The 56148-nt window shown below is 69.4% G+C and carries 52 protein-coding genes (1 of these 52 only partly in view); 22 read left to right on the forward strand and 30 right to left on the reverse strand.

Going from position 1 to position 56148, the window contains the following annotated elements:
• Both KF708C_RS17300 and KF708C_RS17305 read right to left on the reverse strand, forming a co-directional pair.
• A protein-coding gene (locus tag KF708C_RS17300; RefSeq protein ID WP_059412750.1) for a hypothetical protein crosses the window boundary here: on the reverse strand, positions 1-68 show its start. The gene continues 415 nt to the left of window position 1, outside the view; the window shows 68 of its 483 coding nt (coding positions 1-68); its start codon is at positions 66-68; the stop codon falls past the left edge of the window.
• Positions 69-286: 218 nt separating this feature from the next.
• Entirely contained in the window at positions 287-712 is a 426-nt protein-coding gene (locus KF708C_RS17305; protein WP_059412751.1) for a GNAT family N-acetyltransferase, read from the reverse strand.
• Between the two features lie 251 nt (positions 713-963).
• Between KF708C_RS17305 and KF708C_RS17310 the strand changes: the two genes are divergently transcribed.
• The 6 genes from KF708C_RS17310 (at position 964) to denD (ending at position 6539) form a co-directional block, all read left to right on the forward strand.
• Positions 964-1701, forward strand: coding sequence for a FadR/GntR family transcriptional regulator (locus KF708C_RS17310; protein WP_029043299.1), 738 nt, complete (start codon positions 964-966; stop codon positions 1699-1701).
• Between the two features lie 26 nt (positions 1702-1727).
• Positions 1728-2624 carry an L-threonate dehydrogenase gene (gene ltnD / locus KF708C_RS17315; protein WP_059412752.1) on the forward strand — a complete coding sequence of 299 codons (897 nt, stop codon included), beginning with the start codon at positions 1728-1730 and terminating at the stop codon, positions 2622-2624.
• Between the two features lie 10 nt (positions 2625-2634).
• Positions 2635-3954, forward strand: a complete 1320-nt coding sequence (gene otnK / locus KF708C_RS17320; RefSeq protein WP_059412753.1) for a 3-oxo-tetronate kinase — start codon at positions 2635-2637, stop codon at positions 3952-3954.
• Positions 3951-4589 carry a 3-oxo-tetronate 4-phosphate decarboxylase gene (gene otnC / locus KF708C_RS17325; protein ID WP_059412754.1) on the forward strand — a complete coding sequence of 213 codons (639 nt, stop codon included), beginning with the start codon at positions 3951-3953 and terminating at the stop codon, positions 4587-4589. The genes otnK and otnC overlap by 4 nt, the downstream gene beginning before the upstream one ends.
• 142 nt (positions 4590-4731) lie before the next feature.
• Complete coding sequence (otnI, locus tag KF708C_RS17330; protein WP_020201586.1) at positions 4732-5514, forward strand: 2-oxo-tetronate isomerase; 783 nt, start codon at positions 4732-4734, stop codon at positions 5512-5514.
• A gap of 50 nt (positions 5515-5564) precedes the next feature.
• Positions 5565-6539 (forward strand): D-erythronate dehydrogenase, encoded by a 975-nt coding sequence (gene denD, locus KF708C_RS17335; protein ID WP_059412755.1) that lies wholly within the window; start codon positions 5565-5567, stop codon positions 6537-6539.
• Positions 6540-6559: 20 nt separating this feature from the next.
• Here the strand turns inward: denD and KF708C_RS17340 are convergent, their stop codons facing one another.
• The 3 genes from KF708C_RS17340 to KF708C_RS17350 all read right to left on the reverse strand — a co-directional run bounded on the left by KF708C_RS17340 (position 6560) and on the right by KF708C_RS17350 (position 9292).
• Positions 6560-6997: a YbgC/FadM family acyl-CoA thioesterase gene (locus KF708C_RS17340; protein ID WP_059412756.1), complete on the reverse strand. Its 438-nt coding sequence runs from the start codon at positions 6995-6997 to the stop codon at positions 6560-6562.
• A gap of 114 nt (positions 6998-7111) precedes the next feature.
• Entirely contained in the window at positions 7112-8098 is a 987-nt protein-coding gene (locus KF708C_RS17345; RefSeq protein WP_020201589.1) for a tripartite tricarboxylate transporter substrate binding protein, read from the reverse strand.
• A 138-nt stretch (positions 8099-8236) separates the two neighbouring features.
• Positions 8237-9292: an alpha/beta hydrolase gene (locus KF708C_RS17350; RefSeq protein WP_231586523.1), complete on the reverse strand. Its 1056-nt coding sequence runs from the start codon at positions 9290-9292 to the stop codon at positions 8237-8239.
• A 262-nt stretch (positions 9293-9554) separates the two neighbouring features.
• Between KF708C_RS17350 and KF708C_RS17355 the strand changes: the two genes are divergently transcribed.
• A complete protein-coding gene (locus KF708C_RS17355) occupies positions 9555-10703 on the forward strand; it encodes an iron-containing alcohol dehydrogenase (RefSeq protein WP_020201591.1) in 1149 nt (382 codons plus the stop codon).
• 110 nt (positions 10704-10813) lie between these two features.
• Positions 10814-11335: an O-acetyl-ADP-ribose deacetylase gene (locus KF708C_RS17360; protein WP_059412757.1), complete on the forward strand. Its 522-nt coding sequence runs from the start codon at positions 10814-10816 to the stop codon at positions 11333-11335.
• A gap of 56 nt (positions 11336-11391) precedes the next feature.
• Here KF708C_RS17360 and KF708C_RS17365 read toward each other — a convergent pair whose 3' ends face one another.
• From KF708C_RS17365 to KF708C_RS17420, 12 genes are all read right to left on the reverse strand, one after another.
• Positions 11392-12375 (reverse strand): phytanoyl-CoA dioxygenase family protein, encoded by a 984-nt coding sequence (locus KF708C_RS17365; protein WP_059412758.1) that lies wholly within the window; start codon positions 12373-12375, stop codon positions 11392-11394.
• Positions 12376-12544: 169 nt separating this feature from the next.
• Entirely contained in the window at positions 12545-13273 is a 729-nt protein-coding gene (locus KF708C_RS17370; RefSeq protein ID WP_020201594.1) for an aspartate/glutamate racemase family protein, read from the reverse strand.
• 163 nt (positions 13274-13436) lie between these two features.
• A complete protein-coding gene (locus tag KF708C_RS17375) occupies positions 13437-14357 on the reverse strand; it encodes an alpha/beta fold hydrolase (protein WP_059412759.1) in 921 nt (306 codons plus the stop codon).
• Positions 14358-14443: 86 nt separating this feature from the next.
• Positions 14444-15346, reverse strand: a complete 903-nt coding sequence (locus KF708C_RS17380) for an SDR family oxidoreductase (RefSeq protein ID WP_059412760.1) — start codon at positions 15344-15346, stop codon at positions 14444-14446.
• Positions 15347-15456: 110 nt separating this feature from the next.
• Complete coding sequence (locus KF708C_RS17385) at positions 15457-16311, reverse strand: class II aldolase/adducin family protein (protein WP_020201598.1); 855 nt, start codon at positions 16309-16311, stop codon at positions 15457-15459.
• Positions 16312-16358: 47 nt separating this feature from the next.
• Positions 16359-17369, reverse strand: a complete 1011-nt coding sequence (locus KF708C_RS17390) for an NADP-dependent oxidoreductase (protein ID WP_059412761.1) — start codon at positions 17367-17369, stop codon at positions 16359-16361.
• 285 nt (positions 17370-17654) lie between these two features.
• Complete coding sequence (locus KF708C_RS17395; RefSeq protein WP_020201600.1) at positions 17655-18098, reverse strand: PaaI family thioesterase; 444 nt, start codon at positions 18096-18098, stop codon at positions 17655-17657.
• A 92-nt stretch (positions 18099-18190) separates the two neighbouring features.
• Positions 18191-18973: an SDR family oxidoreductase gene (locus KF708C_RS17400; RefSeq protein WP_059412762.1), complete on the reverse strand. Its 783-nt coding sequence runs from the start codon at positions 18971-18973 to the stop codon at positions 18191-18193.
• Between the two features lie 86 nt (positions 18974-19059).
• Positions 19060-20910 carry an acyl-CoA dehydrogenase gene (locus KF708C_RS17405; RefSeq protein WP_059412763.1) on the reverse strand — a complete coding sequence of 617 codons (1851 nt, stop codon included), beginning with the start codon at positions 20908-20910 and terminating at the stop codon, positions 19060-19062.
• Between the two features lie 243 nt (positions 20911-21153).
• The gene (locus KF708C_RS17410) at positions 21154-22332 is read right to left on the reverse strand and encodes an acetyl-CoA C-acyltransferase (RefSeq protein WP_059412764.1); all 1179 of its coding nucleotides are present in this window, start codon (positions 22330-22332) and stop codon (positions 21154-21156) included.
• Positions 22333-22405: 73 nt separating this feature from the next.
• The gene (gene pncA, locus KF708C_RS17415; protein ID WP_059412765.1) at positions 22406-23050 is read right to left on the reverse strand and encodes a bifunctional nicotinamidase/pyrazinamidase; all 645 of its coding nucleotides are present in this window, start codon (positions 23048-23050) and stop codon (positions 22406-22408) included.
• A 54-nt stretch (positions 23051-23104) separates the two neighbouring features.
• Positions 23105-25186 carry a 3-hydroxyacyl-CoA dehydrogenase NAD-binding domain-containing protein gene (locus KF708C_RS17420; RefSeq protein WP_020201606.1) on the reverse strand — a complete coding sequence of 694 codons (2082 nt, stop codon included), beginning with the start codon at positions 25184-25186 and terminating at the stop codon, positions 23105-23107.
• A 572-nt stretch (positions 25187-25758) separates the two neighbouring features.
• Here KF708C_RS17420 and KF708C_RS17425 point away from each other — a divergent pair.
• Entirely contained in the window at positions 25759-27132 is a 1374-nt protein-coding gene (locus tag KF708C_RS17425; RefSeq protein ID WP_020201607.1) for an esterase-like activity of phytase family protein, read from the forward strand.
• Between the two features lie 83 nt (positions 27133-27215).
• On the opposite strand, the gene KF708C_RS17430 is transcribed toward KF708C_RS17425, so the two are convergent.
• From KF708C_RS17430 to KF708C_RS17460, 7 genes are all read right to left on the reverse strand, one after another.
• A complete protein-coding gene (locus tag KF708C_RS17430) occupies positions 27216-27650 on the reverse strand; it encodes a type VI secretion system amidase immunity protein Tai4 (protein WP_156173865.1) in 435 nt (144 codons plus the stop codon).
• Positions 27651-28091: 441 nt separating this feature from the next.
• Entirely contained in the window at positions 28092-28805 is a 714-nt protein-coding gene (locus KF708C_RS17435; RefSeq protein WP_020201610.1) for an ABC transporter ATP-binding protein, read from the reverse strand.
• Complete coding sequence (locus tag KF708C_RS17440; protein WP_020201611.1) at positions 28805-29578, reverse strand: ABC transporter ATP-binding protein; 774 nt, start codon at positions 29576-29578, stop codon at positions 28805-28807. The genes KF708C_RS17435 and KF708C_RS17440 overlap by 1 nt, the downstream gene beginning before the upstream one ends.
• Positions 29575-30888: a branched-chain amino acid ABC transporter permease gene (locus tag KF708C_RS17445; protein WP_059412767.1), complete on the reverse strand. Its 1314-nt coding sequence runs from the start codon at positions 30886-30888 to the stop codon at positions 29575-29577. Before KF708C_RS17445 ends, KF708C_RS17440 begins: the two co-directional genes overlap by 4 nt.
• Positions 30889-30892: 4 nt before the next feature.
• Complete coding sequence (locus KF708C_RS17450; RefSeq protein WP_059412768.1) at positions 30893-31840, reverse strand: branched-chain amino acid ABC transporter permease; 948 nt, start codon at positions 31838-31840, stop codon at positions 30893-30895.
• 190 nt (positions 31841-32030) lie between these two features.
• On the reverse strand, positions 32031-33275 hold the full coding sequence (locus KF708C_RS17455) for a branched-chain amino acid ABC transporter substrate-binding protein (protein WP_020201614.1): 1245 nt from the start codon (positions 33273-33275) through the stop codon (positions 32031-32033).
• Positions 33276-33398: 123 nt separating this feature from the next.
• Entirely contained in the window at positions 33399-35027 is a 1629-nt protein-coding gene (locus KF708C_RS17460) for a 3-(methylthio)propionyl-CoA ligase (protein WP_029043304.1), read from the reverse strand.
• 399 nt (positions 35028-35426) lie between these two features.
• Here KF708C_RS17460 and KF708C_RS17465 point away from each other — a divergent pair, with 399 nt between their 5' ends.
• From KF708C_RS17465 to KF708C_RS17485, 5 genes are all read left to right on the forward strand, one after another.
• The gene (locus tag KF708C_RS17465; protein ID WP_020201616.1) at positions 35427-37007 is read left to right on the forward strand and encodes a protein adenylyltransferase SelO; all 1581 of its coding nucleotides are present in this window, start codon (positions 35427-35429) and stop codon (positions 37005-37007) included.
• A 169-nt stretch (positions 37008-37176) separates the two neighbouring features.
• On the forward strand, positions 37177-37629 hold the full coding sequence (gene msrB / locus KF708C_RS17470; protein ID WP_059412769.1) for a peptide-methionine (R)-S-oxide reductase MsrB: 453 nt from the start codon (positions 37177-37179) through the stop codon (positions 37627-37629).
• A gap of 70 nt (positions 37630-37699) precedes the next feature.
• On the forward strand, positions 37700-38239 hold the full coding sequence (locus KF708C_RS17475) for a septation protein A (RefSeq protein ID WP_020201618.1): 540 nt from the start codon (positions 37700-37702) through the stop codon (positions 38237-38239).
• Positions 38240-38318: 79 nt separating this feature from the next.
• On the forward strand, positions 38319-38633 hold the full coding sequence (locus tag KF708C_RS17480; RefSeq protein ID WP_020201619.1) for a BolA family protein: 315 nt from the start codon (positions 38319-38321) through the stop codon (positions 38631-38633).
• Positions 38634-38637: 4 nt separating this feature from the next.
• Positions 38638-39432: a peptidylprolyl isomerase gene (locus tag KF708C_RS17485; RefSeq protein WP_020201620.1), complete on the forward strand. Its 795-nt coding sequence runs from the start codon at positions 38638-38640 to the stop codon at positions 39430-39432.
• A 70-nt stretch (positions 39433-39502) separates the two neighbouring features.
• Here the strand turns inward: KF708C_RS17485 and KF708C_RS17490 are convergent, their stop codons facing one another.
• Positions 39503-40138 carry a TetR/AcrR family transcriptional regulator gene (locus KF708C_RS17490; RefSeq protein WP_231401569.1) on the reverse strand — a complete coding sequence of 212 codons (636 nt, stop codon included), beginning with the start codon at positions 40136-40138 and terminating at the stop codon, positions 39503-39505.
• 114 nt (positions 40139-40252) lie between these two features.
• Between KF708C_RS17490 and KF708C_RS17495 the strand changes: the two genes are divergently transcribed.
• Positions 40253-41896: an acyl-CoA dehydrogenase family protein gene (locus tag KF708C_RS17495; protein ID WP_059412770.1), complete on the forward strand. Its 1644-nt coding sequence runs from the start codon at positions 40253-40255 to the stop codon at positions 41894-41896.
• A 48-nt stretch (positions 41897-41944) separates the two neighbouring features.
• Here KF708C_RS17495 and KF708C_RS17500 read toward each other — a convergent pair whose 3' ends face one another.
• Positions 41945-43159 carry an HD-GYP domain-containing protein gene (locus tag KF708C_RS17500; protein WP_020201623.1) on the reverse strand — a complete coding sequence of 405 codons (1215 nt, stop codon included), beginning with the start codon at positions 43157-43159 and terminating at the stop codon, positions 41945-41947.
• Positions 43160-43357: 198 nt separating this feature from the next.
• On the opposite strand from KF708C_RS17500, the gene KF708C_RS17505 reads away from it, so the two are divergent.
• Positions 43358-43651 (forward strand): putative quinol monooxygenase, encoded by a 294-nt coding sequence (locus tag KF708C_RS17505; protein WP_020201624.1) that lies wholly within the window; start codon positions 43358-43360, stop codon positions 43649-43651.
• Positions 43652-43738: 87 nt separating this feature from the next.
• Here the strand turns inward: KF708C_RS17505 and prpR are convergent, their stop codons facing one another.
• A complete protein-coding gene (prpR, locus tag KF708C_RS17510) occupies positions 43739-45718 on the reverse strand; it encodes a propionate catabolism operon regulatory protein PrpR (RefSeq protein WP_197090380.1) in 1980 nt (659 codons plus the stop codon).
• 313 nt (positions 45719-46031) lie between these two features.
• Between prpR and prpB the strand changes: the two genes are divergently transcribed.
• The 5 genes from prpB (at position 46032) to KF708C_RS17535 (ending at position 53921) form a co-directional block, all read left to right on the forward strand.
• The gene (gene prpB / locus KF708C_RS17515) at positions 46032-46940 is read left to right on the forward strand and encodes a methylisocitrate lyase (RefSeq protein WP_020201626.1); all 909 of its coding nucleotides are present in this window, start codon (positions 46032-46034) and stop codon (positions 46938-46940) included.
• A 132-nt stretch (positions 46941-47072) separates the two neighbouring features.
• Entirely contained in the window at positions 47073-48230 is a 1158-nt protein-coding gene (prpC, locus tag KF708C_RS17520) for a bifunctional 2-methylcitrate synthase/citrate synthase (protein ID WP_020201627.1), read from the forward strand.
• Positions 48231-48348: 118 nt separating this feature from the next.
• Positions 48349-50946, forward strand: coding sequence for a Fe/S-dependent 2-methylisocitrate dehydratase AcnD (gene acnD, locus KF708C_RS17525; protein ID WP_059412771.1), 2598 nt, complete (start codon positions 48349-48351; stop codon positions 50944-50946).
• Positions 50947-51002: 56 nt separating this feature from the next.
• Positions 51003-52193 (forward strand): 2-methylaconitate cis-trans isomerase PrpF, encoded by a 1191-nt coding sequence (gene prpF / locus KF708C_RS17530; protein ID WP_059412772.1) that lies wholly within the window; start codon positions 51003-51005, stop codon positions 52191-52193.
• Positions 52194-52799: 606 nt separating this feature from the next.
• Positions 52800-53921: an asparaginase gene (locus KF708C_RS17535; RefSeq protein WP_020201630.1), complete on the forward strand. Its 1122-nt coding sequence runs from the start codon at positions 52800-52802 to the stop codon at positions 53919-53921.
• Between the two features lie 276 nt (positions 53922-54197).
• On the opposite strand, the gene KF708C_RS17540 is transcribed toward KF708C_RS17535, so the two are convergent.
• Complete coding sequence (locus KF708C_RS17540; RefSeq protein ID WP_020201631.1) at positions 54198-54689, reverse strand: PaaI family thioesterase; 492 nt, start codon at positions 54687-54689, stop codon at positions 54198-54200.
• A 202-nt stretch (positions 54690-54891) separates the two neighbouring features.
• Between KF708C_RS17540 and KF708C_RS17545 the strand changes: the two genes are divergently transcribed.
• Positions 54892-55176, forward strand: a complete 285-nt coding sequence (locus tag KF708C_RS17545; RefSeq protein WP_020201632.1) for a DUF1289 domain-containing protein — start codon at positions 54892-54894, stop codon at positions 55174-55176.
• A gap of 48 nt (positions 55177-55224) precedes the next feature.
• Here the strand turns inward: KF708C_RS17545 and KF708C_RS35750 are convergent, their stop codons facing one another.
• Together KF708C_RS35750 and KF708C_RS17550 are read right to left on the reverse strand one after the other, a co-directional pair.
• A complete protein-coding gene (locus KF708C_RS35750) occupies positions 55225-55371 on the reverse strand; it encodes a hypothetical protein (protein ID WP_020201633.1) in 147 nt (48 codons plus the stop codon).
• A complete protein-coding gene (locus tag KF708C_RS17550) occupies positions 55368-56081 on the reverse strand; it encodes a glutamine amidotransferase (RefSeq protein ID WP_020201634.1) in 714 nt (237 codons plus the stop codon). The genes KF708C_RS35750 and KF708C_RS17550 overlap by 4 nt, the downstream gene beginning before the upstream one ends.
• Between the last annotated feature and the right edge of the window lie 67 nt (positions 56082-56148).

The raw sequence follows: 56148 nt of genomic DNA on the forward strand, positions 1-56148 counted from the left end.
GCGGCGGGGTCGATGGCGGGGATGGCGTCGGCAAGCGCCCGGAGCAGGCGGGAACGGTTCTCTGGCATGGTGTGAAGCGCGGTCAGGGGCCGCCGCAAGGTCGGGAATGACGCGGCGGAAAAAAGAAGACGGCGATGATACCGCTTCCTCGGGCCGCTTCCGCCAACCGCGGCGGCAGCGCGCGCGAAGCTGCCCGGTTCCATGCCGACGACCGAGCGGCACGGCTGCTGGCCAGGCCGCTGTTCCCGCGCGCGCAGCGTCGCCGCGCAGGGTTGCTCAGTGCCGCTCAGCGCAGTGACTTGCGCATCTCCACGTGCGGAATGCCGACTTCCTCGAACGGCTCGCCGACCGGCGCGAAGCCCACGCGCGCATAGAACGGCGCCGCGTGGCTCTGCGCGCTCAGCACCAGCTCGGCATAACCAAGCTCGGCCGCCTTGTCCATCAGCGCCGCCAGCACCCTGGCGCCCACGCCGGTGCCGCGCGCCCGCTTGAGCACCGCCATGCGCCCGATATGGCCGTCGGGCAGCAGGCGGCCGGTGGCCAGCGCGGTGCCATCCTCGGCCACGGCCAGCGCGTGCCAGCTCGGCTCGTCCCATTCGTCCCACTCCATCTCCACCGGCACGCCCTGCTCCTCGACGAAGACGGCGTAACGGATGGCGCGCGCGGTTTCGCGCGCTTCGGACCAGGGGACGAGGCGGATGGAGATGGTCATGATGTGTCGTGAGCAGTGCAGGAAAAAGGCGCCCCGGCGGGGCGGTCGCCATGATACCGCCGGGAGGGGGCGGCGGCATGGCGGGCGGCCCTGACCGGGACGGAAGAGACGGCGGGTCGGTCGGTCGCGCCGGGAAATTTCCCCAGCCATCCGCTGACCGTCAATCTCTGGCGGCTCCGGGTAATCCCCGATCACCATCCTCGCCACAAAATTTGTATGATGACCATATCACCAAACCACTTGGCCCCTCCGTGTTCCAGAAAGTCCCCGCCCGCGCGCTGACCGATACCGTCGCAGAACAATTGCTGGAGAAGATCAACGACGGCGCCTTCGCCCGCGGCGACAAGCTGCCGACCGAGGCGGTGCTGTCGGAGGAATTCGGCGTGAGCCGCACCGTGATCCGCGAGGCCATCGCGCGGCTGCGGCATGAGGGGGTGGTGGAATCGCGCCAGGGCAGCGGCGTGTTCGTCACCGAGCAGGCCGGCATCCGGCCGCTGCGGATTGACTACACCGATACGGCCACGCTGGAATCGGTGCTGCAGATCGTCGAGCTGCGCCGCGCGATCGAGGCCGAGGTGGCGGCGCAGGCCGCGCGTTGCCGCACCGACGCGAGCATGGCGGCGATCGACGCGGCGCTGGCGCGCATCGACGCGGAGGAAGCCGCGGGCGGCGACGGCGTGGCGGCCGACGTGGCCTTTCACCGGGCCATTGCCGGGGCCACCGGCAACCCGTATTTCCTCAAGACGCTGGCGTTCCTGAGCCAGTACCTGGAAACCGCCACGCGCGTGACGCGGACCAACGAGGCGCGCCGCGCGGATTTCTCGCGGCAGGTGCGCGAGGAGCACCAGTCCATCGTCGCGGCGATCCGCGCCGGCGACGCGCTGGCCGCGCGCAACGCGGCGCAGACGCATATGTACAACGCGGCGCGGCGCCTGTCGCAGGGCAGCCAGCCCGGTCCCGACGAGACCGCGCGCGGGCCGTCCAACTGATCCCGCCTTTTTTCGCAGGAGTTTCAATGAGTCAATCGATCGGCGTCATCGGCCTTGGCGCGATGGGCAACGGCGTCGCGCGCAGCCTGCTGCGCGCCGGCTTCAAGGTGCATGCCTGCGACCTGCGGGCCGAGGTGCTGCAACGCTTTGCCGACGCGGGCGGCACGCCCTGCGCCAGCCCGGCCGAGCTGGGCCGGCTGTGCGACGTGGTGGTGACGCTGGTGGTCAACGCCGCGCAGACCGAGGCCGTGCTGTTCGGCGCGGATGGCGCGGCCGCCGCGATGCGGCCCGGCGCGCTGGTGATCGCCAGCGCCACGGTGCCGCCCAGCTTTGCCGAGGCGCTGGGCCAGCGCCTCGCCGGGCACGGCATCCTGCTGCTGGACGCGCCGGTATCCGGCGGCGCGGCGCGCGCGGCCAGCGGCGAGATGACCATGATGACTTCCGGCCCGGCCGAGGCCTACGCGCTGGCCGAGGACGTGCTCGCGGCGATGGCGGGCAAGGTCTACCGGCTGGGCGACGCGCATGGCGCGGGCTCCAAGGTCAAGATCATCAACCAGTTGCTGGCCGGCGTGCATATCGCCGCGGCGGCCGAGGCGATGGCGCTGGGCCTGCGCGAAGGCGTGGACGCCGCAGCGCTGTACGAGGTCATCACCCACAGCGCGGGCAACTCGTGGATGTTCGAGAACCGCGTGCCGCATATCCTGGCCGGCGACTACACGCCGCTGTCGGCGGTGGACATCTTCGTCAAGGATCTCGGGCTGGTGCTCGATACCGCGCGCGCCAGCAAGTTCCCGCTGCCGCTGTCGGCCGCGGCGCACCAGATGTTCATGATGGCGTCGAGCGCCGGGCATGGCGGGGAGGACGACTCCGCCGTGATCAAGATATTCCCCGGCATCGGCCTGCCGCAACGCAAGTCGGAGTAAAAACAGCAAGATGACCGTATCCGTCCAATCCCCGCGCGCCCTGCTCGGCTGCATCGCAGACGATTCCACCGGCGCCACCGATCTCGCCAACACGCTGGTGCGCAACGGCATGCGCACCGTGCAGACCATCGGCGTGCCCGCCGGCGCCGCGCTGCCCGGCGTGGAACAGGCCGACGCGCTGGTGGTGGCGCTGAAGTCGCGCACCATTCCCGCCGCCGACGCCATCGCGCAATCGCTCGACGCGCTGCGCTGGCTGCAGGCGCAGGGCTGCCGCCAGTTCTTCTTCAAGTACTGCTCCACCTTCGACTCCACCGACGCGGGCAATATCGGCCCGGTGGCGGAGGCGCTGCTGGCGGCGCTCGGCAGCGATTTCACCATCGCCTGCCCGGCCTTCCCCGAGAACGGCCGCACCATCTTCCGCGGCCACCTGTTCGTGGGCGACGCGCTGCTCAGCGAGTCGGGCATGGAGAACCACCCGCTCACGCCGATGCACGATGCCAACCTGGTGCGCGTATTGCAGCGCCAGAGCAAGGGCAAAGTGGGCCTGCTGCGCCACGACACGGTGGCGCGCGGCAGCGTCGCCGTGCAGCACGCCATCGGCGCCCTGCGCGGCGACGGCGCCCTGCGCGGCGACGGCGTGCGCATGGCCGTCGCCGATGCGGTCAGCGATGCCGACCTGCACACGCTGGGCGAGGCCTGCGCCGCGCTGCCGCTGCTGACCGGCGGCTCCGGCCTGGCGCTGGGCCTGCCGGCCAATTTCCGCCGCGCCGGCCTGCTGCCCGAGCGCGCCGACGCGGACAACGTGGCGCCCGTGACCGGCCCGGCGCTGGTGCTGGCCGGCAGCGCGTCGAAGGCGACCAACGCCCAGGTCGCGCAGTGGCTGGCGCACCGGCGCCCCGCCCTGCGCCTCGATCCGCTGGCGCTGGCCGAAGGCGCGCCGCTGGTCGAGCAGGCGCTGGCACTGATCGCCGCGCACGCCGAGCCGGTGCTGGTCTACGCCACCACCTCGCCCGAGCAGGTCAAGGCCGCGCAGGCGGCGCTGGGCGTGGAGCGCGCCGGCCATCTGGTCGAGCAGGCGCTGGCCGACATCGCCGCGGCGGCGAAGGCGCGCGGCACGCGCCGCTTCGTGGTGGCCGGCGGCGAGACCTCCGGCGCGGTGGTGCAGGCGCTCGGCGTGCAGGCGCTGCGCATCGGCGCGCAGATCGCGCCGGGCGTGCCGGCCACCGTCACGCTGGAGGCGCAGCCGCTGGCGCTGGCGCTCAAGTCCGGCAACTTCGGCGGCCCGGATTTCTTCGACGAGGCGCTGCGCCGCCTGGGAGGCGAGGCATGAGCCGCGAAGCGACCCTGCGCGAGGAGATCTGCCGCATCGGCGCCAGCCTCTACCAGCGCGGCTATACCGTGGGCAGCGCCGGCAACATCAGCGCGCGGCTCGACGACGGCTGGCTGATCACGCCGACCGACGCCTGCCTCGGCATGCTGGACCCGGCGGCCATCGCCAAGGTGGACGGCGCCGGCGCGTGGGTGGAGGGCGACAAGCCGTCCAAGACGCTGACCCTGCACCGCGCCATCTACGACAACAACCCGCAGGCGCACGGCGTGGTCCACACGCATTCCACCCACCTGGTGGCGCTGAGCCTGGCGGGCGCGTGGCGCCCCGACGACGTGCTGCCGCCGATCACGCCCTACTACGTGATGAAGGTCGGGCATATCCCGCTGATTCCCTACCACCGCCCCGGCGATCCCGCCGTGGCCGCGCGCGTGGCCGGGCTGGCCGCCGAGGTGCGCGGCGTGCTGCTGGCGCGCCTGGGGCCGGTGGTGTGGGAGTCCACCGTCTCGCGCGCCGCGTTCGCGCTGGAGGAACTGGAAGAGACCGCCCGGCTCTGGCTGATGCCCGGGGACAAGCCCGAGCCGCTCGACGAACACGGGCTGGCGGAACTGCGCGACACCTTCAAGGCGCGCTGGTAGCCCGCGCCGGCCGCCTCGCGTTCCGGCGGGCAGGCCGGCGCGCTTTGTGGCACCGTATGCGCTGCGCCGCCCGGCGCCCCCCCGCGCGCGCGCGGCCGGGCACGGCGGCCCGGCCACAACCGCATCTTTCCTGGAGCACCGCATGCCGCGCTTTGCCGCCAACCTCTCGATGATGTACACCGAGCACGCCTTCCTGGACCGCTTCGCCGCCGCCGCGGCAGACGGCTTCAAGGCGGTGGAATTCCTGTTCCCCTACGAGCATCCCGCCGCCGAGATCCGCGCGCGCCTCGACGCCAGCGGCCTCGCGCAGGCGCTGTTCAACGCGCCGCCCGGCGACTGGCGCGCCGGCGAGCGCGGCATGGCCGCGCTGCCCGGGCGCGAGGCCGAGTTCCGCGACACGATCGCGCGCGCGCTGGAATACGCCGCGGTGATCGGCAACGACCGCATCCACGTGATGGCCGGCATGGTGCCGGCCGGCGCCGACCGCGCGCGCCACCGCGCCTGCTACCTGGAAAACCTGGCCCATGCCGCGCGCGCGGCCGCCGCGCAGGGCGTGACCGTGCTGATCGAGCCGATCAACGGCCGCGACATGCCGGGTTATTTCCTCAACCGCCAGGACGACGGCCAGGCCATCTGCAAGGAGGTCGGCGCGGCCAACCTCAAGGTGCAGTTCGACTGTTACCACTGCCAGATCGTGGAGGGCGACCTCGCCGTCAAGCTCAAGCGCGACATGGCCGGCATCGGCCACATCCAGATCGCCGGCGTGCCCGAGCGGCACGAGCCGGACCTGGGCGAGCTCAACTATCCCTACCTGTTCGACGTGATCGACGGCCTCGGCTACGACGGCTGGATCGGCTGCGAATACCGCCCGCGCGCCGGCACCACGGCCGGGCTGGGCTGGGTCAGGCCGTATCTCGAGGGCTGATTCCCGGCACAACGCATGCCGCCGCCGGGCGGCGCTGACGGAGGACAACGATGCACGTACTGATTACCGGCGGCGCCGGCTTTCTCGGCCTGCGGCTCGCCCGCCTGCTGCTCGCGCGCGGCACCCTCGACATCGGCGGCCGGCCGGTCGCCATCGAAGGCCTGACGCTGCTCGACGTGGCGGCCCCGCCGCCGCTCGGCGACGCGCGCGTGCGCGTGGTCACCGGCGACCTGTCCGATCCCGCCGTGCTGGCGCGGGCCATCGACGCGCGCACCGGCGCCGTGTTCCATCTCGCGGCCGTGGTGAGCGGCCAGGCCGAGGCGGACTTCGCGCTCGGCATGCGCGTCAACCTCGACGCGGCGCGCGCGCTGCTGGAAACCTGCCGCGCGCTCGGCCACCGGCCGCGCGTGGTGTTCACCAGTTCGGTGGCGGTGTACGGCGGCACCCTGCCCGCGCTGGTGCAGGACGACACCGCGCTCAACCCGCAGTCGTCCTACGGCGCGCAGAAGGCCATCGGCGAGCTGCTGCTGTCCGACTACAGCCGGCGCGGCTTCGTCGACGGGCGCGTGCTGCGCCTGCCCACCATCAGCGTGCGCCCGGGCAAGCCCAACGCGGCGGCCTCGTCGTTCGCCAGCGGCATCATCCGCGAGCCGCTCGCCGGCGAGGCGGCCAACTGCCCGGTGGCGCCGGACACGCCGCTGTGGCTGCTGTCGCCGCGCGGCGCCATCGCGGCGCTGGTGTGCGGCATGGAACTCGGCGGCGAGGCCTTCGGCGAGCGCCGCGCGGTCAACCTGCCGGGGCTGTCGGTCACGCCGCGGCAGATGGTGGCGGCGCTGCGCGAGGTGGCCGGCGATTCCGTCGCCGACCGCGTGACCTGGGAGCGCGACGCGCGCATCGAGAACATCGTCGGCACATGGCCGGCGGCGTGGAACACGCAGCGCGCGCTGGCGCTGGGCTTCGCCGGCGACGACGGCTTCGAGGCCGTGATCCGCGGCTATATCGAGGACGCCGGGATCGCGCTGTAGACAAGGCGTGGCACGCCGGATCAGCCCTCCGGCGTCACCATCTCGTAGGCCAGGATCTTCTCGCGCACCGCGCCCGGCACGGGCGTCGACTTGCGGCTCTCGGGACCGGCGCACACGTAGACGATCTCGCCGGTGATCAGGTGCTCGTCGCCGCGGTACATCTCCACGCGGAACAGCATGCTGGAGCGCCCCATGCGGGCGATCCGGCCGCGGATGTCCAGCACGTCGTCGAAGCGCGCCGAGGCGTGGTATTCGAGCGTGGACTTGACCACGAAGATGTCCACGCCATGCGCGTGCAGCACGTCCTCGGGATAGCGGATGCCCACCGCGCGCCAGTATTCGGTCACGCAGATGTCGCAATAGGTCAGGTAGTGCGCGTTGAAGACGATCGACTGCGGATCGACCTCGGCCCAGCGCACGCGCAGCGGCATGCTGTGGCGGAATTGTTCCTTGGCCATGAAAAAAAAAGCTCCTGCTGAATGGAAAAACGGCGCCGGCCCTGGCGGGACCGGCGCCGCGCGCATGTCCGCGGCGAGTGCGGCGGATGCGGCGGGCCGAAGCCCGCCCGCGCCTCACTGCGGCTTGTTCAGGCCCAGCTTGTCGATGATGGCCTTTTCCTTCTTCACCGTGTCGGCGGCGAAGTGGGCGTACTGCTCGCTGCTCATGTAGTACGGCTCCATGTCGAACTTGGCGAGCGACTCGCGGTAGTTCGGCATTTCCATCGCTTTCTTGAAGGCGTCATGCAGCTTCTTGACGATCTTCGGGTCGGTGCCCTTGGGCGCCACGATGCCGAACGGCGAAGTCTGCACGATGCCGTAGCCGAGTTCCTTGAGCGTGGGCACGTTGGGGAAGCGCGCCGAGCGCTTCTCGCCCCAGGTCGACAGCAGGCGCAGCTTGCCGGACTCCACGTAGGGCGCCCACGCCGGCGTGTCGGCCACCGACATCACGTGGCCGCCCAGCAGCGCCTGCATCGATTCCGAGTTGCCCTTGTACGGGATATGCGAGAACTGCACGTTCTGCTTCATGGCCAGCTCTTCCATCGTCAGGTGCAGCGTGGTCATCGAACCCGGCGAGCCGTAGGTCAGCTTGCCCGGGTTGGCGCGCGCGTAGGCCATGTAGTCCTGCATGGTCTTGATCGGCGAATCCACCGGCACCACCAGGCCGAACGAATAGCCGGCCAGGTTGATCACGTAGCTCAGGTCCTTGACCGGGTCCCAGTTGATCTTGGTGGTGTACGGCAGGCGGTAGACCGGCATGGCCACCTGCGCCAGCGTGTAGCCATCGGGCTGGGTCGACTGCATCAGCTGGGCCGGCAGCACGCCGCCCGCGCCGGGCTTGTTCTCGATGATGACGGGCTGGCCGAGGATCTTGGAGGCGTTTTCCGCCAGCACGCGGAACGGCAGGTCGGTCGAGCCGCCCGCGGTATAGCCGATGATGAGGCGCACCGGCCGCTGCGGGAAATTGTCCGCCTGCGCCTGGACCGGCGCGCTGGCCAGGCCGAGGGTTGCCACGGTAGCGGCGAACACGCCCGCTTGGGCGAGGAATTGGCGGCGTTGCATGAGTCTGTGTCTCCTGTTTCTACTGTTGCTACGACTACCGCCGCGGGCGGAACGCCCGCGGCGCATTGGGATAAAGCCATGAATCGGTGGTTCTGCGACCGCTTCGATCCGGCTGCCGGTGTCGGCCGGCGGCCGCGCTCAACCGCTGCCGAAGGCGGCGCGCAAGGCGGCGACGGCGTCCGCGTGGGCGTCCGCCACGGCCGGGACGAAACGTCCCAGCTTGAAGAAATCGTGGATCATGCCCGGGTAGTCGGCCAGCGCGGCGGGCACGCCGGCGGCGCGCAGCTTGGCCGCGTAGGCCACGCCCTCGTCGTGCAGCGGGTCGTAGCCGGCCACGGCGATCCAGGCCGGGCAGCAGCCGCGCACGTCGGCGCCGTGGCCGCCACCGTCGAGCGGGGCGAAGCGCCAGTCGTCGCGGCTGGCCTCGCTGTCGAGGTACTGCGAGAAAAACCACTGGATCATCGGCGCGGTCAGCAGGTAGCCCTCGGCCAGCGCGCGGTGCGAAGGCGTGTCCTGGCGCGCGCAGGTGCCGGGGTAGATCAGCATCTGCAGCACCGGCGCCAGCCCCGCGTCGCGCGCGTGCACGGCGCAGGCGGCGGCGAGCGTGCCGCCCGCGCTGTCGCCGCCGAGCGCGATGCGGGCCGGGTCCGCGCCGAGGTGGGCGGCCTCGTGGAAGATCCACTGCATGACGTCGAACGCATCGTTGGCGGCATAGGGAAACTGCCATACCGGCCCGAGCCGGTAGTCCACCGACAGCACCATGCAGTCGCCCCGCGCGCACAGCAGGCGGCACAGCGGGTCGTGCGAATTGACGCTGCCCACGGTGAAGCCGCCGCCGTGGAAGTACAGCAGCAGCGGCAGCGGCTCGACCCAGCTTGCCGCGCGCGGCGCGTACAGGCGCAGCGGGATCTCGTAGCCGTCGCGCGCCGCCACCGTCAGGTTTTCCACGCTGTGCACCGGCGTCGGCGCGATGTCCATGATGGGCGCGCTCTTCTCGTAGGCGGTCTTGGCGTCGATCGGGTCGAGCTCGTGAATGCCGGGCCGCTTGACGCGCCGGATCAGGTCCAGCAGCGCCGCCACCTGCGGATCGAGCGCGGCCGCGGGCGTGCCGGGCGTGCCGCGCGTGTGGGGGATGCCGGACGCGGCGGGAGCGGACTGGGCGAACCCCTGGGGCGAGGCGGGAACGGCGGTCATGGGCGGTCGATGCGGGCTGGGTGAATCTCCGGCGGGGCCGGATTTCCGGCGGCACGGAAACGGTGGCGCGGAACCGGTGGCGCGGAAGCGGCGCGCAGCCGGAATTCAAATTGTGAACGGTCGTTCGATTTTAGTATGATTCCGGATGTTTCGGCAGCAACACAATGGAAATTTACCGCGGGACTGGCCAGGGTGGCCGCTTTTGCGCGATCATCGGTCATCGCCGGATAAATACAACACCGCACGGACGGAGACAACCCAGATGGCCTTCATCTACTACCTGACGCATATCCATCTCGACTTCGGCGCCATCGGCCAGCTGCCGGCGGAGTGCGCGCGCATCGGCATCCGCCGCCCGCTGCTGGTGACCGACAAGGGCGTGGTCGCCGCCGGCGTGGCGCGGCAGGCCATCGACGCGCTCGCCGGCCTGCCGCACGCGGTCTTCGACGAGACCCCGTCCAACCCCACCGAGGCGATGGTCAAGAAGGCCGCCGCGCTGTACCGCGAGAGCGGCTGCGACGGGCTGGTGGCGGTCGGCGGCGGCTCCTCCATCGACCTCGCCAAGGGCATCGCCATCCTCGCCACGCACCCGGGCGAGCTGACCACCTACGCCACCATCGAAGGCGGCAGCGCGAAGATCACCGAGCGCGCCGCGCCGCTGATCGCCGTGCCCACCACCGCCGGCACCGGCAGCGAGGTGGCGCGCGGCGCCATCATCATCCTCGAGGACGGCCGCAAGCTCGGCTTCCATTCGTGGCACCTGCTGCCCCGCTCCGCCATCTGCGACCCCGGCCTCACGCTCGGCTTGCCCGCGGGGCTGACCGCCGCCACCGGCATGGACGCCATCGCGCATTGCGTGGAGACGTTCCTGGCGCCGGCCTTCAACCCGCCCGCCGACGGCATCGCGCTGGACGGCCTGGAGCGCGGCTGGAAGCATATCGAGCGCGCCACCCGCGACGGCCAGGACCGCGACGCGCGCCTGAACATGATGAGCGCCTCCATGCAGGGCGCGATGGCGTTCCAGAAGGGCCTGGGCTGCGTGCATTCGCTGTCGCATCCGCTCGGCGGCCTGAAGATCGACGGCAAGACCGGCCTGCACCACGGCACGCTCAACGCGGTGGTGATGCCGGCGGTGCTGCGCTTCAACGCCGATGCGCCGAGCGTGGTGCGCGAGGACCGCTACGCGCGCCTGCGCCGCGCGATGGGCCTGCCCGAAGGCGCCGACGTGGCGCAGGCGGTGCACGACATGACCGCGCGCCTGGGCCTGCCCACCGGCCTGCGGCAGATGGGCGTGACCGAGGACATGTTCGACAAGGTGATCGCCGGCGCGCTGGTGGACCACTGCCACAAGACCAACCCGAAGGAGGCCAGCGCGGCGGACTACCGGCGCATGCTGGAGCAATCCATGTAAGTACGGCGGCGGGCCGGCGAGAGCAAGGCAATGCGTGGCGCGGGACCGCCGAGAAGATCCGGTTTCATCCAGGCTCATCCAGCTTCATCCCACCAGCACGGAGAGACGTCATGACAGGGGAACACCTGCAGGTCTTGCACGGAGATATCACCCGCATGGAAGTTGACGCCATCGTCAACGCGGCCAACAGCGGCCTGCTCGGCGGCGGCGGCGTCGACGGCGCCATCCACGGCGCCGGCGGGCCCGCCATCATGGCCGCCTGCCGCGGCATCCGCGAGACCCGCGGCGGCTGCCCGACCGGACAGGCGGTCATCACCACCGGCGGCCTGCTGCCCGCGCCCTACGTGATCCACGCGGTCGGCCCGGTCTGGGAAGGCGGCAGCCGCAACGAAGACGCGCTGCTCGCCAGCGCCTACCAGGCCAGCGTGGCGCTGGCCGCGCAGCACAAGCTGCGCACCATCGCCTTTCCCAACATCAGCACCGGCATCTACGGCTTTCCGCGCGAGCGCGCCGTCGACATCGCCATCGACGCGGTGCGCCAGGCCCTGGCCGCGGCGCCCAGCATCGAGCAGGTCAGCTTCGTCTGCTTCGACGAGGAGAACTACCAGCTGTACCGGCAGCGCCTGAGCTGAACGCGGGCGGCCACGGCGCCTTCGCGGCAGCCGGCCGCGACAGCGCCGCGCCTGCGCTATCTCACCAGCGCCTTGATCGCCAGCTTCTTGGTCATCTGGAACATGACCGGGAAGCGCGTCTCCACGCCCAGCACGACGCGGCTGCCGAGGCTGTCCATGTCCTTGGGGCAATGGAACTGCATGCCGTCGAACTGCTTGAGGTTCAGCGGCTTGATGCGCGACTGGAACTGCAGGAAGCGGTGCGACTGCGGGATGTAGTGCGCGGTCAGCGAGTTGCGCGAGAACTGCGGGCGCGTGGTGCGCAGGCTGCCGTGGATGGTCATCGAGTGCCAGAACAGCACGTCGCCCTTGCGCAGCGCGGGCGCCTCGAAGCGCAGCCCGTTCTCGGCGATCACCTTGCGGATCAGCCCCTTGTACTTGTCGTGGTTGAAGGCCACGTCGAAGTCCTTGCCGTTGCGCACCATGTCGAGCCGGTGGCTGCCCGGCACCACGAAGAAGCGCCCGGCGCCCGCGTCGATGTCCTCCAGCGCGTACCAGCTGCCGGCCATGCTGCCGATGCGCTCGCTGTCGAGGTAGTAGCTGTCCTGGTGCGGCCAGGTCTCCGAGTTGCCCTCGAAGTACATGCTCTGCACCAGCTTGACCTCCTCGTCGAGCAGCGCCCGCCCGATCTTGCGGATCGGGTCGCTGGCGAAGACCCTGACCGCCAGCGACTTCAGCGGCGCGAAATCGAGCTGGCCGAGCGACTGGAGGTTGAGGATCGGGTTCATCACGAAGCCGAACTCGTTGATCCGGTTCTTCTCGGGATTGGCCGTGGCCTGCCGGTAGATGTAGCCCGGATACGGCTTCACGGTCCGGGCGAACGCGTTGCGTATGGCGTCGCAGGTGGCCGGCTCGACCACGCCGCGGATCACCGTGTAGCCGTTCTCGTCGTAGTAGCGCCGGGCCTGGGCCAGCTGGTCCAGCGTGAAATAGCTGGCGCCCTCTTCGGCACTTTCTGGAATCGTGATCTCCGTCCCGACGGGACTGATGATGGTATGCATACCTTCCCCCGGCCTGTGTGCTTTCCGTGCCGTTCAGCATGGCGCGAGGCCGGCGCCATGCCAAGCCGGATTCGCCGCGAAGGCCGACGGCGGCTATAAGCCGTCCGGAGGAGATGGCATCGGCCAGAGGAATGAACCACGGGCGGCGCCGCGCGCCGGGGGATCCGCGCTATGGCGTGGCGGCCGCGGCACTCGCCGCGAGCGCCCCTTCCAGCGCCCGGCTTACCGCGGCCTGCGCGTGCAGCGCGGTGGTGTCGAAGACCGGCAGCGGCACGTCGTCCTGCCCGATCAGCAGCGCGATTTCGGTGCAGCCCAGGATCACGCCGCCCGCGCCTTGTGCCCGCAGGTCGTCGACCACGCGCCGGTATGCGTCGCGCGAGTCGTCGCGCACGATGCCGTGGCACAGCTCGTCGTAGATCACGCGATGCACCAGCGCGCGCGCCTCGGGCCCGGGCACCAGCGCTTCGATGCCGTGCCGGTCCAGCATGCGGCCGCGGTAGAAATCCTGCTCCATCGTGAAGGCGGTGCCGAGCAGGCCCACGCGCGCGATGCCGGCCGCGCGCAGCGCCTGCGCGGTGGGATCGACGATGTGGAGGAACGGGATGTCGAGCGCCGCCTCGATGGCGGGCGCCACGCGGTGCATGGTGTTGGTGCACAGCACGACGAAATCCGCACCGGCGGCCTGCACCTGCAGCGCCGCCTCGCGCATGCTTTCGGCAAGCTCGTCCCAGCGCCCGGCATGCTGGAGCGCCTTGACCTGCTCGAAGCTGACCGTGACCATCACGCTGCGCGCGTTGTGGTGGCCGCCGAGCCGCCGCTTCATGTCCTGGTTGATGAGCCGGTAGTACTCGGCCGAGGATTCCCAGCTCATGCCGCCGATCAGTCCGATGGTCTTCATTCCGTGCCTTCCCCGCGCGCGCCGGCGCTGTGCGAACCGGCGCCACTGTAGCAGGCGCCGCCGCCGCGGCCCATGCACAGTCGCGCGCGCGCCGACCGGGCCAGCGCCGCCGCGCCGGCCGGCATGCGGCCATGCATGCGGCCGGTATGCGCCACCCCGACGGTCAGGGCAAGGCGCTGCGGATCAGCAGGTTGATGCGCTCGGGCTGCTCGTGCACCACCCAGTGCGTGCCGTCGGGAATGCGCTCGAGGCGCATCTCGGGCACGAACCGGTCGAGCCCGTCCAGCAGGCTCCTGGGCAGCGCGGTGTCGCGCTCGCCCCAGATCACCAGCGTGGGCACGCGCACCGTGAAGGCGGCCGGGTCCAGCCTGGAGATGTCGGGCGGCGTCTCGCCGGGGCCGGGCGGGTGCATGGGCGAGGCGCGGTAGTAGTTCACGCCGCCGGTCAGCGGATGCGAGCCGCGGGCGCCGGGCTGCGACCACGCCGCGTGGTATTTCTCGCGCGTCTCCCCGCCGAACCACGGCGCCGGCTGCCCGTCCGGCCCGTGGAGGAAGCGCTCCAGCCTGGCGAAGCCGTCCGCCGCCAGCGCCTCCTCGGCGCCGGGCTGGCGCAGCCAGTTCATGTAGGCCGAGGCCTTCTGCTGCTCGGGGCTGCCGAGCAGCGCCTTGGCGAACACATAGGGATGCGGCGAATTGATGATGACCAGGCGCTCGACCAGTTGCGGGAACTGGATCGCGAGGTTCCAGCAGATCGCCCCGCCCCAGTCGTGCGCCACCACCACGCAGCGCGAATACCCGAGCGCGCTGACCAGCTGCACCAGGTCCTCGACGATATGGCGCGGCCGGTAGGCCTCGACTTCGGCCGGCTTGCTCGACAGGTTGAAGCCGCGCAGGTCCGGCGCCACCGCGAAGTGCGTCTTGCCGAATTCGGCGAGCTGCGCTTCCCACTCGTACCAGAACTCCGGAAAGCCGTGCACGAACAGCACCAGCGGCCTGCCCCGCTCGCCCGCGCTGGCGTAGTGCAGGCGCGTGCCGTTGGGCAAGGTGGCGTACTGCAGGTGACGGATGACTGCAGCCTTGGACATGGTTTCTCCTCCCTTGCCGCGATGAGTTTGTCTGCGTCGGGCACGCGGCAGCGTGGGGTAACGCACGAACCGTGCCCGCGCGCCGCCTATCCGCGCAGCGCCGCCACCAGCCCGGCGCGCACCTCGGGCTTGTCCGCGAACGGGTCGCCGGGGTTGCGCTGGCCGATGATGTCCCCGAAACGCTGCCGCACCGGATCGAGCTGCTGCGGATGCGAGTAGATGTAGAAGCCGTTGTCGCGGATCGCGTCGAAGGTGATCTGCGCGACCTCGGCGGCCGTGACCTTGCCCGAGCTGACCGCCTTGTCCGACATCGCCTGCGACACCAGTTGCGAACGCGTGAGCGGCCCCTCGTTGGCGAGCTCCGCGGGCCGGTTGCGGCCCGACCTGGTGATGCCGGTCGGCACGAAATACGGGCACAGCACCGAGCAGCGCACCTGCTCGCTGACCAGGCTCAGGTCCTGGTACAGCGACTCGGACAGCGCCACCACCGCGTGCTTGGACACGTTGTACACGCCCATCGCCGGCGGGCTCAGCAGGCCGGCCATCGAAGCCGTGTTGACGATATGGCCTTCGAACGACGGGTCCTTCCGCGCCGCGGCCAGCATCAGCGGCGTGAAGATGCGCACGCCGTGGATGACGCCGTGGAGATTGACGCCGAGCACCCAGTCCCAGTCGCGCTCGGTGTTCTCCCACAGCAGGCCGCCGGCGCCCACGCCGGCGTTGTTGAACAGCAGGTTGACCTGGCCGAAGGTGGCGATGGCGGCATCGGCCAGCGCCTGCACCTGCTCGGCCCGGGACACGTCCACGCGCACGCCGATCGCCGGCACGCCCTGCGCCTTGAACTCGGCCACGGTGGCGTCCAGCGCGTCTTCCTGCACGTCGGCCAGCACCAGCTTCATGCCGAGGCCGGCGCCGATCCTGGCGAACTCCTTGCCGAAGCCGGACGCGCCGCCCGTGATCACCGCCACCTTGCCCTGGAATTGCTTCATGTCGTCTGCCTCTCGTCCTGTGTCGTCGCGATGTCGCCGCAATGTCGCCGCGACATCGCCGTTATGTCGTAGCCATGTCGTTCCGGCGGCCCTGCCGTTGCCGGATGCCGTCAGTCCAGCAGGTCGGGCTGTTCCTTGACGATGCGCGCGTACAGCGGCTGGAACTGGAACCAGCCCGCCTGCGCGGTGCCGACGATCGAGTACGCCTGGCGCGCCGCGGCATCCGAGATCATCTTCAGCGGCGCGTTGGTGCGCGCGGCGGCGGCCTCGGCCAGCAGCTGCACCTGGCACGAGCGCTCCATCGTGATGAACCACCACGCGGCCTCGTCCACCGTCTTGCCCACGGTCAGCAGGCCGTGGTTCTGCAGGATGGCCGCCTTGTTGCCGCCGAGCGCGTTGGCTATGCGCTGGCCTTCGTCGAGCTCCACCACCACGCCGCCGAAGTCGTCGTAGACCGCGTGGTCGTTGTAGAACGCGCACACGTCCTGCGTGAGCGGGTCGAGCGGGCGGCCCAGCGTGGACCACGCGCGCCCGTGCGTGCTGTGCGAGTGCGCGGCGGCCACGGCGTCCGTGCGGGTCTGGTGCACGCGCGAGTGGATGGCGAAGGCCGCGGCGTTGACCGGGTGGGCGCCCTCCACCACGTCGCCGTGGTGGTCGCAGCGGATCAGGTTGGAGACCTTGACCTGGCTGAAATGCACGCCGAACGGATTGACCCAGAACGTATCGGGAAACTCGGGATCGCGCGCGGTGATGTGGCCCGCCACGCCCTCGTCGAAGCCGAACTTCGAGAACAGGCGAAACGCCGCCGCGAGGCGCTGCTTGCGGTGCAGGCGCTCCGCGGCCGGCGTGTCGAACTGCGGCGGGCGCGGCAACATGCGGTACCGTGCCTTGACCTCCTCGGAGAGGCCGGCGGCGATGTCGTCGGGGTTGTCCTGCGGCTTGGTGTGGTCTGCCGGTGCGTTCATGGGGAGTCTCCTTTCTTATGTGGTTGGCTGGCCGCGCCCTGGCGCGCCTACACCAGCTTGACGAGCTGCTTGCCGAAATTCCTGCCCTTGAGCAGGCCCATGAAGGCTTCGGGCGCGCTGGCCAGGCCCTGCGCGATGCTCTCGCGGAACTTGAGCTTGCCCTGCGCCACCGCCGCGCCCAGTTCCTGCAGCGCCTGCGGCCACAGTTCCATGTGCTCGGACACGATGAAGCCTTCCACGGTCAGGCGCGACACCAGGATCAGTTGCGGGTTCTTCAGCGGCATCGGCTGGCCGTCGTAGCCGGCGATCATGCCGCACACGGCGATGCGGCCGAAGGCGTTCATGCGCGCCAGCACGGTGTCGAGGATCTCGCCGCCGACGTTCTCGAAATAGCCGTCCACGCCGTCGGGCGTGGCTTCCTTGAGCATGGCGTAGAGTTCCTTGCCGTCGCGCGCGGCCTTGTAGTCGATGCAGGCGTCGAAGCCCAGCTCGCCGGTCACGTAGTCGCACTTGTCCTTGCCGCCGGCAAAGCCCACCACGCGGCAGCCCTTGAGCTTGGCGAGCTGGCCCACCACGCTGCCGACCGCGCCCGACGCCGCGCTGACCGCCACGGTCTGGCCGGCCTTGGGCGCGATGATCTTGTTCAGGCCGTACCAGGCCGTCACGCCCGGCATGCCGACCGAGCCGAGATAGGCCGACAGCGGGATGCGCGTGGTGTCGACTTTCTGGATGCCGGCGCCGTCGCTCACGCCGAGCTCCTGCCAGCCGAACATGCCCACCACCTTGTCGCCCACGGCGTATTTCGCGTTCTTCGAGGCGATCACCTCGCCCACCGTGCCGCCGATCATCACCTGGTCCAGCGGCTGCGGCGCGGCGTAGGATTTGCTGTCGTTCATGCGCCCGCGCATGTACGGGTCGAGCGACAGGTAGTGATTGCGGACCAGCACCTGGCCGTCCGCCACTTCCGGCACCGGCACTTCCTCGAGGCGGAAATTGCCGGGCGTGACCGCGCCGGCGGGACGCGAGGCCAGCACGATGCGCTTGAAGGTATTCGACATGATGGTTTCCTTGCAGTGAAACGGGCGATGGCGGATGCGCGCCGCCCTTCGTTGTCGGTGGAACGCGCCGGCGGCGCGGCTTGTTTCAACAGGGCGGGCGCGCGGCGCGGCCGGCGCGCGCGGCGAGCGCAGCAGGCGCGGTCGGGCTCAGGCGCCACGCGGCGGCGGCGGTCCGTGCAGGCTGCATCTTGTCTCCGTTCGCTGTTGTCTTTATCGGTGCTGCGTGCCGGCGTTTGCCGCCGGTCTGGGTATCGTTTGCCTGCTCCCCCTCCTGGCGCGCCGGCCTCAGCCGTCGGCGCCGGTGTCGGCGGCGGCGCTGCTGGCGCGCTGCGGCGGCACGCGCCTGACGTACTTGAACGTGCCCGAGCCGCGCGACACGGTCTTGCCGTCGCCGTCGACGATCTCCGCCTCGCAGAACGCCATCGTGCTGGTGCGGTGCACGCACTGGCCGCGCGCGATCAGCCTGCCGCGGCCCGGCGCCATGAAGGCGGTCTTCATCTCGATCGTCACCACGCCGCGGCCGTCGCCGTCGGCCGCGCGCCCGGCAATCGCCATCGCCACGTCGAGCAGCGTCATCAGCACGCCGCCGTGGGCCATGTCCCAACTGTTCTGGTGGCGCTCCTCGAGCGCCAGTTCGATCTCGCTGCCTTCGCGGTCCATGCGGTTGCATTGCACGCCGAGCGCGGCGAGGAAGGGAATCCTGAGGGGAAAGCCGTTGGTCTGGTTCATGGATGGTGAATAGGGCTGAAAACGGGGTCGGCGCGCCGGCGGAAACCTGCAAGCGGCATGCCCGCCGCGCACCGGTTGCATTAAAGCATGGCTCAGACCGCGCTGACGCCCCCGTCCACCGCCAGCACCTGGCCCGTGATGTGCTTGCCGGCCGCGCTGGCGAACAGCAGCGCGGCGCCCTTCAGGTCTTCGTCGTCGCCGAGGCGGTGCAGCGGCACGCCGGCGCACATGGCGTCCACGCCCAGGCGGTCGAGCGAGCCCTGCGTCATCTTCGAGGGGAAGAAGCCCGGCGCCAGCGCGTTGACGGTGATGTTGTGCTCGCCCCACTCGGCCGCCAGCGTGCGCGTGAAATTGACCACGGCGCCCTTGGAGGTGTTGTAGGCGATGGTCTCCATCGTCCCCGGCGGGTTGCCCGCCAGCCCGGCGATGGAAGCCACGTTGATGATGCGGCCGTAGCGGCGCGGGATCATCGACAGCTTGCCGATGCGCTGCGACAGCAGGAACAGGCCGCGCACGTTGAGGTTCATGACCTTGTCCCAGGCCTCCACCGGATGGTCCTCGGCGGGCGCGCCCCAGGTGGCGCCGGCGTTGTTGATGAGGATGTCGACGTGGCCGAGCCTGGCCAGCGCTTCGTCGGCCAGGCGGGCGATGTCCGCGTCGCGCGCGCCGTCGGCGGCGATCCATTCGGCGTCGATGCCGCGCGCCTTGAGATGCGCCTGGGCCGACTGCAGCTCGTCGGCCTTGCGCGCCGACAGCACCAGGCGCGCGCCCTGCTCGCCGAGCGCCTCGGCGATCTGCAGGCCGAGCCCGCGCGAGCCGCCGGTGATCAGCGCGGTCTTGCCCGTGAGGTCGAACAGTTGCTGGATGGTGTGCATGTTGTCTCCCGATCTGTCGTGGCGCGCGCCGCAGCCGGCGCGCGCGGGTCTTGTCCGTCTTGCCTGCCCGGTATGGCGCCGGAGCGTCAGAACCAGGCGTCCTGCATGTCCAGCGTGGTGCGGTCCAGCGACGCCAGCAGGTCCAGCTGCGGGCCGGCCTTGGGCAGCTCCCAGCGGAAAAAGTACGCCGCCGCGGCCAGCTTGCCGCGGTAGAACGCCACGTCGTCGTCGCCGCCGGCGGTGGCCAGCGCGGCCTGCGCCAGCAGCGCCTGCTCCAGCCAGATCCACGCCACCACCACGTGGCCGAAGGCCTCGAGGTAGACCGATGCGTTGGCCAGCGTCACGCTGGCGTCGCCCGCCGCCCACAGCGCCTGCGTGACCTCGGCCACGCGCCCGACGGCGGCGCCCAGCGCGCGCGCGTGGCTGGCCAGTCCGGCGTCGCCGCCGGCCAGCGCGCGGCCGATGGTGGCCTGGATTTCCGCGCCCAGCGCCTTGAACGCCGCGCCGTCCTTCATCACCACCTTGCGGCCCAGCAGGTCCAGGCCCTGGATGCCGTGCGTGCCTTCGTGGATCGGGTTGAGGCGGTTGTCGCGGTAGAACTGCTCGACGTTGTACTCGCGCGTGTAGCCGTAGCCGCCGTGCACCTGGATGGCCAGGCTGTTGGCCTCCAGGCACCATTGCGACGGCCAGCTCTTGGCGATCGGCGTGAGGATGTCGAGCAGCAGCGCCAGCCGTTCGTGCTCGGCGCCCGCGGCGGCGCGCTCCTGGTCGACCAGTTGCGCGCAATACAGGTTGAGCGCCAGCCCGCCTTCCACGTAGCTCTTCTGCGCCAGCAGCATGCGGCGGATGTCGGCATGCTCGACCAGCCGCACCTGCGGACTGGCCGGGTCCTTGCCGCCGGGGCCGACCGGGCGGCCCTGCGGGCGGTTGCGCGCGTAGTCCAGCGCGTGCAGGTAGCCGGTGTAGCCCAGCATCACCGCGCCCAGGCCCACGCCGATGCGCGCCTCGTTCATCATGTGGAACATGCAGGCCAGGCCCTTGTGCGGCTCGCCCACCAGGTAGCCGATCGCGCCGGCCTTGCCGCCGGGCCGGTACTTCATGCCCTCGCCGAAGTTCAGCAGGCAGTTGGTGGTGCCGCGATAGCCCATCTTGTGGTTCAGCCCGGCCAGCACCACGTCGTTGTGCTCGCCGAGGCTGCCGTCGGCGTTGACCAGGTACTTCGGCACGATGAACAGCGAGATGCCCTTCACGCCGGGAATCAGCTTGCCGTCCGGGCCGGGGATCTTGGCCAGCACGAGGTGCACGATATTGTCGGAGAGTTCGTGCTCGCCGGCCGAGATCCACATCTTGTTGCCGCGCAGGCGGTATTGCGCGCCCAGCGGCGATTCGCCCTCGTGGTCGGCGCGCGTGGTGATGTCCGACAGCGACGAGCCGGCCTGCGGCTCGGACAGGCACATGGTGCCGAAGAAGCGCCCTTCCATCTCCGGCTTGACGAAGGTCTCCACTTGCGCCGGCGTGCCGTGCGCGAGCAGCAGGTTGGCGTTGCCGATGGTCAGGAACGGATAGGAGCTGGTGCCGACGTTGGCACCCTTGAAGTAGGCGAAGCCGGCCTTCTCGACCACCACCGGCAACTGCATGCCGCCGATCCCGTAGTCCTGCCCGGCTGCCATCAGCCCGGCCTCGCAGAAGGCCTTCAGCGCGGCCTTGACCTCGGGGATGATGGTGACGGTCTCGCCGTCGAAATGCGGTTCGTGCTGGTCGTTCTTCTTGTTGTGCGGCGCGAACAGGTCGGCGGCGATCTTCTCGCAGGTATCGAGCGCGGCGTCGAAGGTCTCGCGCGAGTGATCGGCATAGCGCGGGATGCGCGCCAGTTCCTCGACCTTGAGCCACTCGTACAGCATGAAGTTCAGGTCACGGCGGGAAAGGATCAGCGACATGGCAGGAACGGGCTCCTGGTCTGGAAGCGAAAATCGATGATGCGCGCCGCGGGCATGCCGGCCCGCGGCGTCGCTGTCTCCACGGCGGCGCGCTGCGTGGCGCGCCGCTTTTCTTGTTCTTGCGGCAGCGCGGCCAAGGACGCGCGTCAGACCGCGCGAAAACGACCGCACTCCGCGTGTTGGCTTCCCTCTCCCACGCAATGGGAGAGGGGAGCCAACCGCCGGCAATGCCAAGGCGGTTTCTTACAGGACCTCGAACAGCCCCGCCGCGCCCTGGCCGCCGCCGATGCACATGGTCACCACCACGTACTTCACGCCGCGGCGCTTGCCTTCGATCAGCGCGTGGCCGACCAGGCGCGCGCCCGACACGCCGTAGGGATGGCCCACCGCGATGGCGCCGCCGTTGACGTTGAGGCGGTCCATCGGGATGCCCAGCTTGTCGGCGCAGTACAGCACCTGCACGGCAAACGCTTCGTTCAGTTCCCACAGGCCGATGTCGTCGACCTTCAGGCCCGCGCGCTTGAGCAGCTTGGGCACCGCGAACACCGGGCCGATGCCCATTTCGTCGGGCTCGCAGCCGGCCACGGCGAAGCCGCGGAACACGCCCAGCGGCTGCAGGCCCTTGGCCGCCGCCACCTTGCCGTTCATCACCACGGCCGCCGAGGCGCCGTCGGAGAACTGCGAGGCGTTGCCGGCCGAGATCACGCCGCCGGGCACGGCGGTGCGGATCTTGGCCACGCCTTCGAGCGTGGTGTCGCCGCGGATGCCTTCGTCGGTGGAGACCGTGACCTCCTTGGTCATCAGCTGGCCGGTGGCCTTGTCGGCCACGCCCGCGAGCACCGTGATCGGCACGATCTCGTCGTTGAACTTGCCCGCTTCCAGCGCGGCGAACGCGCGCTGCTGGCTGCGCACGCCGTATTCGTCCTGGCGCTCCTTCGAGATGTTGTAGCGCTTGGCCACGTTCTCGGCGGTCTGCAGCATGTTCCAGTAGATTTCCGGCTTGTTCTTGGTCAGCCAGCTTTCCTGGATCATGTGGCGATTCATTTCCTGCTGCACGCAGGAGATCGACTCCACGCCGCCGGCCACGAAGATGTCGCCTTCGTCGGCGATCACGCGCTGCGCGGCCATCGCGATGGTCTGCAGGCCGGACGAGCAGAAACGGTTGACGGTGGCGCCGGGCACGGTGACGGGGCAGCCCGCGCGCAGCGCGATCTGGCGCGCGATGTTGGCGCCGGTGGCGCCTTCCGGGTTGGCACAACCCATCAGCACGTCTTCCACCTCGCCGGCGTCGATCCGGGCGCGCGCGATGGCGTGCTGGACCGCGTGGCCGCCCAGGGTGGCGCCGTGGGTCATGTTGAACGAACCCTTCCAGCTCTTGGCCAGGCCGGTCCGTGCGGTGGATACGATGACTGCCTCGTTCATTTGTTGCTCCTCGGATTCTTGGTATCTGCGCAGGCCGCGCCTGCGCGTTGTTCGGTTTGTCCAGCCGGTTTGTCTAGCGCGCGGGCGCGGCGGCGAGCACGTCGGCCGACTGCACGCGCTGCACGCCGGCGGCGGCAAGCTCCTGCCACGCGCGGGCCAGCGAGCCGTCCAGGTCGATGGCGCGGCAGGCGTCCTCGATCACGGCCGCCTCGAAGCCGGCGGCGCGCGCGTCGAGCGCGCTCCAGGCCACGCAGTAGTCGGTCGCCAGGCCCGCGCAGAACACGCGGCGCACGCCGTGCTCGCGCAGGTAGCCGGCCAGCCCGGTGCGCGTGGCGCGGTCCGCCTCCATGAAGGCGGAATAGCTGTCCACGTCGCGGTGGTGGCCCTTGCGGATCACCAGCCGGGCATGCGGCGCGCGCAGGCCCGCATGCAGCGCGGCGCCCGGCGTGTCCTGCACGCAGTGCACGGGCCACAGCACCTGCTCGCCGTACGGCAGCGCGATGGCCTGGAACGGCTGCGCGCCGGCGTGGCTGGCGGCGAACGACGCATGGCCGGCCGGATGCCAGTCCTGCGTCACCACCACGTGCGCGAACGCCTGCGCCAGCCGGTTGATGACCGGCACGACCTCGTCGCCGCGCGGCACGGCCAGCGCCCCGCCCGGCATGAAATCGTTCTGCACGTCGATCACCAGCAGGCAATCCTGCGCCCCGTAGCTCATGGTTGCTTCCGCCCCTGCGTTGCCCTTGCCATTGCCATTGCCCTCGCGTCCGGCTCAGTCGTTGAAGCCCTTGCCTTCGGCCGCCAGCTTCTCCAGCAGCGGCGCGGCCTTCCAGGCTTCGCCGTGGTAGCCCTTGGCGTAGCGCTTCATCGCCTGCGCCACGTTGTACAGGCCGACCTGGTCCGCGTACAGCATCGGGCCGCCGCGGAACAGCGGGAAGCCGTAGCCGGTCAGGTAGACCATGTCGATGTCCGAGGCCTTCGAAGCGATGCCCTCTTCCAGGATCTTGGCGCCTTCGTTGACCAGCGCGAACACCAGGCGCTCGACGATCTCCTCGTCGGAGATCTTGCGGCGCGCGATGCCGAGGTCCTTCGAATGCTGCACGATCATCTCGTTGACCTGCTGGTTCGGATACGGCTTGCGGTCGCCCGCCTTGTAGTCGTACCAGCCCGCGCCGGTCTTCTGGCCGAAGCGGCCCAGCTCGCACAGCAGGTCGGCGGTCTTGGAATACTGGATGTCCGGCTTGTCCACCGCGCGGCGCTTGCGGATGGCCCAGCCGATGTCGTTGCCGGCCAGGTCGCCCATGCGGAACGGGCCCATCGCGAAGCCGAACTTCTCGATGGCCTTGTCGACCTGCTCGGGCAGCGCGCCTTCGTCCAGCAGATAGCCGGCCTGGCGGCTGTACTGCTCGATCATGCGGTTGCCGATGAAGCCATCGCACACGCCCGACACCACCGCGGTCTTCTTGATCTTCTTGGCGACCTGCATCACCGTGGCCAGCACGTCCTTGCCGGTCTTCTCGCCGCGCACCACTTCGAGCAGCTTCATCACGTTGGCCGGGCTGAAGAAGTGCATGCCGACCACGTCCTGCGGGCGTTTGGTGAACGAGGCGATCTTGTTGACGTCGAGCGTGGAGGTGTTGGACGCCAGGATCGCGCCCGGCCTGACGACTTCGTCCAGCTTCTTGAAGACGATTTCCTTGACGCCCATCTCCTCGAACACGGCTTCGATCACCAGGTCCGCGTCCTTGATGTCGTCATAGGACAGCGTGGTGGCCAGCAGGCCCATGCGCTGCTCGACCTTCTCCTGCGTGAGCTTGCCCTTCTTGGCGCTGTTCTCGTAGTTCTTGCGGATCGTGGCCACGCCGCGGTCCAGCGCTTCCTGCTTGGTCTCCAGCATCGTGACCGGAATGCCCGCGTTGAGGAAGTTCATGGTGATGCCGCCGCCCATCGTGCCGGCGCCGATCACGGCGACCTTCTCGATCTTGCGCACCGGGGTGTCGCCGGGCACGTCGGGGATCTTGCTGGCGGCGCGCTCGCCGAAGAAGGCATGGCGCAGCGCGCGCGATTCCGGCGTCGTCACCAGCGCCATGAAGCCTTCGCGCTCGGCCTTCAGGCCGGCCTCGAACGGCTTGAGCGATGCCGCCACGGCATCCACGCACTTGAGCGGCGCCGGGAAGTTCTTGGCCACGGCGGCCACCGTGTTGCGGGCGACGGCGAGGAAGCCCTCGGCGTTCTCGTGCTTGACCTTCAGGTCGCGCACCTTGGGGTACGGGCCGGGCGCGGCCGCCACGTTCCGGGCGAAGGCCACGGCGGCGGGCAGCACGTCGCCGTCGACGATCTCGTCGAACAGCCTGGTGCCGGCGAACTTCTCGCTCGGGACGGGGTTGCCCGACACGATCATGTTCAGCGCGGCCTCCAGGCCGATCAGGCGCGGCAGGCGCTGCGTGCCGCCGGCGCCGGGCAGCAGGCCCAGCTTGACTTCCGGCAGCGCGATCTGCGCGCCCTTCGCCGCCACGCGGTAGTTGCAGCCCAGCGCCAGCTCCAGGCCGCCGCCCATCGCCACCGAATGGATGGCGGCGACGACCGGCTTGGACGAGGCCTCGATCGCGCGGATCACCGAGTGCAGCGTGGGTTCCTGGGTAGCCTTGGGGGTGTTGAATTCACGGATGTCGGCGCCGCCCGAGAAAGCCTTGCCGGCGCCGGTGATGACGACGGCCTTGACGCCCGCATCGTCCAGCGCACGGGTCAAGCCTTCGACGATGCCGAGCCGGGTGCTGTAGCCCAGGCCATTCACGGGGGGATTGTCGAGCGTGATGACGGCGACGCCGTCCTGAACCTGATACTGCGCTGTCATGCTGGTTCCTTTGTACTGGAAGTTGTCTCGGGATTCGAATTCTCGAATTATGTTTTTCTGCGTCGCGCCCGCACCGCCCGGACCCGCGCGGCGGCCCCATTGTCCGCCCCGGCGCCGGCCCCGGCTACCGGGAAAACCGCCCCCCGCCGGCACAAGCGGGTCAAGCATACACAGAAAAGCACGGTCGTTCAATTTTAATTTGGCGGCCTCGCCGGGCCGCCATGCGCCGCCTTCATGACGGCTCTCACCGCCATGCATGCCCTGCCCGCGAAGCCGCCCGCGGACGGGGTTGCGCGGCATGCGCCATGCTCCGCGCTGCACTTTCCGGCGGCGCCGACGAAGCCTTTCGGGCACGGCGGGCGCGTTTGCCCGTTCCCCTCGGATTTACCCTTAGCAGGTGCGGGAACATGCCGTCCGGCCACCCCGGCAAGACCCGCGCGCAGAGACCGCCGGCGGTGCAAGGAGACCCGAGGAGACGCAAGGCCGCGCCAGGCGACAGAACTGTGACTGTCATGCGCCCGTCACGCGAGCCATGCATCGTAGCGGTCTTTCGACCAGATCACGCCGCCCGTATGCGCATGCTTCCGTCCGCGAACGTCACCGCAGTCATCGCCATCACCGCCGCCGCCTGGGCGCTGCCCGCGGCAGCGCAGACCAGCGCGGCGCCCGCCTATCCGGCCACGCTCGCCGGCCACGCCATCCTGCCCGCGCAGAGCTACATCGCCGCGCCCAAGGACGCGCCGCAGGACCTGCAGGCCAGCGGCAAGTTCACCACCGGCGAGCGCGTGGAAAAGCTCGGCAGCGTGGAAGGCAAGTCGAACGGCCGCCCCACCGGCGTGTCCGTGCCGTTCAGGGGCCAGCCGCTGCAAGGCCACTCCGGCATCAAGCACATGGCCGACGGCAGCTTCTGGGTGCTGACCGACAACGGCGCCGGCAGCAAGGCCAACTCGCCCGACTTCATGCTCTACCTGAACCACTACAAGGTGGATTTCAAGGGCGGCAAGCTGCAGCGTCTGGGCACCGTCTTCCTGCACGACCCCGACAAGAAAGTGCCGTTCCGCATCGTCCACGAAGGCACGAAGCAGCGCTACCTGACCGGCTCCGACTTCGACACCGAGAGCTTCCAGTTCGCCGGCGGCGCGCTGTGGATCGGCGACGAATTCGGTCCCTTCCTGATCAAGGCCGACCTGCAAGGCAAGGTGCTCGCCGTGTTCGAGACCCTGGTCGACGGCAAGCCGGCGCGCTCGCCCGACCACCCCGCCGTGACCACGCCCGGCGTGCCCGGCGGCGCGGTCGACTTCCAGGTCAAGCGCTCCAAGGGCTTCGAAGGCATGGCCTCGTCGCCGGACGGCAGCAAGCTCTACGCCCTGCTCGAAGGCCCGGTGTGGAACGCCCAGGCCAAGGACTACGAGCGCGTCGACGGCAAGGAAGCGCTGCGCGTGCTCGAGTTCGACACGCAAGCCGGCAAATGGACCGGCCGCTCGTGGAAATACCCGCTCGAAGCCAACGGCAACGCCATCGGCGACTTCAACATGATCGACGCCACCACCGGCCTCATCATCGAGCGCGACAACGGCGAAGGCACCGCGGACAAGGCCTGCCCCGAAGGCCAGAAGCGCGACGACTGCTTCTCCGACATCGCCAGGTTCAAGCGCATCTACAAGGTCGAGTTGACCGACGCCAACGCCGGCGGCCCGCTGCGCAAGATCGGCTACATCGACCTGCTCAACATCGCCGACCCCGACAAGCTCGCGCGCAAGCCGCTCAACGACGGCGTGCTCAAGTTCCCGTTCTTCACCATCGAGAACGTCGACGTGGTGGACCCCACCCACATCGTGGTCGGCAACGACAACAACCTGCCCTTCTCCAGCAGCCGCGAGCCCAACAAGGCGGACGACAATGAAATGGTGCTGCTGGAAGTGAGCGAGTTCCTGAAGGCGAAATAAGGCGGGCTTGCCAGAAATGACGAGGCGCTTCTCTGTGTTGAAGAGAAGCGCCCAAGGGTCTTTGCCGATTAATCGTCAACTGGTCACGGTCTTGGCGGCGCAGTGCTGCCCGGCCTGTCGACGCGCCCGGGATCGATCACCAGTCGCCTGGCTTGGGCATCCAGTTCCGGGCCGTGGTACATGTCCAGGCATTTCAGAAAATCGAACCGGATGCCCTTGATTTCCGCCTCGGCCAGCGGATTCGTGTAGTCGCGCGACAGGTAGCCATCCACCAGAGACCGGACCGCATCGGGACTCTGCTCCATATCGTAGACAGTCCAGTCCCGCAAGGCGCTCGCGCTGCTTCCCGCATCGACCGGCGCGCCCTTGTCGTCCTTGTAGGCATGCGCCACGCATGCCGCGAGAACCATGTCCTTGTAGTTTTGCGCATGCGTGCGCGTTGCTGCCTGCGGGGAGACGGGCGGCTCGCCCTTTGCCGGGCATGCGGATGACAGCAGCGCAAGCATCGGCAGCAGCATGCGAAGCCGCGCCCTCATGACGGCAGCCCCCGGAAATACGGGCGGCCGGCACGGTATCTCGCCCCGCTCTCGTTGACGTCGATTTGCGTGAGGGCGTCCTGCACGAGAGGCATGGATAGCCGGGACATTCGTCACTCCTTTCTATTTCCGGAATGACGGACATTATTTTATTGATTCGCCCGCGTCAATTACCTGCTCATTATTCCTGGATCACGCGCCAAATTCACATTCGAATTAGTATTTATCCGGTTTCGCGTCACAGATAAGCGAAACACATTCCCGCTCCAGAACGATATTCCCCCGGGCGCTGCTGACCTGGGCCAATTTCGCCCCTGACATCTCCCAAGCGCCCCAAAAAGCAAATCCCCCCAGCAAGCTGGGGGATCCCGGTATGACATGCGCGCCACGCACACAGGCCGCAAGCAAGACGCCCCAACCGCCCTACACCTCCAGCCACTCCTTGCGCACCGTCGCATTCGCCTTCAGGTCCTGCGGCGTGCCTTCGAACACGATGTGGCCGTGCCCCATCACGTAGACGCGCTGCGAGATGTCCAGCGCGATGGCGAGTTTCTGCTCGATCAGCAGCACCGACACGCCGCGCTCCTTGAGCCGCTTCAGGTAGTCGCCGACCAGCGTGACGATCATCGGCGCCAGCCCTTCGGTGGGCTCGTCGATCAGCACGAGGTCGGGGTCGCCCATCAGCGTGCGGCACAGCGTGAGCATCTGCTGTTCGCCGCCGGAGAGCACGCCGGCGGCGGTGTGCTCGCGTTCCTTGAGGCGGGGGAACATGTCATACATGTCCTGCACGGTCCAGCGCGGCCTGGGCTGGCGCGGGTTGCGCTTTTCGCCCAGCAGCAGGTTCTGGCGCACCGTGAGCGTGGGGAAGATGTCGCGGTTCTCGGGCACGTAGCCCACGCCGAGGTGGGCGATCTCGAAGGTGCGGCGGCCGAGGATTTCCTCGTCGCGAAAGCGCACCGAGCCTTCGGCCCTGACCATGCCGAGAATGGCCTTGGCCATCGTGGAGCGCCCCACGCCGTTGCGGCCGAGCAGCGCGACGATCTCGCCTTCGTCGATGTGGGCGTCCACGCCGTGGAGGATGTGGCTCTTGCCGTAGTAGGCGTGCAGCCCTTGCACGTCCAGCATGCGCTTGCCCATCAGTGCGCTCCTTCGGTGGCGGGTTCGTCAAGGGTGGTGCCGAGGTAGGCTTCCTTGACCTTGCGATTGGCGCGGATGGCTTCGGGCGTATCGGTGGCGATCACCTCGCCGTAGACCAGCACGGAGATGCGGTCGGCGAGGCCGAACACCACGCTCATGTCGTGCTCGACCATCACCAGGGTCTTGCCCACGGTGACGCGGCGGATCAGTTCGACGGCGTGGTCGGACTCGGAACGGCTCATGCCCGCGGTGGGCTCGTCGAGCAGGATGACCTCGGCGCCGCCGGCGATGGTGATGCCGATCTCCAGCGCGCGCTGCTCGGCATAGGTGAGCAGGCTGGCCTGGTTGTTGCGGCGATGGTGCAGGCCGATCAGTTCCAGCACTTCCTCGGCGCGCTCGCGCGCGTCGCGCAGCTCGGACAGGCGGTGCCAGAACGAGTATTTGTAGCCGAGCGACCAGAGCACGGCGCAGCGCAGGTTCTCGAACACCGACAGGCGGTGGAAGATGTTGGTGATCTGGAAGCTGCGCGACAGCCCCATGCGGTTGATGACGAACGGCTGCAGCCCGCCGATGTCCTGCCCGTTGAGCCTGACCGTGCCCGAGCTGGGCGCGAAGCGGCCGGAGATCAGGTTGAAGGTGGTCGACTTGCCGGCGCCGTTGGGACCGATCAGCGCGTGGCGCTCGCCCTTGGGGATGGTCAGGTTGACGCCCCGGATGATCTCGGTCTGGCCGAATTTCTTGCGCACGTCGTTCAGTTCCAGTGCCGCGCTCATACCGCACCTCCGGCCATTTCGGCTTGTATCTTGTCCCAGGTGGCGCGCACGCGCGCACGCGCGGCGCGGCAGGCCAGCAGCCCGCCCGCCCACAATGCCGCGGCCACCAGCCACGGCGCCACGGCGGCGGCGTCGAAGCCGATGCCGAACAGCGACATGGCGGTGCCGTTGGCGCTGTCGACCTGCACCTTGTAGACCAGCTCCACGGTGAGGATCACCGCGGCCAGCAGCACCAGCCCGGCGGCCGCGGCGCGGCCATAGTCGGGCAGCATGCGGCGCAGCTTGCCGCGCGCGAGCAGCGGCACCTGCATCATCAGCAGGCTGGCGATGCCGCCCGGCACGAACATGACCATCAGCACGAAGAACAGGCCCAGGTAGAGCAGCCACGCCTTGGTCAGGTCCGACAGCGCCACCGCGAACAGGATGAACACCACGGCGCCGATCACCGGGCCGAAGAACACGCCCGCGCCGCCGATGAAGGCCGCCAGCAGCACGCCGCCGGAGCGCACCGCGCTGACGTTCTCGGCCGACACGATCTCGAAGTTGATGGCCGACAGCGCACCGGAGATGCCGGCGAAGAACGCCGACAGGATCAGCACCAGGTAGCGCACGCGCTGGGTGTTGTAGCCGATGAATTCCACGCGCTCGGGGTTGTCGCGCACGGCGTTGGCGATGCGGCCCAGCGGCGTCTGCGTCCACGCGTACATGGCCGCCATCGACAGCAGGCACCAGGCGGCGATCAGGTAGTACACCTGCCGGCCCGGGCCGAAGGTGATGCCGAGCACCGGCTCGCCCACCACGCGGTTGGTGGAGATGCCGCCCTCGCCGCCGAAGAAGTCGGGGAACATCAGCGAGCTGGCGAACACCATCTCGCCGATGCCCATCGTGATCATGGCGAAGGTGGTGCCGGACTTCTTGGTAGTGACGTAGCCGAACAGCACGCCGAAGAAGGCGCCGGCCAGCCCGCCCACCACGGGCAACAGCGACACCGGCAGCCACACCTTGCCCGCGCCCGCCATGTTGAGCACGTGGATGGCGATGAAGGCGCCCAGCCCCGCGTAGACCGCGTGCCCGAACGACAGCATGCCGGTCTGGCCGAGCAGCATGTTGTAGGACAGCGCGAAAATGATCATGATGCCCATCTGCGACATCAGCGTGATGGCGAAGCCGCCCGAGAACACCAGCGGCAGCACCAGCATCAGCAGCGCGGTGCCGCCCCAGATCAGCCAGCGCGCGAGGTTGAGCGGGCGGTAGCGCAGGGTGCGGCCGGTCACGGCCTGCTCGCGGCGTTGTTGCATTGTCGTCTCCATGCCGTCAGCCCTCCCGGGTACCCATCAGACCACGCGGGCGGAAGATCAGCATCACCACCAGCAACAGATACGGCAGCACAGGCGCGACCTGGGCCACCGTGAGATTCCACAGCGACGACAGCGGCGTGCTGTCGGTGACGTGCATGCCGGCCATGCCGAGCAGCCCGGCCAGCGACGCGTCGAGCGTGACGGCGAAGGTCTGCAGCACGCCGATCAGCAGCGAGGCGATGAACGCGCCCACCAGCGACCCCATGCCGCCCACCACCGCCACCACGAACACGATCGACCCGACCGCCGCGGCCATCGACGGCTCGGTGACGAAGGCGTTGCCGCCGATCACGCCGGCCAGCCCGGCCAGCGCGGCGCCGCCGCCGAACACCATCATGAACACGCGCGGCACGTTGTGGCCGAGCGCCTCGACCATCTCGGGGTGCGTGAGCGCGGCCTGGATCACCAGCCCGATGCGGGTGCGCGTGAGCACCAGGTAGATCGCCACCAGCATGGCCAGCGACACCAGCATCATGAACGCGCGGTACTTGGGGAAGGACGAGGTGAACACCGTGAACAGCGGCCCGTCCAGCTCGGCCGGGATGCGGTACGGCACGGCGGCCAGGCCCCACACCAGCTTGACGCCTTCCTCGATCAGGTAGGCCAGGCCGAAGGTAAACAGCAGCTCGGCCACGTGCCCGTACTTGTGCACGGTGCGCAGCCCGAAGCGTTCGACCAGCGCGCCGGCGCCGGCCACCAGCAGCGGCGCGAAGATCAGCGCCGGCCAGAAGCCGATCTTGCTGGCGATGGTGTAGGCGAAGTACGCACCGAGCATGTAGAAACTGGCGTGCGCGAAGTTCAGCACGCCCATCATGCTGAAGATCAGCGTAAGCCCGGAAGAGAGCATGAAGAGCAGCAGCCCGTAGCTGATGCCGTTCAGGAGGGAGATGACGAAGAATTCCACAACATGTCCTTCATTCTGACGCCGGCCAGCCAGGCGGCCGCCGGCCGCCTGCCGGCCGTGACAAGGCACAACGGGCCGCGCCCGGGTGGGCGCCGCCCGCCCGGCACGGCGGGAGCCGCGCCGGACCGGCCGAAGTATGCAGGATCGGAAGGCGCGCGGGCATCCGCCGCACCGTCCGCCGGACGCGGGCCTACGGGCGCTTCATCTGGCAGGAAGTGGGCTGCGCGGCCACGTACTGGTCGAGCAGCGCATTGGTCTTCCAGCCATAGCCCGTGTTCTCCTGGTCGTACTTCACTTCCTTGCCGTCGACCTTGGTCCAGGTGGCCACCACCAGCGACTGCTGGACCTGGTGGTCCGAGCCGCGCATCTCCGTCGTGCCGTTCATGCTCTCGACCTTGATGCCTTCGAGCGCCTTGGCCACCTTGACCGGATCGGTCGACTTGGTCTCCTTGAACGCCTTGCCCAGCATGGCGATGCCGGTGTACGCGGCCATCACGTAGAAGTCGTCGTTGTACTTCTTCTTGAAGCCTTCGATGACTTCCGAGCCCTTGAAGCCGTTGTTGTTGGCGTTGTAGTAGCCCACGTACTTGACACGCTCGGCGCCGGACGCGCCCATCGCCGTGGGCACGCCGGTGGTGGCGCCGTAGTAGGTGTAGTAGTTGGCGTTCAGGCCGGCGTCCTTGCCCGCCTTGATCAGCAGCGCCAGGTCGCTGCCCCAGTTGCCGGTGATCACGGTGTCGGCGCCGGACGCCTTGATCTTGGCCGCGTAGGGCGCGAAGTCCTTGACCTGGGCCAGCGGGTGCAGGTCGTCGCCGACGATCTGCACGTCCGGGCGCTTGCGCTTGAGGTAGTCCTTGGCGGCGCGCGCCACCTGGTGGCCGAACGAGTAGTTCTGGTTGATCAGGTAGACCTTCTTGACGTTGGGGTCCTTGGCCAGGAAGGTGGTCAGCGCCTCCATCTTCATGTCGGAGTTGGCGTCGAGCCGGAAATGCCAGTAGTTGCACTTGCTGTTGGTCATGTCCGGGTCCACCGCGGCGTAGTTCAGGTAGACGATTTCCTTGCCCGGATTGCGCTCGTTGTGCTTGGCCACCGCGTCCTCCAGCGCCAGGCCCACCGAGGAGCCGTTGCCCTGCACGATGTAGCGGATGCCCTGGTCCACCGCCTGCTTGAGGATGGTCAGGCTTTCCTGCGGCGAGAGCTTGTTGTCGAAGCCGATCACCTCGAACTTGTTGCCGCCGCCCCAGTCCTTCTGGTTGGCGAGGTCGGCGACGAACTGCCAGCTCTTGAGCTGGTTCTGGCCGACCGGCGCCATCAGCCCGGACAGCGGATCGATAAAGGCGATCTTCACCGTCTCGGCAGCCGCGACCCCGGAACCCATCGCCCCGAACATCGCCACGGCGGCCGTGGCGGCCACGAGCGGACGCAATCTGATCATGCTTGTCTCCTTCGGTTTTTTTGTTGGCTTCGGTTGATGCCGGCCCGCGGCGGCGCCCTCTCCCCTGACCTCGGCGCATTTCGGGCCTGTCCTGCGGATGGCGGCTCTGCGGCCGCCTCGGGGTCAGGCAGACGACGGCAGCCGGTAGTCCTTGAACTGCTCGCGCAGCCGGAGCTTCTGCATCTTGCCGGTGGCGGTGAGCGGGATCTCGGCGACGAAGGCGACGTCGTCGGGAATCCACCACTTGGCGACCTTGCCTTCGAAGAACTTCAGCAGGTCCTCGCGCGAGACCTCGGCGCCGGGGCGCCTGACCACCACCAGCAGCGGGCGCTCGTCCCACTTGGGGTGGTAGCAGGAGATGCAGGCCGCCATGTGGACCGCCGGGTGGGCGGAAGCCACGTTCTCGATGTCGATGGAGGAAATCCATTCGCCGCCGGACTTGATCACGTCCTTGCTGCGGTCGGTGATCTGCATGTAGCCGTCGGCGTCGATGGTGGCCACGTCGCCGGTCGGGAACCAGCCGTCCACCAGCGGCGAGTTCTCGCTGCGGTAGTAGTGCTCGATCACCCAGGGCCCGCGCACGTGCAGGTCGCCGAAGGCCTTGCCGTCCCACGGCAGTTCGTTGCCGTCGCCGTCCACGATCTTCATGTCCACGCCGTAGATCACGCGGCCCTGCTTTTCCTGGATCTTCTGCTGTTCCTCTTCCGGCAGGTCGTTGTGGCGCGCCAGCAGCTTGCACGAGGTGCCCAGCGGCGACATCTCGGTCATGCCCCAGGCGTGGATGGTCTCCACGCCCAGCGCCTTGAGCGCGCGGATCATGGCCGGCGGCGCGGCCGAGCCGCCGATCACGGTGCGGCGGAACGTGGAGAACTTGAGGTGGTTGCCCTGCACGTACTGCAGCAGGCCCAGCCAGACCGTGGGCACGCCGGCGGAGAAGGTCACTTTCTCCTGCTCGAACAGCTCGTACAGCGAGGCGCCGTCCAGCTTGGCGCCCGGGAACACCAGCTTGGCGCCGACCAGCGGCACCGAGTACGGCAGGCCCCAGGCGTTGACGTGGAACATCGGCACCACCGGCAGGATCACGTCCTGCGCGGAGCAGCCCAGCGCGTCCGGCAGCGCCGACGCATACGAATGCAGCACCGTGGAGCGGTGCGAGTACAGCGCTCCCTTCGGGTTGCCGGTGGTGCCGGAGGTATAGCAGAGGCTGGACGCGGTGTTCTCGTCGAACTGCGGCCAGGCGTAGTCGCCGTCCTGCGCGTCGACCAGGTCCTCGTAGCACAGCAGCGCGACCTTGGCGTCGGCCGGCATGTGCGCGCGGTCGCTCATCATCACCCAGCCCTTCACGCCCGGGCAATGCGGCGCCACGCCCTCGACCAGCGGCAGGAAGGTGGCGTCGAAGAACACGTACTGGTCCTCGGCGTGGTTGATGATGTAGGCCACCTGCTCCGGGAACAGGCGCGGGTTGACGGTGTGGCACACCGCGCCCGAGCCGGACACGGCGTAGTAGATCTCCAGGTGGCGGTAGCCGTTCCAGGCCAGCGTGCCGACCCGCTCGCCCCGGCGCACGCCCAGCGCGGCGATGGCCTGGGCGAGCTTGCGGGCGCGCAGCTCGCAGTCGCGGTAGGTGTAGCGGTGCAGGTCGCCTTCGGTCCGTCGCGAGACGATTTCCGTGCTGCCGTAGTGACGGGCGGCGTGCTTGATGATGGAGGAAATGAGCAGGGGTTCGCTCATCATTTGACCCATCAATGCCATGAAATAGTCTCCTGTAGTTTTAGGAATTCGCCAAAAAAGCGAACAACCGTTCTATTTTTTGGCCGATTGTTCCCATCCTTCGGTGAAACGTCAATGGGAATCCGTTGTGCGCTGCCGTATCGGCCGGTGTTTCGGCTCGCGCGCGGCCCCGCTCCTCACGGACAGGAAAAACCCGGTCCGCGCCCTGCGCTGGTGCGTGCGCTACAGGGGCTGGAGAAGGACTTGCGGAAACCGTGCGGCGGCCACGGCGGTCACAGATGGAAATGGCGGCGTGGAAGTACAATAACGCCTGCCATGTTGCACCTCAACATGTCGTTTTCCCTAGCCTGCAAGCGCACTTGCGGGAAATCCGGCGAGCCGGCGCTGCGCCGCCCAGCCACTTCACAACGACGCCCCCCAGTGAATTCTCCCGAGCCGACCGCCGTTCCCTCCCCGCCAGACTCGCCACCCGCGAGCGGCGCCGCAGCCGCGCCGTTCGCCACGGCGCCCGGCTTCGCCGCGCTGGACCCGCGCTTCTTCACGCGGCTGGCGCCCACGCCGCTGCCTTCGCCCTACCTGGTCGGCGTGTCGGCGTCCGCCGCCGCCCTGCTCGGCTGGGACGCGCAGGCGGCAACGCAGCGCAGCTTCATCGAGACCTTCGCGGGCAACCAGGTGCCGGCGTGGGCCGATCCGCTCGCCAGCGTCTATTCGGGCCATCAGTTCGGGGTCTGGGCCGGCCAGCTCGGCGACGGCCGCGCGATCCGCCTGGCCGAGGCGCAGACCGCCGGCGGCCCGCTGGAGATCCAGCTCAAGGGCGCCGGCATGACGCCCTATTCGCGCATGGCCGACGGCCGCGCGGTGCTGCGCTCGTCCATCCGCGAATACTTGTGCTCCGAGGCGATGGCGGCGCTGGGCATCCCGACCACGCGCGCCATGAGCATCGTCGGCTCGGACGCCCCGATCCGGCGCGAGACCGTCGAGACCGCCGCCGTGGTCGCGCGCCTGGCGCCGACCTTCATCCGCTTCGGCCATTTCGAGCATTTCGCCGCGCGCGAGGACACCGGCGCGCTGCGGCAGCTGGCGGACTTCGTCATCGACCGCTTCATGCCGGCCTGCCGCGACGACGCCCAGCCCTACCAGGCGCTGCTGCGCGAGGTCTCGCTGCGCACCGCCGACCTGATGGCGCAATGGCAGGCGGTGGGCTTCTGCCACGGCGTGATGAACACCGACAACATGTCGATCCTCGGCCTGACCATCGACTACGGCCCGTTCGGCTTTCTCGATGCGTTCGACGCCAACCACATCTGCAACCACACCGACTCGCAGGGCCGCTACGCCTACAGCCAGCAGCCGCAGGTGGCGTTCTGGAACCTGCACTGCCTGGCCCAGGCGCTGATGCCGCTGTGGCGCGAAGGCGATGGCGATGGCGACGAGGGCAAGGAAGCGGGGAAGGAAGCCGCGGTGGAAGCCGCGCGCGCCGCGCTCGACCCGTTCCGCGCGCGCTACGCCGCCGCGTTCTTCCGGCGCTACCGCGACAAGCTCGGCCTGCGCCCGCCGGCCGGGCGCGACGAGGACGACGAGCCGCTGCTGACCAGCCTGTTCCAGCTGCTGCACGAACAACGCGTGGACTACACCTTGTTCTGGCGCAACCTCGCCCGCATATCGTCGGCAGACGGCAGCCGCGACGCGCCGGTGCGCGACCTGTTCCTGGACCGCGCGGCGTGGGATGCCTGGGCCGGCACCTACCGCGCCCGGCTGCGCGCCGAGCAGTCCGACGATGCCGCGCGCGCGGCCGCCATGCTGGCGGTGAACCCGAAATACGTGCTGCGCAACCACCTGGCGGAAACCGCCATCCGGCGCGCGCGCGACAAGGATTTCGGCGAGGTGGAGCGTCTGCTGGCGGTGCTGTCGCGTCCCTTCGACGAGCAGCCCGAAGCCGAGGCCTACGCCGCGCTGCCGCCGGACTGGGCCGCGGGCCTCGAAGTCAGCTGTTCGTCGTGAGCCGTCCGGCCAGCAAGGACGGCGGAAACCGCAAGGCCGGTGCCAAGGCGCCCGCCACGCAAGTACTGTAAGGTTCGACAGCCACGATACGACCAAGGGCATCGGGCGGCGCGAGGCAGGCAAGGCAGCCTGCCCCGCCGCCCGGCCCGCCAGAATGAGGAAGCCGAGCATGACCACGCAAAAAACCGACGCCGAGTGGCGCGCGCAACTCTCCGACATCGAATACCGCGTCGCCCGCGAAGCGGCCACCGAACGCCCCTTCACCGGCCGCTACTGGGACCACTGGGAACGCGGCACCTACCGCTGCGTCGGCTGCGGCACGCCGCTGTTCGAAGCCAGCACCAAGTTCGACGCCGGCTGCGGCTGGCCCAGCTACTTCCGCCCGATCAACGGCGAGGTGATCGACGAGCACACCGACCGCTCGCACGGCATGGTGCGCGTGGAAGTCCGCTGCAAGGAATGCGGCAGCCATCTGGGCCATGTGTTCGAGGACGGCCCCGCGCCCACCGGTTTGCGCTACTGCATCAACTCGGCTGCGCTAAAATTCGACCAGCGCGATCCCGCCGATGCCGATACCGACGCGGGTGATGCCGCGCCGACATCGCCGGATACGCCGCGCTAAGCCCGGACCGCCCGCGCGGCGGTCCGTCGCCAACCCAGCCCCGACCTTCGCGTCGATCTATCCTGTCCGCATGAAATTCCTGTTCGACCTGTTCCCGGTCATCCTGTTCTTCGTCGCCTTCAAGCTGTGGGGCATCTTTCCCGCCACCGCGGTGGCCATCGCCGCCACCGTGGTGCAGATCGGCTGGGTGTGGCTGCGCCACCGCAAGGTCGATCCGATGCAGTGGATCAGCCTGGCGATCATCTCGGTGTTCGGCGGCGCCACGCTGCTGCTGCACAACGAGACCTTCATCAAGTGGAAGCCGACCGTGCTGTACTGGCTGTTCGCCGTCACGCTGACGCTGTCCGCGCTGCTGTGGCGCAAGAACCTGATCCGCGCCATGCTCGGCAAGCAGGTGAGCATGCCGGACGGCGCCTGGGGCAAGCTCAATGCCGCCTGGGCCGCGTTCTTCGCCGTGATGGGCGTGGTCAACCTCTACGTGGCCTACCAGTTCTCCACCGATACCTGGGTCAATTTCAAGCTGTTCGGCAGCATGGGGCTGATGCTGGTGTTCATCCTGGCGCAAAGCGTCTGGCTGTCGCGCCACATGCAGGAAACGCCCACCGAATGACGGCGCGGCGGTGCGCCGCGCACCGCCTCCACCCGGCGCGGGCCCGCCCGCGCTCCACCACAGAGACCGACAAAGACCGATGGCCGCTGATCCAGCACATATCGAGGCGCTGCTGCGCGCAGCCCTTGCCCCCACCAGCGTCGCCGTGCGCGACGACAGCGCGCAGCACGCCGGCCACGCCGGCGCGGCCTCCGGCGGCGGCCACTACCACGTGACCATCGTCAGCGGGCGTTTTGCCGGCAGCAGCCGCGTGGCGCGCCACCGCATGGTGTATGATGCGCTGCGCGAACTGTTCCCCACGCAAATCCACGCGCTAGCCGTTACCGCGCTGACCGACCAAGAACTTGAATCCCGCGAATCCTCCCGCGATTCCTCGAGCAACTCTCAGACCTGATTCCATGAAGACCACCGTCCTCTCGTTCAGCCTGGCGGCTGTGCTTGCCGCTGGCAGCTTGCCCGCCCTGGCCCAGAACGCCGCCGTCGTGAATGGCAAGGCGATCCCCTCGGCGAAGCTGGACAAGCTCATCGCCGGCACCGGCCAGCCGGCCAGCCCGGAACTGCGCGACCGTGCCCGCACCATGCTGATCGACCGCGAGCTGCTGCTGCAGGAAGCCAACAAGCGCGGCCTGACCCAGCGCGACGACCTGCAGGAACAGCTGGAACAGGCCAAGCTCAACGTGCTGGCCGGCGCGGTGTTCGAGGACTACGTCAAGACCCACGGCGCCAGCGACGAAGAACTGCGCAAGCAGTACGAAAAGATCAAGTCGCAGTTCGGCAGCGGCAAGGAATACCACGCCCGCCACATCCTGGTCGAGAAGGAAGCCGACGCGCGCGCCATCATCGCCAAGATCAAGGCCGGCGCCAAGTTCGAGGACATGGCCAAGGCCTCGTCCAAGGACCCGGGCTCGGCGGCCAACGGCGGCGACCTGGACTGGGCCAACAGCAGCAGCTACGTGCCCGAGTTCTCGGCCGCGATGACCGCGCTGCAGAAGGGCCAGATGACCGACACCCCGGTCAAGACCCAGTTCGGCTGGCACATCATCCAGCTCGACGACGTGCGCGACGCCAAGGTGCCCACGTTCGACGAAGTCAAGCCGCAGCTCACGCAGATGCTGATGGGCGACCAGAACTGGCAGCGCGAGCAGTTCCAGGCCATGATGAAGTCGCTGAAGGAAAAGGCGAAGATCCAGTAAGGATCGCGCCTCGCGCGCAGCACGAAGAAACGGCGCCACTGGCGCCGTTTTCCGTTCCGGCGCCCGCGCGTCAGCCCGCGCCCATCGTCCCCAGGTAGCCCGACACCGCATTGCGCAGCCTGCGCCGCAGCCGCGCGAAATCCACCGCCGCGCCCTCGTCGATGCAGGCGTGGGCGATCAGGCCGTACACGATGGCCTGCAGCGTCACCGCCGCCTCCTCCGCCACCTCGGCGCATGGCGCGTCCGCGGCGCCCGCCAGCGCGCGGCGCCACACCGCGACGAAGCGCCCGTACATCTTCCGGTAGGCCGCGCGCCCCGAGTAGTGCCGCTCCAGCAGGTAGACCGGCCCCCAGCGCTCGGGCGTCTCGCGATGATGGTCCACGTTGACCGCGACCAGCGCGTCCACGATCGCCGCCAGCGGCGCGCCGCGATGGCCGGCCAGGCAGGCGTCCATCGCCAGCACGATGCGCTTGGCGCGCAGGTGCAGGCAGACCCGCGCCAGCTCTTCCTTGCTGCCGAAGTATTCGTAGAACGTGCCCAGCCCCACGCCGGCCAGGTCGACGATGGCGCGGATGGTCACCTGGGCGTAGTCCTGCCCGGCCAAAAGCCGAACAAAGGCTTCCTGGATGGCCAGCGAGGTCTGCCACGAGCGTGACTGCACGGGCCTGCGGCGCGGCTTGGGCGGGTCTTTGCGCGGTAGGTTCATGGGGTTCCGAAAGCCGAACATGAGGGCCGGACGTTGTCCCTAGAATGGTCTCCAACGCAGCCGGGCGCGGGCGCGCCAGGCGCCGCGCGGAAAAAACCAAGGAGACAGCTTGCCATGAACTGGACCACCCACGCCATCACCAACCAGGTGCCGGAGCTCAAGGACTACGACCTCTACGCCAGCGATCCCGGCCTGCGCCGCGCCGTGGAACGCGCCGGCGCGGGCTGGAGCGAGGCCGAGCTCGCGCGCCAGGGCGCGTTGCTGGGCGCGGAAGACACCATCCGCCACGCCGAGGACGCCAACCGCCACCATCCCGAGCTGCACACGCATTCGCGCGCCGGCGAGCGCATCGACCAGGTGCGCTTCCATCCGGGCTGGCACGCGATCATGGCCATCGCGCGCGCCAGCGGGCTGGCCAACCTGCCGTTCGCCGACACGCGCCCCTCGGCCTGGACCGCCTACGCCGCCTCGCTCTACATGCACAGCCAGATCGAATCCGGCTCGCTGTGCCCGACCAACATGACGCAGGCCTGCATTCCGGTGCTGCGCAAGGAGCCGGCGCTGTTCTCGCAACTCGGCGACAAGCTGCTCGCGCGCGGCTACGATCCGCGCGACCTCCCGCTCGGAGACAAGCCGTCGATCAACGTGGGCATGGGCATGACCGAGAAGCAAGGCGGCTCCGACGTGCGCACCAACACCACGCGCGCGCTGCCCGCGCGCGGCGAGGGGCGCGGCGCCGAATACCTGATCACCGGGCACAAGTGGTTCTTCTCGTCGCCGATGTCGGATGCCCACCTCGTGCTGGCCAATACCGAAGCCGGCTCGTCGTGCTTCTTCGTGCCGCGCTGGCGGCCCGACGGCAGCAAGAACCCGGTCGAGATCCAGCGCCTGAAGGACAAGGTCGGCAACCGCTCCAACTCGAGCAGCGAGGTGGAATTCCGCGATGCGTGGGGCATCATGGTGGGCGAGGAAGGCCGCGGCATTCCGACCATCCTGGAGATGGCCACCTACAGCCGCCTGAACTGCGCGCTGTCCAGCGCCGGCTTCATGCGCCAGGCCTTCGTGCAGGCGCTGCACTACGCGCGCCATCGCAGCGCCTTCGGCAGGCCGCTGGCGCGCCAGCCGCTGATGGTCCGCCTGCTGGCCGACATGGCGCTGGAGGCCGAGGCGGCGATGCTGCTGGCGATGGACCTGGCCACCGCGTTCGAAGCCACCGACGACCCCGCCCGGCTGGCCTGGCGCCGCATCCTCACGCCGGCCTCGAAGTTCTGGATCTGCAAGCGCGCGGTGGAGCTGACCGGCGAGGCGATGGAGGTGTTCGGCGGCAACGGCTACGTCGAGGACGGCCCGATGGGACGCCTGTTCCGCGATGCGCCGGTCAACTCGATCTGGGAAGGCTCGGGCAACGTGATGTGCCTGGACGTGCTGCGCGCCATCGGCCGCAACCCGGACGACTACCTGCGCGTGCTGGAGCAGATGAGCGCGATGGGCGCCGGCGAGCCGCGCATCGAGGCCAGCGTGGCCGCGCTGCGCGAGGCGCTGCGCCTGCCAGCGGAAGAACAGCAGGCCGAGGCGCGCCGCACCACCACCCGGCTGGTGCTGACCGCCCAGGCCTGCCTGATGCTCCGGCACGCCGGCGCGGCCAGCGCGCAGGCCTTCCTGGCCAGCCGCTTCGACCCCGAATGGGGCGCGGTGATGGGCATCAGCGCGGGCGCGGCAGACGCCGCGCGCATCGTCGCGGCGGCGTGGCCGGACTGACGGCGGCGGCCAGGGCGGGCGCGGCGCGCACGGCGGGCTGACGCGGCCTCAGGCCGAGGCCACCGCGCACAGCTCCAGCAGCTGCTCGTCGCGGAAGCCCCATTGCGCCGGGTCCTCGAAGCTGACGATGGTGTCCTCGGTGTCGCGCAGGTCCATCTCTTCGGGGCCGATGTGCGCGGCCTCGCTCACCGAGTAGAACAGCTTGACGCGCGGATGCAGCGGGTCGTTGTCGTTCTGCGCGCAGACCACGCCCAGCCGGCCCGAGCGCATGCGCAGCACCGTGCCCAGCGGGTAGATGCCGATCGAGCGCGTGAAGGCCTGGAACACGGTGCGGTCGAACAGGGTGTCCACCCGCACCGCCATGTATTCGAGCGCCCGCGCCGGCGTCCACGCCTGGTGGCCGGGCCGGTTGGAGGTCAGCGCGTCGTAGGTGTCGCATACCCCGGCGATCTTCGCGTGCACGCTGATCTCGCTGGCGCGCAGGCCGAACGGATAACCGCGCCCGTCGATGCGCTCGTGATGGTGGATGCAGACGTCCAGCGGGATGTTGCGGTAGAGCCTGGCCTCGTTGAGGATGCGGTAGCCCATCGAGGGGTGGCGCTGCACGACCTCCATCTCCGCCGTGGTCAGCGGGCCGTCCCGGTGCAGGACGTGGGTGGGAATGGCGACCTTGCCGATGTCGTGCACCAGCCCCGCCAGGCCGAGCTGCTGCACCTCGCCGGCGTCCAGCCCGAGCGTGCGCCCGAGCGCGATCATCAGCGCGCAGACGGCGAACGAATGCAGGTAGGTGTAGTCGTCGCGCACCTTGAGCCGCGCCAGCGCGATCAGCGCCTGCGAATGGCGGGTCAGCGAATTGGAGACCGAGTCCACCAGCAGCAGCGCGCCCTCCACTTCCAGCGCGCGGCCCATGCGCGCGTCGGTAAACATCGAGCCCACCACCGCCTTGCCGTTGCGCATCACGTCGCGCGCCAGCACCAGCTCCACCTCCAGCGGCACGCCCGACTGCGGCACCGCGCCCGGCGGCTCGTCGGCCACCGGGTTGACGGTCAGCGAGCCGGTCGCCGCCGACGGCGGCGGCACGCTCTTGCCCTTGAGCAGGTCGATCCACACTTCCTCGACCTTGGAGGCGATCATCTGGTCGATCTGCTCCTGGCTCGTCACCGGGAAGCGCGAACGCCAGAAAGGATGCTCCAGCCACGGCCCGCCCACCCTGGCGACGAACATGCCGACTTGAAGCTGTTGAGTCTTGATGCGTTTCAGCATGCCGGCTCTCCGGGTGAAGGGTAAATGGGGGCGTGGCCGCTTAACGGCGGCGCGCCGGAAAACTTTAGGGGCGGCAAGACCCAAAGCCGCCCCCTTGTCAACCGCGCACCCCGAATATCCGCCCCTGCGCCTCAGGCATTCGGCCCTGGCGGGGGCCGCAAAGCTACAATACGCGGCCACCTGTTCGCCCGTCACACCATGTCCAGAACGTACACGCTTGTCGGTATCGCGCGCGCCAAGGCCGAGCGCCGCGAGGTCCTCGGCGCCAGGCTCGACGCGCTGCGCACGCGCGGCGCCAAGGAGCCGGGCTGCCTGCGCTACCACGTGGGCGAGGACGCCGAGGATGCCGAGGTGTTCGTGCTCTACATGGAGTGGAATTCCCGCCATGCGCTGGAATCGCACCTGAACAGCGAATACGTGCGCGACTTCCACGCCAGCCGGCAGGATTTCCTCGAGGGCGACCTCCAGCTGCGCTGGCTGAACGCGGCCTAGGCGCGCGGCCGGGCGCGGGCCGCGACTGTGTCGGCGGCGATTATGTCGGCCGCGGCTATATCGGCCGCGAGATTGCGCCGGCCTCGGTCATTTCCCGCCCTCCTTCAGGCGCCGCCACAAGGTCGTGGCGCTGATCCCCAGCAGATGGCAGGCTTCGGCGCGGTTGCCGCCGCATTGCGCCAGCACGTGGCGGATATGCCCGGCCTGGCTGGCGCGCGCCACGCCGGCGAGCGACTGGCTGCCCGGCGCCGGCGGCGCCCCGTCCGGCGCGGGCGCCTCGGCCACGCCGAACAGCTCCGGCGCGGCCGCCTGCAGCTCTTCCAGCAGGTCGCGCGGCGCCAGCGTGCGGCCCACCACCAGCACCGCGATGCGCTCGGTCACGTTCTCCAGCTCGCGGATATTGCCCGGCCACGCATAACCCGACAGCCGCTCGCGCACCGCCTGCGGCAGCGGCTGCGGCCGGGCCGGGCCCAGGCGCTCCTGGGCGCGCCGGTACAGCAGTTCGGCCAGCTCGGGCAGGTCGCCGGCGCGCTCGCGCAGCGGCGGCATCTCGATGCGCAGGATGTTGAGGCGGTAATACAGGTCCTGGCGGAAGCTGCCCTGCCGCACCAGCTCGCCCAGGTCGCGGTGCGTGGCGGCGATCACGCGCACGTTGACCGGCACCGCGTCGAGCCCGCCGATCGGCAGCACCTGCTTTTCCTGCAGCACGCGCAGCAGGCGGGTCTGCAGCGCCGGCGGCATGTCGCCCACCTCGTCGAGGAACAGCGTGCCGTTGTGGGCCGACTCGAACAGGCCGGCCTTGCCACCGCGGCGCGCGCCGGTGAAGGCGCCTTCCTCGTAGCCGAACAGCTCGCTTTCCAGCAGGCTTTCCGGGAACGCCGCGCAATTGACGGCAACGAACGGGAACACCCGGCGCGGGCTGGCGTCGTGCATGCCCTGCGCCAGCACTTCCTTGCCGGTGCCGCTCTCGCCGCCCACCAGCACGGTGGAATCCACCGCGGCGTAGCGCCGCGCCAGCTCGCGCAGGTTGTGCATGACGGGCGAGGCGCCGGCGAGGTCGTCCAGGCTGTAGCGCACCCCGGCCGGCCGCGCGCGGCTGCGCGAGCGCAGGTTGCGGTCCACGCGGTGGATGGCGTTGGCGTCCTGCAGCGTCAGCACCGCGCCGGTGGTGCCGGCGTCGGTGACGATGGGGATGCGGTTGACCACCACCATCTTGTCGCCGAGCTTGTGGATGGCCTCGAGCTCCTTGCTGCCGCTCTGCATCACGTGGTCCAGCGCCAGCGCGGGCGCCAGCGCCTGCAGCTTGCGCCCCAGCGCGGCCGGCGGCGCGATGCCGAGAAAGCGCTCCATCGCCGGGTTGTAGGTCTGGATGCGCCCTTCCGCGTCCACCGCCGCCACGCCCTCGTTGAGATGCGCGAGGATGGTGTTGACGTAGTCGCGCCGGCCGGACTCGATGCGCCGCAGCCGGGCCGCCTCGATCACGTCCTCCAGCGCGCCGCGCACCGACACGCCCGAGTACAGGAACACGCCGATCAGGCCGATGCGGTCGGCCAGGTCCGTCACCAGCCCCGGCCCCACCACCACCTGCACGCCCTCCTGCTTGAGCGCCTTCACGCGCGCCGCGGCGTCGTCCTCGGTCAGGTAGGTGTAGGCCGGGATCGACAGCGAGAAGGTGCGCACGAACTCGTCCACCTCGGGATAGGTCGCGGCGTGCGTGACCAGCGCCACGCGCGGCGAGATGCGGCGCGCGGTCGACAGCGCGCTCATCACGTCGAAGCCCGTCACCTTGACCAGCACCACCGGCACGTCCACGTGCTGGCGCAGGTAGGCGCCGTTGGAGCCGCCCGCCACCACGGCGTCGAGCCGGCCCTCGCGCGCCTCGCGCGCGATCGCGCTGGCGGCCGCGGCGAAACCCTTGCCGACGATGCGGAAGTCCGCCTGCGCGGCGTAGCCGGGAATCAGGTCGGCGAACGCGCGCGACAGGCGGCTGATGCCGACCGCCCAGATGCGCGGGCGCGCGGTGCCGGCGGCGGGCGGGTTGACGGGCGCGGCGAGGACGGTACTCATGGACGGCGGAAACACTGGTGAAGGAAAACGGCGCGGGAAAGCAGCAAGAACGCCGCGGGCGGACTAATCTTGGGATTGTGCGCGCGGCCGGCGTGCATTTCAATATTGAAATGCAATGATTTCACTATTGAAATGCAACGGAGATAGCGCCCGCATCACAATCGCCGCGCAGGATGCCCGCCATGCGCCGCCAGGTCAGGCGCATCAAGGGCTGGCCGCCGCGCGCCGGAGCCGGGGCCGGCGCGGCGCGCGGCGGCGATCCGCCTGGCACACCCCTTGCGCTGGGTATCCGTCCACTTCACAAGCGAAGATCATGACCTTTTCGACTTCCGACCTCGCCCGCTCCGCCGGCGCCCGCTTCCGCCAGGCCCTGGCCGACGAACACCCGCTGCAGGTGGTCGGCACCATCAACGCCAACCACGCCCTGCTGGCCAAGCGCGCCGGCTACCGCGCGATCTACCTGTCGGGCGGCGGCGTGGCCGCCGGCTCGCTGGGCCTGCCCGACCTGGGCATCTCCAACCTCGACGACGTCCTGACCGACATCCGCCGCATCACCGACGTGTGCGACGTGCCGCTGCTGGTCGACGTCGACACCGGCTTCGGCGCCTCGGCCTTCAACGTGGCGCGCACCACCCGCTCGCTGATCAAGTTCGGCGCCGGCGCCATGCACATCGAGGACCAGGTCGGCGCCAAGCGCTGCGGCCACCGCCCGGGCAAGGAAATCGTCTCGCAGGGCGAGATGGTCGACCGCATCAAGGCCGCCGTGGACGCGCGCACCGACGAGCACTTCGTCATCATGGCGCGCACCGACGCGCTCGCCGTGGAAGGCCTGGACAAGGCCATCGAGCGCGCCGTGGCCTGCGTGGAAGCCGGCGCCGACGCGATCTTCCCGGAAGCCATGACCGATCTCGGCATGTACCGCAAGTTCGTCGACGCAGTGAAAGTGCCGGTGCTGGCCAACATCACCGAATTCGGCGCCACCCCGCTGTTCACCACCGAAGAGCTCGGCGGCACCGGCGTGGCGATGGTGCTGTACCCGCTGTCGGCCTTCCGCGCCATGAACAAGGCCGCCGAGAACGTCTATGCGGCGATCCGCCGCGACGGCACGCAGAAAAACGTGGTCGACACCATGCAGACGCGCGCCGAACTCTATGAGAGCATCGGCTACCACGCCTTCGAGCAGAAGCTCGACGCGCTGTTCGCGCAAGGCAAGTCCAAGTAAGCCGCGCGGGCCGCCCCCGCGGCGCGCGCACCGCGTGCGCGCCGCCACGGCCAGCGCCGGCAACGTCAGCAACGTCAGCAACGTCAATACGCAGTCAGTCAGCACACGGCATTCCCCAAGGAGACCTCCAACATGTCCGAAGCGCAACCGCTCGCCACCCCGAAACCGAAGAAATCCGTCGCCCTGTCGGGCGTGGCCGCCGGCAACACCGCGCTGTGCACGGTCGGCCGCACCGGCAACGACCTGCATTACCGCGGCTACGACATCCTCGACATCGCCGAGACCTGCGAATTCGAGGAAATCGCCCACCTGCTGGTGCACGGCAAGCTGCCCACCCGCGCCGAACTGGCCGCCTACAAGGCCAAGCTCAAGGCCTTGCGCGGCCTGCCCGCCAACGTCAAGGCCGCCCTCGAATGGGTGCCCGCCAGCGCCCACCCGATGGACGTGATGCGCACCGGCGTGTCCGTGCTCGGCACCGTGCTGCCCGAGAAGGACGACCACAACACCCCGGGCGCGCGCGACATCGCCGACCGCCTCATGGCCAGCCTCGGCTCCATGCTGCTGTACTGGTACCACTACAGCCAGAACGGCCGCCGCATCGAGGTCGAGACCGACGACGACTCCATCGGCGCCCACTTCCTGCACCTGCTGCACGGCCAGAAGCCCTCGGCGCTGTGGGAGCGCGCCATGCAGACCTCGCTCAACCTGTACGCCGAGCACGAGTTCAACGCCTCGACCTTCACCGCGCGCGTGATCGCCGGCACCGGCTCGGACATGTACTCGTCGATCGCCGGCGCCATCGGCGCGCTGCGCGGCCCCAAGCACGGCGGCGCCAACGAGGTGGCCTTCGAGATCCAGAAGCGCTACGACAACCCGGCCGAGGCCGAGGCCGACATCAAGCGCCGCGTGGAGAACAAGGAAGTGGTGATCGGCTTCGGCCACCCGGTGTACACCACGGGCGACCCGCGCAACCAGGTCATCAAGGACGTGGCCAAGCGCCTGTCGAAGGACGCCGGCTCGCTGAAGATGTTCGACATCGCCGAGCGGCTGGAGACGGTCATGTGGGACGCCAAGAAGATGTTCCCGAACCTGGACTGGTTCAGCGCGGTGAGCTATCACATGATGGGCGTGCCCACGGCCATGTTCACGCCGCTGTTCGTGATCGCGCGTACCTCGGGCTGGGCCGCGCACATCATCGAGCAGCGCATCGACAACAAGATCATCCGCCCCAGCGCCAACTACACCGGGCCGGAGAACCTGAAGTTCGTGCCGATCAAGGACCGCAAGTAATACCGGCCCGCCGGCCTGCTCCCGGGACCGCGCGCAGCGCGGCCCGCGGGAGCGGGGGCCGGCGGCCGCAAAGCACGGCCGCCGCCCCCGGATCATGACTTTCTCTATTCCCTACGAAATGAACACTGCAAACCGCAAGCCGCTGCCGGGCACCAAGCTGGATTTCTTCGACGCGCGCGCCGCCGTCGAGGCGATCCAGCCGGGCGCCTATGACAAATTGCCGTACACGTCGCGCGTGCTGGCCGAGAACCTGGTGCGCCGCTGCGACCCGGCCACGCTGGACGCCTCGCTGACGCAGCTCATCGAGCGCCGGCGCGACCTCGATTTCCCGTGGTTCCCGGCGCGCGTGGTTTGCCATGACATCCTCGGCCAGACCGCGCTGGTGGACCTGGCCGGCCTGCGCGACGCGATCACCGCCCAGGGCGGCGACCCGGCCAAGGTCAACCCGGTGGTGCCGGTGCAGCTGATCGTGGACCACTCGCTGGCCGTGGAATGCGGCGGCTTCGACCCCGATGCGTTCGCCAAGAACCGCGCCATCGAGGACCGCCGCAACGAAGACCGCTTCGACTTCATCAACTGGACCAAGAAGGCGTTCAAGAACGTCGAGGTGATCCCGCCGGGCAACGGCATCATGCACCAGATCAACCTGGAGCGGATGTCGCCGGTGATCCACGCCGTGAACGGCGTGGCCTACCCCGACACGCTGGTCGGCACCGACAGCCACACGCCGCACGTCGACGCGCTCGGCGTGATCGCCGTCGGCGTGGGCGGGCTGGAAGCCGAGAACGTGATGCTGGGGCGCGCCTCGTGGATGCGCCTGCCCGACATCGTCGGCGTGGAGCTTTCCGGCAAGCGCCAGCCCGGCATCACCGCCACCGACATCGTGCTGGCGCTGACCGAGTTCCTGCGCAAGGAAAAGGTGGTCGGCGCCTACCTGGAGTTCCGCGGCGAAGGCGCCGCGAGCCTGACGCTCGGCGACCGCGCCACCATCTCCAACATGGCGCCGGAATACGGCGCCACCGCGGCGATGTTCTTCATCGACGGCCAGACCATCGACTACCTGAAGCTGACCGGCCGCGACGACGCGCAGGTCAGGCTGGTGGAAACCTACGCCAAGGCCGCGGGCCTGTGGGCCGACACGCTGCAGCACGCCGAATACGAGCGCGTGCTGCGCTTCGACCTGTCCACCGTGGTGCGCAACATGGCCGGCCCGTCCAACCCGCACAAGCGGCTGCCGACCTCCGACCTGGCCGCGCGCGGCATCGCCGGCAAGTGGGAAGACACGCCGGGCCAGATGCCCGACGGCGCCGTCATCATCGCCGCCATCACCAGCTGCACCAACACCAGCAACCCGCGCAACGTGATCGCCGCCGCGCTGCTGGCGCGCAACGCCAACGCGCGCGGGCTGACCCGCAAGCCGTGGGTGAAGAGCTCGCTCGCGCCCGGCTCCAAGGCCGTGCAGCTGTACCTGGAAGAAGCCGGCCTGCTGCCGGACCTGGAGCGGCTCGGCTTCGGCATCGTGGCGTTCGCCTGCACCACCTGCAACGGCATGTCCGGCGCGCTCGACCCGGTGATCCAGAAGGAGATCATCGAGCGCGACCTGTACGCCACCGCCGTGCTCTCGGGCAACCGCAACTTCGACGGCCGCATCCACCCGTACGCCAAGCAGGCCTTTCTGGCCTCGCCGCCGCTAGTGGTGGCCTACGCCATCGCCGGCACCATCCGCTTCGACATCGAGCAGGACGTGCTGGGCACCGACGCCGACGGCAAGCCGGTGCGGCTCAAGGACATCTGGCCGAGCGACGAGGAAATCGACGCCATCGTGGCCAGGAGCGTCAAGCCCGAGCAGTTCCGCAAGGTCTACGAGCCGATGTTCAACTTCGCCGTGGACAGCGGCGAGCAGATCAGCCCGCTGTACGACTGGCGCCCGCAGAGCACCTACATCCGCCGCCCGCCGTACTGGGAAGGCGCGCTGGCCGGCGAGCGCACGCTCCAGGGCCTGCGTCCGCTGGCGGTGCTCGGCGACAACATCACCACCGACCACCTGTCGCCGTCGAACGCCATCATGCTCGACAGCGCGGCCGGCGAATACCTGGCCAGGATGGGCCTGCCCGAGGAAGACTTCAACTCCTACGCCACGCACCGCGGCGACCACCTCACCGCGCAGCGCGCCACCTTCGCCAACCCCACGCTGGTCAACGAGATGGCCGTGGTGGACGGCAAGGTCAAGAAGGGTTCGCTGGCGCGCATCGAGCCCGAGGGCAAGGTGGTGCGCATGTGGGAAGCGATCGAGACCTACATGGACCGCAAGCAGCCGCTGATCATCGTGGCCGGCGCGGACTACGGCCAGGGCTCCTCGCGCGACTGGGCGGCCAAGGGCGTGCGGCTGGCGGGCGTGGAAGTCATCGTGGCCGAAGGCTTCGAGCGCATCCACCGCACCAACCTGATCGGCATGGGCGTGCTGCCGCTGGAGTTCAAGCCCGGCACCAACCGCCTGACGCTCGGCATCGACGGCACCGAGACCTTCGACGTGATCGGCGCGCGCAAGCCGCGCGCGGAGCTTACGCTGGTCATCCGCCGCAAGAGCGGCGAGCGCGTGGAAGTGCCCGTGACCTGCCGCCTCGACACCGCGGAAGAAGTCTCCATCTACGACGCCGGCGGCGTGCTGCAGCGCTTCGCGCAGGACTTCCTCGAATCGTCTAAGGCCGCGGCCTGAGGCAATATAGCGCGCGCCGGGCGGCATGCCGCCCGGCCTCACCAGGACGAAATCCCATGGCCCACGTACCCCAGATCAAGATTCCCGCCACCTACCTGCGTGGCGGCACCAGCAAAGGCGTGTTCTTCCGCCTGCAGGACCTGCCCGCGGCCGCGCAGGTCCCCGGCGCGGCGCGCGACAAGCTGCTGATGCGCGTGATCGGCAGCCCCGACCCCTACGGCAAGCAGATCGACGGCATGGGCGCGGCAACGTCCAGCACCAGCAAGACCGTCATCATCTCGAAAAGCAGCCGGCCCGGCCACGACGTCGACTACCTGTTCGGCCAGGTCTCCATCGACCAGCCGTTCATCGACTGGAGCGGCAACTGCGGCAACCTGTCCGCCGCCGTCGGCCCGTTCGCCATCGGCGCCGGGCTGGTCGACCCGAGCCGCATCCCGCAAAACGGCGTGGCCACCGTGCGCATCTGGCAGGCCAACATCGGCAAGACCATCATCGGCCACGTGCCCATCACCGATGGCGCCGTGCAGGAAACCGGCGACTTCGAGCTCGACGGCGTGACCTTTCCCGCCGCCGAAGTCCAGCTCGAGTTCATGGACCCGGCCGCCGAGGAAGAAGGCGCCGGCGGCGCCATGTTCCCGACCGGCCACCTCGTCGACGACCTCGAGGTGCCGGGCGTGGGCACCTTCAAGGCCACCATGATCAACGCCGGCATCCCGACCATCTTCCTCAACGCGGAAGAGATCGGCTACACCGGCACCGAGCTGCAGGACGACATCAACGGCGACCCCGCCGCGCTGGCCAGGTTCGAGACCATCCGCGCCTACGGCGCGCTGCGCATGGGCCTGATCAAGAACGTCGACGAAGCGGCCAAGCGCCAGCACACGCCGAAGGTGGCCTTCGTGGCGAAGCCGGCCGGCTACGTTGCCTCCAGCGGCAAGCAGGTCGGCGCCGGCGACGTCGACCTGCTGGTGCGCGCGCTGTCGATGGGCAAGCTGCACCACGCCATGATGGGCACCGCCGCCGTGGCCATCGGCACCGCCGCGGCGATCCCCGGCACGCTGGTCAACCTCGCCGCCGGCGGCGGCGAACGCAACGCGGTGCGCTTCGGCCACCCCTCGGGCACGCTGCGCGTGGGCGCCGAAGCCAATCTCGTCGACGGCGAATGGGCCGTGACCAAGGCCATCATGAGCCGCAGCGCGCGCGTGCTGATGGAAGGCTGGGTGCGCGTGCCGGGCGACACGTTCTGAGGAACCGGCGGCACGGCGCAGCGGGACTCGGTTCCGGTTGCGGCGGCATGGAGGTCCTGCTTGCCGCCGGTGGTCTCGATGAGGGAACGGCTTTCGCCATTTGCCGGCGCTTGCCCTCTCCCCCGGCCCCTCTCCCACTTCGCGGGAGAGGGGAGCAAACCATCAATGACAAAAGGCTGCCGGCAACGAGTCAACTTGCCGATTGCGGTCTCCCCTCTCCCGCTTGCGGGAGAAGGCAGGATTCGCCACGAAGCGAGAGCCTTTGCCATTCGCTGGCACCGGCCGCCTTCCCGGCGCGCGGCCCCTCGAAGGCCGCAGCCGCAGCAAGGCATCGAGGTCATCGATGCGCGCGCGGCCAAGGCGGGTAGCCGTCATGGCAGGAACGAGGCGATGACTCAATGCCATCTGGCCGGCCCTCCCCGCCAGACTCCCCCCCGGGAAAACCCCAAAGCAGTAAATGTCGACACATTCAGGACCCCTCTCGTATAGTTCTCGTCCGCCGCGGCCCCGCCTGTAAGACAGGCGCCGCCGCGCGGATTGCGTAGACCGATAGACGACGCAGCCACCCAAAAGGGGCTGCCCAGTCGTGCCTATATGAGGAACATCATGAAGCGTTTCGCCCGTCTCACCACGCTCAGCACCCTGCTGCTCGCCGCCAGCCTGACCACTGGCGCCGCCCACGCCCAGCTCGCCCCGTCCGCCGCCACGCCGGCCCAGGCCAGCGCGCCGGCGGAGGCCCGCAAGGCCAACATCGTCATCATCGGCACCGGCGGCACCATTGCCGGCGCCGGCGCGGCGGCCACCAACACCGCGGCTTACCAGTCGGCCGTGGTGCCGGTGGACAAGATCATCGCCTCGGTGCCGGAGATCTCGAAGATCGCCAACGTCAAGGGCGAGCAGGTGTTCCAGATCGGCTCCGAGAGCTTCAACAACGAGCGCCTGCTCAAGCTCGGCAAGCGGGTCTCCGAACTGCTCAAGCAGCCGGACGTGGACGGCATCGTGATCACGCACGGCACCGACACCATCGAGGAAACCAGCTATTTCCTCAACCTCACGCTCAAGAGCGACAAGCCCGTGGTGGTGGTTGGCTCGATGCGCCCGGGCACCGCGCTCGGCGCCGACGGCGCGCTCAACCTGTACGACGCGGTGCTGGTGGCGTCCAGCCCCGAATCGCGCGGCAAGGGCACGCTGGCCGTGCTCAACGACGAGATCCACACCGGCCGCGACGTCACCAAGACCAACACCTTCAAGACCGAAACCTTCCGCTCGCCGTTCGGCCCGCTGGGCTACGTGGTGGAAGGCCGCACGCTGTACTTCCGCCTGCCGGCGCGCCCGCATACCACGCAGACCGAGTGGGACATCGACAAGCTCGACAAGCTGCCCGAAGTGGCGGTGGTCTACGCCTACGGCAACGTGAACCCGGGCGCGGTCGACGCCGCCGTGAAGAACGGCGCCAAGGCCATCGTCTACGCCGCCACCGGCAACGGCAGCGTGGGCGACTACATGGTCGAGCCGCTCAAGGCCGCGCGCGCCAAGGGCGTGCAGATCGTGCGCGCGTCGCGCACCGGCAGCGGCGTGGTGATCCGCAACGCCGAGCAGCCCGACGACAAGTACGACTGGCTGGTGACGGACGACCAGCTGCCGCAGAAGGCCCGCATCCTGATGGCGCTGGCGCTGACCAAGACCAGCGACAGCAAGGAACTGCAGAAGATCCTGTGGAAATACTGACGGCCGCGGCGTAGCCGCGGGCATTCCGGGCGGCGGCGGAGCACGCCCCGCCCTCGCGGCTGGCTGGCCGCACGCGACCTCGCCAGCCGTTTTTTCACTTCATGCCAGCCCTCCCCTTGCAAGCCAGGTAGTCCTCGAAGCCGATGCGGCCGCCATGCCGCCAGGCCTCGGCGGAACATGGATTGGTGGCGGCAAAGATCGGCCGTTAATTGCGTTACAAGGCATTCCCGCTCATGCGGCCGGATTGAAGGCGGCGCGGCCGGCCGGCGCGCCGTGCTAGAACAGCACGCTGCTCATCAGCGCCCTGGCCACGAGCTCGGCCTCGTCGGCGCTTTCCGCGTAGACCGACACCTCGCTCACCACCTGCCGGCGCCCGCGCCGGAGCACGCTGGCCACCGCGCGCAGGCTGGCCGCCCTGGCCGCTTCGAGATACTGGATGTTGAGCGAACCGGTGGCGCCGCCGCGCATGCTGCCGGCCTCGCAGCCCGAGGCCGCCGCGGCCGCGCCGGCCACGTCGATCAGCGTGGCGATCACGCCGCCGTGGACGATCTCGCCGACCGTGACGTTGGCGGGGCTGAACGGCAGCAGCAGCTCGACGTGGTCCACCGCCAGCACGTCCAGCGCGATGCCCAGCGCGCGGGCCACGGGCGAGCCCATCAGGACCTGCTCGACGGTCTGGCGGATACGCGGGTCGACGGGTGCGGCGGCATGGGAGCCGGCAGCGGCAGCGGCGCCCGCGCCGGACAAGGCGGCAACGAGAATCGGCATCGTGTTCTCCTGGATCGGGATCGTGGCAACAGGAGCAGCGTAGACCCGCGCGCCGCCGGCGCTCAATTACCTGACGGGTAATCGGCGGACTTCCGCGCGGCAAACTTCCGCGCGGCGATGTTGCGCCGCAGGCACCGGGCGGGCCGGGGCCGGGCCGGTCGCCGTTTATAATGTGCGCCCGTCCGCCCCGCCTCGCCGCCGCATGCCGTCAGACCTGTCAGACCCGCCAGACACCAACCCGCTTTCCGCGCGCTCCCCCGCCGCCACGCCGCAGCGCGACGAGGGCCAGCGCGACGAAGGCCTGTTCGACCGGCCCGACAGCCCCTGCATCGGCATCTGCTCGACCTTGTTCGACGAAATCTGCCAGGGCTGCGGCCGCACCGCGATGGAGGTCAGCAACTGGGTCTTCATGGACGACGCGGAAAAGCAGGCGGTGTGGGAGCGCATCACGCGCGAGGGCACGGCGCGGCGCTTCCGCCCGGAGTAGCCCCGGAGCCGGCCGCACCGACCACACTGGCCATACAGGCCGCGCCGCTCAGCCGCCGGCCAGCCGGCGCTCCATGTCCTCCACCTCGCGGCGCGCCGGCTGCTTGTCGATGCCGCTGGGCACGGCCCCGGGCCCGAACGGGCGCACGGCGCCGAGCAGCACGCTGTCGATGGCCGTGGCAAACCCGCTGCTCACAGCCCGGCCGCCTCCAGCCAGCGCGCGAACATGCGGCGGCCGGCCGCGGCCACCGCCGTGCCGATCTGCGCCGTGCGCGCGCGGATCTCGCGCGGGTCGATGCCGGCCTTGCCAAGCTCGACCGTATGCCCGACCAGCCAGCCTTCCAGCTCGGCCGGACGCACCTCGGGATGGAACTGCAGCGCCAGCACGTGGCGGTCGATGGCGTAGGCCTGGTGCGGCACGGCCGCCGTGGAAGCCAGCAGTTGCGCGCCGGCGGGCAGGTCGAAGGTGTCGCCGTGCCAGTGCAGCACGTTCCAGTCGGCGCTTTCCAGCTCGGCCAGCGCGGAGGCGCGGCCTGCCTCGGTAGGCCGGATCGGCGCCCAGCCGATCTCGCGCGTGCCGGGATAGACGCGCGCGCCGCTGGCGCGGGCGATCAGCTGCGCGCCCAGGCAGACGCCGATCACCGGCCGGCGCGCCGCGAGCCGCGCGCGGATGACGTCGATCTCGGCGTCGAGCCACGGATAGGTCTCGTTCTCGTACACGCCGATCGGGCCGCCGAGCACGACCAGCAGGTCGGCGGGATGCGCGCCGACCACGCTCAGGTCGTCGATGCCGGCGCGCAGCACGTACAGCGCGTGGCCGCGCTCGCGCAGGACGTCGCCCAGCACGCCGGCGTCCTCGAACGCAACGTGCTGGATCACATGGGTGGTGAACCTGGCTTGGGTCATGGCGGGCCTGTCCGGTCGATGCAAAGCTTCGATCTTACTGGCATCCGGGCATGCCGGGCAAACGGTC

The sequence above is a fragment of the Cupriavidus basilensis genome, from assembly GCF_000876015.1.
GTDB classification, from domain to species: domain Bacteria; phylum Pseudomonadota; class Gammaproteobacteria; order Burkholderiales; family Burkholderiaceae; genus Cupriavidus; species Cupriavidus basilensis_B.

Excerpts from the sequence above, each read along its gene's own strand:
- KF708C_RS17305 (WP_059412751.1), bottom strand. The coding sequence starts at position 712 with ATGACCATCTCCATCCGCCTCGTCCCCTGGTCCGAAGCGCGCGAAACC.
- ltnD (WP_059412752.1), top strand. The coding sequence starts at position 1,728 with ATGAGTCAATCGATCGGCGTCATCGGCCTTGGCGCGATGGGCAACGGC.
- otnK (WP_059412753.1), top strand. The coding sequence starts at position 2,635 with ATGACCGTATCCGTCCAATCCCCGCGCGCCCTGCTCGGCTGCATCGCA.
- otnC (WP_059412754.1), top strand. The coding sequence starts at position 3,951 with ATGAGCCGCGAAGCGACCCTGCGCGAGGAGATCTGCCGCATCGGCGCC.
- otnI (WP_020201586.1), top strand. The coding sequence starts at position 4,732 with ATGCCGCGCTTTGCCGCCAACCTCTCGATGATGTACACCGAGCACGCC.
- denD (WP_059412755.1), top strand. The coding sequence starts at position 5,565 with ATGCACGTACTGATTACCGGCGGCGCCGGCTTTCTCGGCCTGCGGCTC.
- KF708C_RS17340 (WP_059412756.1), bottom strand. The coding sequence starts at position 6,997 with ATGGCCAAGGAACAATTCCGCCACAGCATGCCGCTGCGCGTGCGCTGG.
- KF708C_RS17345 (WP_020201589.1), bottom strand. The coding sequence starts at position 8,098 with ATGCAACGCCGCCAATTCCTCGCCCAAGCGGGCGTGTTCGCCGCTACC.
- KF708C_RS17350 (WP_231586523.1), bottom strand. The coding sequence starts at position 9,292 with ATGACCGCCGTTCCCGCCTCGCCCCAGGGGTTCGCCCAGTCCGCTCCC.
- KF708C_RS17355 (WP_020201591.1), top strand. The coding sequence starts at position 9,555 with ATGGCCTTCATCTACTACCTGACGCATATCCATCTCGACTTCGGCGCC.
- KF708C_RS17360 (WP_059412757.1), top strand. The coding sequence starts at position 10,814 with ATGACAGGGGAACACCTGCAGGTCTTGCACGGAGATATCACCCGCATG.
- KF708C_RS17365 (WP_059412758.1), bottom strand. The coding sequence starts at position 12,375 with ATGCATACCATCATCAGTCCCGTCGGGACGGAGATCACGATTCCAGAA.
- KF708C_RS17370 (WP_020201594.1), bottom strand. The coding sequence starts at position 13,273 with ATGAAGACCATCGGACTGATCGGCGGCATGAGCTGGGAATCCTCGGCC.
- KF708C_RS17375 (WP_059412759.1), bottom strand. The coding sequence starts at position 14,357 with ATGTCCAAGGCTGCAGTCATCCGTCACCTGCAGTACGCCACCTTGCCC.
- KF708C_RS17380 (WP_059412760.1), bottom strand. The coding sequence starts at position 15,346 with ATGAAGCAATTCCAGGGCAAGGTGGCGGTGATCACGGGCGGCGCGTCC.
- KF708C_RS17385 (WP_020201598.1), bottom strand. The coding sequence starts at position 16,311 with ATGAACGCACCGGCAGACCACACCAAGCCGCAGGACAACCCCGACGAC.
- KF708C_RS17390 (WP_059412761.1), bottom strand. The coding sequence starts at position 17,369 with ATGTCGAATACCTTCAAGCGCATCGTGCTGGCCTCGCGTCCCGCCGGC.
- KF708C_RS17395 (WP_020201600.1), bottom strand. The coding sequence starts at position 18,098 with ATGAACCAGACCAACGGCTTTCCCCTCAGGATTCCCTTCCTCGCCGCG.
- KF708C_RS17400 (WP_059412762.1), bottom strand. The coding sequence starts at position 18,973 with ATGCACACCATCCAGCAACTGTTCGACCTCACGGGCAAGACCGCGCTG.
- KF708C_RS17405 (WP_059412763.1), bottom strand. The coding sequence starts at position 20,910 with ATGTCGCTGATCCTTTCCCGCCGTGACCTGAACTTCATGCTGTACGAG.
- KF708C_RS17410 (WP_059412764.1), bottom strand. The coding sequence starts at position 22,332 with ATGAACGAGGCAGTCATCGTATCCACCGCACGGACCGGCCTGGCCAAG.
- pncA (WP_059412765.1), bottom strand. The coding sequence starts at position 23,050 with ATGAGCTACGGGGCGCAGGATTGCCTGCTGGTGATCGACGTGCAGAAC.
- KF708C_RS17420 (WP_020201606.1), bottom strand. The coding sequence starts at position 25,186 with ATGACAGCGCAGTATCAGGTTCAGGACGGCGTCGCCGTCATCACGCTC.
- KF708C_RS17425 (WP_020201607.1), top strand. The coding sequence starts at position 25,759 with ATGCGCATGCTTCCGTCCGCGAACGTCACCGCAGTCATCGCCATCACC.
- KF708C_RS17430 (WP_156173865.1), bottom strand. The coding sequence starts at position 27,650 with ATGCTGCTGCCGATGCTTGCGCTGCTGTCATCCGCATGCCCGGCAAAG.
- KF708C_RS17435 (WP_020201610.1), bottom strand. The coding sequence starts at position 28,805 with ATGGGCAAGCGCATGCTGGACGTGCAAGGGCTGCACGCCTACTACGGC.
- KF708C_RS17440 (WP_020201611.1), bottom strand. The coding sequence starts at position 29,578 with ATGAGCGCGGCACTGGAACTGAACGACGTGCGCAAGAAATTCGGCCAG.
- KF708C_RS17445 (WP_059412767.1), bottom strand. The coding sequence starts at position 30,888 with ATGGAGACGACAATGCAACAACGCCGCGAGCAGGCCGTGACCGGCCGC.
- KF708C_RS17455 (WP_020201614.1), bottom strand. The coding sequence starts at position 33,275 with ATGATCAGATTGCGTCCGCTCGTGGCCGCCACGGCCGCCGTGGCGATG.
- KF708C_RS17460 (WP_029043304.1), bottom strand. The coding sequence starts at position 35,027 with ATGGCATTGATGGGTCAAATGATGAGCGAACCCCTGCTCATTTCCTCC.
- msrB (WP_059412769.1), top strand. The coding sequence starts at position 37,177 with ATGACCACGCAAAAAACCGACGCCGAGTGGCGCGCGCAACTCTCCGAC.
- KF708C_RS17475 (WP_020201618.1), top strand. The coding sequence starts at position 37,700 with ATGAAATTCCTGTTCGACCTGTTCCCGGTCATCCTGTTCTTCGTCGCC.
- KF708C_RS17480 (WP_020201619.1), top strand. The coding sequence starts at position 38,319 with ATGGCCGCTGATCCAGCACATATCGAGGCGCTGCTGCGCGCAGCCCTT.
- KF708C_RS17485 (WP_020201620.1), top strand. The coding sequence starts at position 38,638 with ATGAAGACCACCGTCCTCTCGTTCAGCCTGGCGGCTGTGCTTGCCGCT.
- KF708C_RS17490 (WP_231401569.1), bottom strand. The coding sequence starts at position 40,138 with ATGAACCTACCGCGCAAAGACCCGCCCAAGCCGCGCCGCAGGCCCGTG.
- KF708C_RS17495 (WP_059412770.1), top strand. The coding sequence starts at position 40,253 with ATGAACTGGACCACCCACGCCATCACCAACCAGGTGCCGGAGCTCAAG.
- KF708C_RS17500 (WP_020201623.1), bottom strand. The coding sequence starts at position 43,159 with ATGCTGAAACGCATCAAGACTCAACAGCTTCAAGTCGGCATGTTCGTC.
- KF708C_RS17505 (WP_020201624.1), top strand. The coding sequence starts at position 43,358 with ATGTCCAGAACGTACACGCTTGTCGGTATCGCGCGCGCCAAGGCCGAG.
- prpR (WP_197090380.1), bottom strand. The coding sequence starts at position 45,718 with ATGAGTACCGTCCTCGCCGCGCCCGTCAACCCGCCCGCCGCCGGCACC.
- prpB (WP_020201626.1), top strand. The coding sequence starts at position 46,032 with ATGACCTTTTCGACTTCCGACCTCGCCCGCTCCGCCGGCGCCCGCTTC.
- prpC (WP_020201627.1), top strand. The coding sequence starts at position 47,073 with ATGTCCGAAGCGCAACCGCTCGCCACCCCGAAACCGAAGAAATCCGTC.
- acnD (WP_059412771.1), top strand. The coding sequence starts at position 48,349 with ATGAACACTGCAAACCGCAAGCCGCTGCCGGGCACCAAGCTGGATTTC.
- prpF (WP_059412772.1), top strand. The coding sequence starts at position 51,003 with ATGGCCCACGTACCCCAGATCAAGATTCCCGCCACCTACCTGCGTGGC.
- KF708C_RS17535 (WP_020201630.1), top strand. The coding sequence starts at position 52,800 with ATGAAGCGTTTCGCCCGTCTCACCACGCTCAGCACCCTGCTGCTCGCC.
- KF708C_RS17540 (WP_020201631.1), bottom strand. The coding sequence starts at position 54,689 with ATGCCGATTCTCGTTGCCGCCTTGTCCGGCGCGGGCGCCGCTGCCGCT.
- KF708C_RS17545 (WP_020201632.1), top strand. The coding sequence starts at position 54,892 with ATGCCGTCAGACCTGTCAGACCCGCCAGACACCAACCCGCTTTCCGCG.
- KF708C_RS17550 (WP_020201634.1), bottom strand. The coding sequence starts at position 56,081 with ATGACCCAAGCCAGGTTCACCACCCATGTGATCCAGCACGTTGCGTTC.